The sequence below is a fragment of the Pseudomonas putida genome, assembly GCF_002741075.1.
GTDB lineage: Bacteria > Pseudomonadota > Gammaproteobacteria > Pseudomonadales > Pseudomonadaceae > Aquipseudomonas > Aquipseudomonas putida_T.
The window spans coordinates 5,364,052-5,419,889 of sequence record NZ_CP016634.1; the positions used below are offsets into that span (position 1 = coordinate 5,364,052).

At 62.4% G+C, this 55,838-nt stretch carries 55 protein-coding genes, 2 tRNA genes and 2 pseudogenes (2 of these 59 only partly in view); 33 read left to right on the plus strand and 26 right to left on the minus strand.

What is annotated here, in order from left to right; genetic code table 11:
• Both IEC33019_RS25085 and IEC33019_RS25090 read right to left on the minus strand, forming a co-directional pair.
• On the minus strand, positions 1-920 hold the 5' portion of the coding sequence (locus IEC33019_RS25085) for a sarcosine oxidase subunit beta family protein (protein WP_070090735.1). 331 nt of this gene lie to the left of the window's left edge; the window shows 920 of its 1,251 coding nt (coding positions 1-920); its start codon is at positions 918-920; its stop codon lies beyond the left edge, outside the window.
• A 15-nt stretch (positions 921-935) separates the two neighbouring features.
• Positions 936-2,189 carry a serine hydroxymethyltransferase gene (locus IEC33019_RS25090; protein WP_070090736.1) on the minus strand — a complete coding sequence of 418 codons (1,254 nt, stop codon included), beginning with the start codon at positions 2,187-2,189 and terminating at the stop codon, positions 936-938.
• 324 nt (positions 2,190-2,513) lie between these two features.
• Here IEC33019_RS25090 and IEC33019_RS25095 point away from each other — a divergent pair, with 324 nt between their 5' ends.
• Positions 2,514-3,554, plus strand: a complete 1,041-nt coding sequence (locus tag IEC33019_RS25095) for a threonine aldolase family protein (RefSeq protein WP_070090737.1) — start codon at positions 2,514-2,516, stop codon at positions 3,552-3,554.
• Positions 3,555-3,620: 66 nt separating this feature from the next.
• Here the strand turns inward: IEC33019_RS25095 and IEC33019_RS28330 are convergent, their stop codons facing one another.
• The 4 genes and pseudogenes from IEC33019_RS28330 to IEC33019_RS25110 all read right to left on the minus strand — a co-directional run bounded on the left by IEC33019_RS28330 (position 3,621) and on the right by IEC33019_RS25110 (position 6,370).
• Complete coding sequence (locus IEC33019_RS28330) at positions 3,621-4,358, minus strand: methyl-accepting chemotaxis protein (protein ID WP_372340698.1); 738 nt, start codon at positions 4,356-4,358, stop codon at positions 3,621-3,623.
• Positions 4,359-4,484: 126 nt separating this feature from the next.
• Positions 4,485-5,558, minus strand: a pseudogene (locus tag IEC33019_RS28335) (HAMP domain-containing protein); the annotation flags it as partial.
• Positions 5,559-5,840: 282 nt separating this feature from the next.
• A complete protein-coding gene (locus tag IEC33019_RS25105; protein WP_043211094.1) occupies positions 5,841-6,143 on the minus strand; it encodes a cell division protein ZapA in 303 nt (100 codons plus the stop codon).
• Entirely contained in the window at positions 6,140-6,370 is a 231-nt protein-coding gene (locus IEC33019_RS25110; RefSeq protein ID WP_070090739.1) for a hypothetical protein, read from the minus strand. The genes IEC33019_RS25105 and IEC33019_RS25110 overlap by 4 nt, the downstream gene beginning before the upstream one ends.
• A 333-nt stretch (positions 6,371-6,703) precedes the next feature.
• Here IEC33019_RS25110 and IEC33019_RS25115 point away from each other — a divergent pair, with 333 nt between their 5' ends.
• Positions 6,704-8,263, plus strand: coding sequence for a methyl-accepting chemotaxis protein (locus IEC33019_RS25115; RefSeq protein WP_372340699.1), 1,560 nt, complete (start codon positions 6,704-6,706; stop codon positions 8,261-8,263).
• Positions 8,264-8,299: 36 nt separating this feature from the next.
• Here the strand turns inward: IEC33019_RS25115 and IEC33019_RS25120 are convergent, their stop codons facing one another.
• Positions 8,300-9,403, minus strand: a complete 1,104-nt coding sequence (locus IEC33019_RS25120) for a hybrid-cluster NAD(P)-dependent oxidoreductase (protein WP_070090745.1) — start codon at positions 9,401-9,403, stop codon at positions 8,300-8,302.
• A 293-nt stretch (positions 9,404-9,696) separates the two neighbouring features.
• On the opposite strand from IEC33019_RS25120, the gene gbcA reads away from it, so the two are divergent.
• Positions 9,697-10,989, plus strand: a complete 1,293-nt coding sequence (gene gbcA / locus IEC33019_RS25130; protein ID WP_070090741.1) for a glycine-betaine demethylase subunit GbcA — start codon at positions 9,697-9,699, stop codon at positions 10,987-10,989.
• Between the two features lie 652 nt (positions 10,990-11,641).
• On the opposite strand, the gene etfB is transcribed toward gbcA, so the two are convergent.
• The 6 genes from etfB to IEC33019_RS25160 form a co-directional block, all read right to left on the minus strand.
• Positions 11,642-12,412 (minus strand): electron transfer flavoprotein subunit beta, encoded by a 771-nt coding sequence (gene etfB / locus IEC33019_RS25135; RefSeq protein ID WP_043211085.1) that lies wholly within the window; start codon positions 12,410-12,412, stop codon positions 11,642-11,644.
• Positions 12,413-12,422: 10 nt separating this feature from the next.
• Positions 12,423-13,655: an electron transfer flavoprotein subunit alpha gene (etfA, locus tag IEC33019_RS25140; protein ID WP_070090742.1), complete on the minus strand. Its 1,233-nt coding sequence runs from the start codon at positions 13,653-13,655 to the stop codon at positions 12,423-12,425.
• Positions 13,655-15,607, minus strand: a complete 1,953-nt coding sequence (gene dgcB, locus IEC33019_RS25145; RefSeq protein ID WP_070090743.1) for a dimethylglycine demethylation protein DgcB — start codon at positions 15,605-15,607, stop codon at positions 13,655-13,657. Before dgcB ends, etfA begins: the two co-directional genes overlap by 1 nt.
• 177 nt (positions 15,608-15,784) lie before the next feature.
• Entirely contained in the window at positions 15,785-17,845 is a 2,061-nt protein-coding gene (gene dgcA / locus IEC33019_RS25150; protein ID WP_070090746.1) for a dimethylglycine demethylation protein DgcA, read from the minus strand.
• Between the two features lie 15 nt (positions 17,846-17,860).
• Complete coding sequence (locus IEC33019_RS25155) at positions 17,861-18,391, minus strand: DUF5943 domain-containing protein (RefSeq protein ID WP_070090747.1); 531 nt, start codon at positions 18,389-18,391, stop codon at positions 17,861-17,863.
• 77 nt (positions 18,392-18,468) lie between these two features.
• Entirely contained in the window at positions 18,469-19,446 is a 978-nt protein-coding gene (locus IEC33019_RS25160; RefSeq protein ID WP_070090748.1) for a dipeptidase, read from the minus strand.
• Positions 19,447-19,720: 274 nt separating this feature from the next.
• Here IEC33019_RS25160 and IEC33019_RS25165 point away from each other — a divergent pair, with 274 nt between their 5' ends.
• Positions 19,721-20,122 (plus strand): lysozyme inhibitor LprI family protein, encoded by a 402-nt coding sequence (locus IEC33019_RS25165; RefSeq protein ID WP_070090749.1) that lies wholly within the window; start codon positions 19,721-19,723, stop codon positions 20,120-20,122.
• 94 nt (positions 20,123-20,216) lie between these two features.
• Here the strand turns inward: IEC33019_RS25165 and IEC33019_RS25170 are convergent, their stop codons facing one another.
• Positions 20,217-21,164, minus strand: a complete 948-nt coding sequence (locus IEC33019_RS25170) for a GlxA family transcriptional regulator (protein WP_070090750.1) — start codon at positions 21,162-21,164, stop codon at positions 20,217-20,219.
• Positions 21,165-21,310: 146 nt separating this feature from the next.
• On the opposite strand from IEC33019_RS25170, the gene choX reads away from it, so the two are divergent.
• The 5 genes from choX to IEC33019_RS25195 all read left to right on the plus strand — a co-directional run bounded on the left by choX (position 21,311) and on the right by IEC33019_RS25195 (position 25,408).
• Positions 21,311-22,255 (plus strand): choline ABC transporter substrate-binding protein, encoded by a 945-nt coding sequence (gene choX / locus IEC33019_RS25175; protein WP_070090751.1) that lies wholly within the window; start codon positions 21,311-21,313, stop codon positions 22,253-22,255.
• A gap of 165 nt (positions 22,256-22,420) precedes the next feature.
• Positions 22,421-23,305, plus strand: coding sequence for a 3-keto-5-aminohexanoate cleavage protein (locus tag IEC33019_RS25180; protein ID WP_070090752.1), 885 nt, complete (start codon positions 22,421-22,423; stop codon positions 23,303-23,305).
• Between the two features lie 19 nt (positions 23,306-23,324).
• Positions 23,325-24,290, plus strand: a complete 966-nt coding sequence (locus tag IEC33019_RS25185) for an L-carnitine dehydrogenase (RefSeq protein WP_070090753.1) — start codon at positions 23,325-23,327, stop codon at positions 24,288-24,290.
• A 10-nt stretch (positions 24,291-24,300) separates the two neighbouring features.
• Entirely contained in the window at positions 24,301-24,771 is a 471-nt protein-coding gene (locus tag IEC33019_RS25190) for a thioesterase family protein (RefSeq protein ID WP_070090754.1), read from the plus strand.
• Positions 24,772-25,150: 379 nt separating this feature from the next.
• Entirely contained in the window at positions 25,151-25,408 is a 258-nt protein-coding gene (locus IEC33019_RS25195) for a hypothetical protein (protein ID WP_043211060.1), read from the plus strand.
• Between the two features lie 200 nt (positions 25,409-25,608).
• On the opposite strand, the gene IEC33019_RS25200 is transcribed toward IEC33019_RS25195, so the two are convergent.
• Both IEC33019_RS25200 and IEC33019_RS25205 read right to left on the minus strand, forming a co-directional pair.
• Positions 25,609-26,715 (minus strand): GlxA family transcriptional regulator, encoded by a 1,107-nt coding sequence (locus IEC33019_RS25200; RefSeq protein WP_099593996.1) that lies wholly within the window; start codon positions 26,713-26,715, stop codon positions 25,609-25,611.
• A gap of 390 nt (positions 26,716-27,105) precedes the next feature.
• Positions 27,106-28,482 (minus strand): L-serine ammonia-lyase, encoded by a 1,377-nt coding sequence (locus tag IEC33019_RS25205; protein ID WP_070090756.1) that lies wholly within the window; start codon positions 28,480-28,482, stop codon positions 27,106-27,108.
• A gap of 442 nt (positions 28,483-28,924) precedes the next feature.
• Between IEC33019_RS25205 and IEC33019_RS25210 the strand changes: the two genes are divergently transcribed.
• The 3 genes and pseudogenes from IEC33019_RS25210 to choV all read left to right on the plus strand — a co-directional run bounded on the left by IEC33019_RS25210 (position 28,925) and on the right by choV (position 31,986).
• Positions 28,925-29,872 carry a choline ABC transporter substrate-binding protein gene (locus tag IEC33019_RS25210; protein ID WP_070090757.1) on the plus strand — a complete coding sequence of 316 codons (948 nt, stop codon included), beginning with the start codon at positions 28,925-28,927 and terminating at the stop codon, positions 29,870-29,872.
• 90 nt (positions 29,873-29,962) lie between these two features.
• Entirely contained in the window at positions 29,963-30,811 is an 849-nt protein-coding gene (choW, locus tag IEC33019_RS25215; protein WP_170831707.1) for a choline ABC transporter permease subunit, read from the plus strand.
• Positions 30,808-31,986 (plus strand): annotated as a pseudogene (gene choV / locus IEC33019_RS25220) (choline ABC transporter ATP-binding protein). The gene choW and the pseudogene choV overlap by 4 nt, the downstream one beginning before the upstream one ends.
• Positions 31,987-32,112: 126 nt before the next feature.
• Here choV and hisF read toward each other — a convergent pair.
• The 5 genes from hisF to hisB are packed head-to-tail and all read right to left on the minus strand — an operon-like array spanning position 32,113 to position 35,150.
• The gene (hisF, locus tag IEC33019_RS25225) at positions 32,113-32,883 is read right to left on the minus strand and encodes an imidazole glycerol phosphate synthase subunit HisF (RefSeq protein ID WP_043211046.1); all 771 of its coding nucleotides are present in this window, start codon (positions 32,881-32,883) and stop codon (positions 32,113-32,115) included.
• A 9-nt stretch (positions 32,884-32,892) separates the two neighbouring features.
• Positions 32,893-33,630 (minus strand): 1-(5-phosphoribosyl)-5-[(5-phosphoribosylamino)methylideneamino]imidazole-4-carboxamide isomerase, encoded by a 738-nt coding sequence (hisA, locus tag IEC33019_RS25230; RefSeq protein ID WP_043211043.1) that lies wholly within the window; start codon positions 33,628-33,630, stop codon positions 32,893-32,895.
• A gap of 27 nt (positions 33,631-33,657) precedes the next feature.
• Positions 33,658-33,918, minus strand: a complete 261-nt coding sequence (locus tag IEC33019_RS25235; protein WP_070090760.1) for a DUF2164 domain-containing protein — start codon at positions 33,916-33,918, stop codon at positions 33,658-33,660.
• Positions 33,919-34,557, minus strand: a complete 639-nt coding sequence (gene hisH, locus IEC33019_RS25240) for an imidazole glycerol phosphate synthase subunit HisH (protein ID WP_043211039.1) — start codon at positions 34,555-34,557, stop codon at positions 33,919-33,921.
• The gene (hisB, locus tag IEC33019_RS25245) at positions 34,557-35,150 is read right to left on the minus strand and encodes an imidazoleglycerol-phosphate dehydratase HisB (protein ID WP_043211130.1); all 594 of its coding nucleotides are present in this window, start codon (positions 35,148-35,150) and stop codon (positions 34,557-34,559) included. Before hisB ends, hisH begins: the two co-directional genes overlap by 1 nt.
• A 265-nt stretch (positions 35,151-35,415) precedes the next feature.
• Between hisB and IEC33019_RS25250 the strand changes: the two genes are divergently transcribed.
• The 8 genes from IEC33019_RS25250 to IEC33019_RS25285 all read left to right on the plus strand — a co-directional run bounded on the left by IEC33019_RS25250 (position 35,416) and on the right by IEC33019_RS25285 (position 41,910).
• Positions 35,416-37,656, plus strand: a complete 2,241-nt coding sequence (locus IEC33019_RS25250) for an AsmA family protein (protein ID WP_070090761.1) — start codon at positions 35,416-35,418, stop codon at positions 37,654-37,656.
• Positions 37,653-38,720: an A/G-specific adenine glycosylase gene (mutY, locus tag IEC33019_RS25255; RefSeq protein WP_070090762.1), complete on the plus strand. Its 1,068-nt coding sequence runs from the start codon at positions 37,653-37,655 to the stop codon at positions 38,718-38,720. Before IEC33019_RS25250 ends, mutY begins: the two co-directional genes overlap by 4 nt.
• On the plus strand, positions 38,717-38,989 hold the full coding sequence (locus tag IEC33019_RS25260; protein WP_043211032.1) for an oxidative damage protection protein: 273 nt from the start codon (positions 38,717-38,719) through the stop codon (positions 38,987-38,989). The genes mutY and IEC33019_RS25260 overlap by 4 nt, the downstream gene beginning before the upstream one ends.
• 90 nt (positions 38,990-39,079) lie before the next feature.
• Positions 39,080-39,155 (plus strand) — tRNA-Phe (locus IEC33019_RS25265).
• A 216-nt stretch (positions 39,156-39,371) separates the two neighbouring features.
• On the plus strand, positions 39,372-39,833 hold the full coding sequence (locus IEC33019_RS25270; protein ID WP_070090763.1) for a DUF4234 domain-containing protein: 462 nt from the start codon (positions 39,372-39,374) through the stop codon (positions 39,831-39,833).
• 78 nt (positions 39,834-39,911) lie between these two features.
• Positions 39,912-40,232 (plus strand): hypothetical protein, encoded by a 321-nt coding sequence (locus tag IEC33019_RS25275; RefSeq protein ID WP_099593998.1) that lies wholly within the window; start codon positions 39,912-39,914, stop codon positions 40,230-40,232.
• Positions 40,233-40,370: 138 nt separating this feature from the next.
• On the plus strand, positions 40,371-41,378 hold the full coding sequence (gene ppk2 / locus IEC33019_RS25280) for a polyphosphate kinase 2 (RefSeq protein ID WP_070090764.1): 1,008 nt from the start codon (positions 40,371-40,373) through the stop codon (positions 41,376-41,378).
• Positions 41,379-41,466: 88 nt separating this feature from the next.
• The gene (locus tag IEC33019_RS25285; RefSeq protein ID WP_070090765.1) at positions 41,467-41,910 is read left to right on the plus strand and encodes a hypothetical protein; all 444 of its coding nucleotides are present in this window, start codon (positions 41,467-41,469) and stop codon (positions 41,908-41,910) included.
• Positions 41,911-42,065: 155 nt separating this feature from the next.
• Here the strand turns inward: IEC33019_RS25285 and gabP are convergent, their stop codons facing one another.
• Entirely contained in the window at positions 42,066-43,466 is a 1,401-nt protein-coding gene (gabP, locus tag IEC33019_RS25290; RefSeq protein ID WP_070090766.1) for a GABA permease, read from the minus strand.
• 606 nt (positions 43,467-44,072) lie between these two features.
• On the opposite strand from gabP, the gene IEC33019_RS25300 reads away from it, so the two are divergent.
• The 5 genes from IEC33019_RS25300 (at position 44,073) to IEC33019_RS25320 (ending at position 48,411) form a co-directional block, all read left to right on the plus strand.
• Entirely contained in the window at positions 44,073-44,846 is a 774-nt protein-coding gene (locus IEC33019_RS25300) for an ABC transporter ATP-binding protein (RefSeq protein ID WP_070090767.1), read from the plus strand.
• A gap of 11 nt (positions 44,847-44,857) precedes the next feature.
• Positions 44,858-45,610 (plus strand): ABC transporter substrate-binding protein, encoded by a 753-nt coding sequence (locus IEC33019_RS25305; RefSeq protein WP_070090768.1) that lies wholly within the window; start codon positions 44,858-44,860, stop codon positions 45,608-45,610.
• A gap of 55 nt (positions 45,611-45,665) precedes the next feature.
• Complete coding sequence (locus IEC33019_RS25310; protein WP_070090769.1) at positions 45,666-46,358, plus strand: ABC transporter permease; 693 nt, start codon at positions 45,666-45,668, stop codon at positions 46,356-46,358.
• The gene (locus IEC33019_RS25315) at positions 46,358-47,047 is read left to right on the plus strand and encodes an ABC transporter permease (RefSeq protein WP_070090770.1); all 690 of its coding nucleotides are present in this window, start codon (positions 46,358-46,360) and stop codon (positions 47,045-47,047) included. Before IEC33019_RS25310 ends, IEC33019_RS25315 begins: the two co-directional genes overlap by 1 nt.
• 128 nt (positions 47,048-47,175) lie before the next feature.
• Entirely contained in the window at positions 47,176-48,411 is a 1,236-nt protein-coding gene (locus IEC33019_RS25320; RefSeq protein WP_070090771.1) for a methyltransferase, read from the plus strand.
• Between the two features lie 223 nt (positions 48,412-48,634).
• On the opposite strand, the gene mdtI is transcribed toward IEC33019_RS25320, so the two are convergent.
• Both mdtI and IEC33019_RS25330 read right to left on the minus strand, forming a co-directional pair.
• Entirely contained in the window at positions 48,635-48,952 is a 318-nt protein-coding gene (mdtI, locus tag IEC33019_RS25325) for a multidrug/spermidine efflux SMR transporter subunit MdtI (protein WP_070090772.1), read from the minus strand.
• Positions 48,946-49,305 (minus strand): multidrug/spermidine efflux SMR transporter subunit MdtJ, encoded by a 360-nt coding sequence (locus tag IEC33019_RS25330; protein ID WP_070090773.1) that lies wholly within the window; start codon positions 49,303-49,305, stop codon positions 48,946-48,948. The genes mdtI and IEC33019_RS25330 overlap by 7 nt, the downstream gene beginning before the upstream one ends.
• Positions 49,306-49,753: 448 nt before the next feature.
• Between IEC33019_RS25330 and IEC33019_RS25335 the strand changes: the two genes are divergently transcribed.
• From IEC33019_RS25335 to IEC33019_RS25370, 8 genes are all read left to right on the plus strand, one after another.
• Positions 49,754-50,335: a hypothetical protein gene (locus IEC33019_RS25335; RefSeq protein WP_070090774.1), complete on the plus strand. Its 582-nt coding sequence runs from the start codon at positions 49,754-49,756 to the stop codon at positions 50,333-50,335.
• 9 nt (positions 50,336-50,344) lie between these two features.
• Positions 50,345-50,551, plus strand: a complete 207-nt coding sequence (locus IEC33019_RS25340; RefSeq protein ID WP_043211003.1) for a helix-turn-helix domain-containing protein — start codon at positions 50,345-50,347, stop codon at positions 50,549-50,551.
• 18 nt (positions 50,552-50,569) lie between these two features.
• A complete protein-coding gene (locus tag IEC33019_RS25345; RefSeq protein WP_070090775.1) occupies positions 50,570-50,950 on the plus strand; it encodes a hypothetical protein in 381 nt (126 codons plus the stop codon).
• A 21-nt stretch (positions 50,951-50,971) separates the two neighbouring features.
• On the plus strand, positions 50,972-51,220 hold the full coding sequence (locus IEC33019_RS25350; protein WP_070090776.1) for a hypothetical protein: 249 nt from the start codon (positions 50,972-50,974) through the stop codon (positions 51,218-51,220).
• Between the two features lie 87 nt (positions 51,221-51,307).
• Positions 51,308-51,383: transfer RNA gene (locus IEC33019_RS25355), tRNA-Thr, on the plus strand.
• Between the two features lie 622 nt (positions 51,384-52,005).
• Positions 52,006-52,365 (plus strand): hypothetical protein, encoded by a 360-nt coding sequence (locus tag IEC33019_RS25360; protein WP_099594215.1) that lies wholly within the window; start codon positions 52,006-52,008, stop codon positions 52,363-52,365.
• A gap of 501 nt (positions 52,366-52,866) precedes the next feature.
• Positions 52,867-53,115 (plus strand): hypothetical protein, encoded by a 249-nt coding sequence (locus tag IEC33019_RS25365; RefSeq protein ID WP_099594001.1) that lies wholly within the window; start codon positions 52,867-52,869, stop codon positions 53,113-53,115.
• Complete coding sequence (locus IEC33019_RS25370; RefSeq protein WP_099594003.1) at positions 53,112-53,408, plus strand: hypothetical protein; 297 nt, start codon at positions 53,112-53,114, stop codon at positions 53,406-53,408. The genes IEC33019_RS25365 and IEC33019_RS25370 overlap by 4 nt, the downstream gene beginning before the upstream one ends.
• An 801-nt stretch (positions 53,409-54,209) precedes the next feature.
• Here IEC33019_RS25370 and IEC33019_RS25375 read toward each other — a convergent pair.
• Both IEC33019_RS25375 and IEC33019_RS25380 read right to left on the minus strand, forming a co-directional pair.
• Positions 54,210-55,181, minus strand: a complete 972-nt coding sequence (locus IEC33019_RS25375) for a hypothetical protein (protein WP_099594005.1) — start codon at positions 55,179-55,181, stop codon at positions 54,210-54,212.
• A protein-coding gene (locus IEC33019_RS25380) for a hypothetical protein (RefSeq protein WP_099594007.1) crosses the window boundary here: on the minus strand, positions 55,154-55,838 show its 3' portion. 26 nt of this gene lie beyond the right edge of the window; 685 of the gene's 711 nt are visible here — the last part of the coding sequence; the start codon falls outside the window, past its right edge; its stop codon occupies positions 55,154-55,156. Before IEC33019_RS25380 ends, IEC33019_RS25375 begins: the two co-directional genes overlap by 28 nt.

The following is a 55,838-nucleotide window of genomic DNA, read 5'->3' on the forward strand; positions in this document are numbered from 1 at the left end:
CGTTGGCCGTAGCCGACCCAACCATCGATACCGGCGCCGATGACCAGGTCGCCTTTGTCGGATTGGCTGATGTAGCCGTGCACGGCGTTGGACATGATCACGCTGTCGATGATCGGCTTGATCGGCTCCGATACCAGCGCCTGCAGCGGGTGCGATTCCAGCGGCAGACGGAAGCCGGCCAGCTTGGCCATGTGGCCGGAGTTACCGGCGGTGACCACACCGACGCGCTTGGCGCCGATGAAGCCTTTGTTGGTTTCCACGCCGATGACCGCGCCGTTTTCCTTGCGGAAACCGATCACTTCGGTCTGCTGGATCAAGTCGACGCCCAGGGCGTCGGCAGCGCGGGCGTAGCCCCAGGCCACGGCGTCGTGACGGGCCACGCCGCCACGGCGCTGGACGGTCGCACCGAGGATCGGGTAGCGGGTGTTCTTGGAGCAATCCAGGTACGGGATCTCGGCAGCGACCTGCTCGGTGTTGAGCAACTCACCGTCCACGCCGTTGAGGCGGTTGGCGTTGACCCGACGCTCGGAGTCGCGGATGTCCTGCAGGGTGTGGCAAAGGTTGTACACACCACGCTGGGAGAACATCACGTTGTAGTTGATGTCCTGGGACAGGCCTTCCCACAGCTTCATGGCGTGTTCGTACAGCTTGGCCGATTCGTCCCACAGGTAGTTGGAACGCACGATGGTGGTGTTACGGGCGGTGTTGCCGCCGCCCAGGTAACCCTTCTCGATCACCGCGACGTTGGTGATGCCGTGCTCCTTGGCCAGGTAGTAGGCCGTGGCCAGGCCATGGCCGCCACCGCCGACGATGACCACGTCGTACACCTTCTTCGGCGTCGGCGTGCGCCACATGCGCTGCCAGTTCTCGTGGTGGCTGAGGGAGTGTTTGAAAAGGCCGAAGCCCGAATAGCGTTGCATGGTTGGTTACTCCACTCAGCGGTAGACCGGGAAATCGGCGCACAGGGCGGCGACGTTCTTGGCAACGTCGGCTTCGACGTCGGCATCACCCAGGTTGTCCAGTACATCGCAAATCCAGCCGGCCAGAGCCACGCACTGGGCTTCCTTGAAGCCACGGGTGGTGACGGCCGGGGTACCGATGCGCAGGCCCGAGGTGACGAACGGCGACTGCGGGTCGTTAGGTACGGCGTTCTTGTTGACGGTGATGTGAGCGCGACCCAGGGCGGCGTCGGCGTCTTTGCCGGTCAGGCCTTGGCGGATCAGGCTGACCAGGAACAGGTGGTTGTCGGTACCGCCGGAAACCACGTCGTAGCCACGGTCGATGAACACCTTGGCCATGGCCTGGGCGTTGGCAATGACCTGCTTCTGATAGGTCTTGAATTCAGGCTCCAGCGCTTCCTTGAAGCACACGGCCTTGGCGGCGATGACGTGCATCAGCGGGCCGCCTTGGGCGCCTGGGAACACGGCAGCGTTGAGCTTCTTCTCGATCTCTTCGTTGGACTTGGCCAGGATCAGGCCGCCACGTGGACCGCGCAGGGTCTTGTGGGTGGTGGTGGTGACCACGTCGGCGAAGGGAATCGGGTTCGGGTACAGGCCAGCGGCGACCAGACCGGCCACGTGAGCCATGTCGACGAACAGCAGCGCGCCCACTTTGTCGGCGATGGCGCGGAAACGCGGGAAGTCCAAGGTCTTGGAGTAGGCGGAGAAGCCGGCGACGATCATCTTCGGCTTGTGCTCGACCGCCAGACGCTCGACTTCGTCGTAGTCGATCAGGCCGGTGGTGTTGTCGATGCCGTACTGAACGGCGTTGTACAGTTTGCCGGAGGACGACACCTTGGCGCCGTGGGTCAGGTGGCCGCCATGGGCCAGGCTCATGCCCAGGATGGTGTCGCCGGCCTGCAGCAGGGCCAGGTAGACGGCGCTGTTGGCGGAAGAACCGGAGTGAGGCTGGACGTTGGCGTAATCAGCGCCGAACAGCTGCTTGGCGCGCTCAATGGCCAGCGCCTCGACCTTGTCGACGTGCTCGCAACCACCGTAGTAGCGCTTGCCTGGGTAGCCTTCGGCGTACTTGTTGGTCAGGCCGCTGCCCTGGGCCTGCATGACGCGCTTGCTGGTGTAGTTCTCCGAGGCGATCAGCTCGATGTGATCTTCCTGGCGCTGTTCTTCGGCATTCATCGCCGCCAGCAGTGCGTCGTCGTAACCCTGGATCTGGTCTTGCTTGCTGAACATCTTGTCTCTCCCGGCAGCGATTGTTTCTTGTCTTGGGGCACTGTGGCCCTTTGTGGCGATGGTATGACCGGCGAGGGCGACTCAGATGCCTGCGCACGCCTTGCAATGGCGCGTTTACGACATTCGCATCTGCGTGGTGCGTGTGCGGCCTCCTTTGCGGGTAAGCCCGCTTCCACAGGGGCTGTGCAATCCCTGTGGGAGCGGGCTTGCCCGCGAAGAAGCCCGCAGGATCAACACATGCAGTGGCTCGCACAGGCCTTGTATAGGCAACCGCTGAATCGATGGTTTAGAGTGCCGGTCTGCGTCGTAAAAAGGACAGGTGTCATGACTGATAACAGCCAACAATTCGCCAGCGACAACTATTCCGGCATCTGCCCCGAAGCCTGGGCCGCGATGGAGAAGGCCAACCAGGGCCACGAGCGCGCCTATGGCGACGATCAATGGACCGAACGGGCCGCCGAGTACTTCCGCGAGCTGTTCGAGACCGACTGCGAGGTGTTCTTCGCCTTCAACGGCACTGCCGCCAACTCCCTGGCCCTGGCCTCTCTGTGCCAGAGCTATCACAGCGTCATCTGCTCCGAGACCGCCCACGTCGAAACCGACGAGTGCGGTGCGCCGGAGTTCTTTTCCAACGGCTCCAAGCTGCTCACCGCCCGCAGCGTCAACGGCAAGCTGACCCCCGAGTCGATCCGCGAGGTGGCCCTCAAGCGCCAGGACATCCACTACCCCAAGCCACGCGTGGTGACCATCACCCAGGCCACCGAAGTGGGCACGGTGTACAACCCCGACGAGCTCAAGGCGATCAGCGCCACCTGCAAGGAGCTGGGGCTGAACCTGCACATGGATGGCGCACGCTTCTCCAACGCCTGTGCCTCCTTGGGCTGCACGCCAGCGGAGCTGACCTGGAAGGCCGGGGTGGATGTGCTGTGCTTCGGCGGCACCAAGAACGGCATGGCCGTGGGCGAAGCGATCCTGTTCTTCAATCGCGCCCTGGCCGATGACTTCGACTACCGCTGCAAGCAGGCGGGCCAGCTGGCGTCGAAGATGCGTTTTCTCTCCGCGCCCTGGGTCGGGCTGCTCGAAGACGGCGCCTGGCTGCGCTATGGCCGCCATGCCAATCACTGCGCGCAACTGCTGGCCTCGTTGGTGAGCGACCTGCCGGGTGTGGAGCTGATGTTCCCGGTGCAGGCCAACGGCGTGTTCCTGCAAATGCCGGAAGCCGCGTTGGAGGCGCTGCGGGCCAAGGGCTGGCGCTTCTATACCTTTATCGGAAGCGGTGGCGCGCGGTTCATGTGCTCGTGGGATACGCAAGAAGCACGGGTGCGCGAACTGGCGGCGGACATTCGCGCCATCGTCGGCGCCTGACATGCGTGGGTAAATCGGAGCGTCGGTTCGGCGCTCCGATTTACCCACGCAGCGTCCAACGCCGACCTAGAGCTTGAACCCGCCCATTTGCCGCGCCAGGTCATCGGCAAGGCCACGCAGCGCCTGGCACTCGTCCCGACAGGCCTGCACTTCGGCCGCCGTCTCCCGAGCCAGGTCGGAAATCCCCTGCACAGTCCGGTTGATCTCCTCGGTCACCGCCGATTGCTCTTCGGTCGCCGTGGCCACTTGGTGGTTCATGTCGCTGATGTGCTCCACCTGATCGGTGATCGCCCCAAGGGAGGTACCGGTACGCTGGCTGGACTCCACCCCGCCCCCCGTCGCCTGCTGTCCCGCGTGCATCGACGCCACGGCAGTGCCAGCGCCTTGCTTGAGGCGTTGGATCATCTGTTGCACCTCGTCGGTGGACACCTGGGTACGCCGCGCCAAGGTTCGCACTTCATCGGCAACCACAGCGAAACCGCGCCCCATCTCACCTGCTCGCGCCGCCTCGATGGCCGCATTGAGGGCCAACAGGTTGGTTTGTTCGGAAATACTGCGGATCACCGCCAAGACTTCATCGATCGAGGCAACTTCGTCGGCCAACTGGCTCACCGCCTCGGCGGCCCGACCGATCTCCCCGGACATGCCTTCGATGCTGTGGATCGATCGACGTACCACCTCGCGCGCCCGCAAGGCTTCGTCACGCGCCGATTGCGACGCATGGGCGGCATTGCCGGCGTTCTGCGCGATGTCCTGTACGGTCAGCCCCATCTCGTGCACAGCGGTGGCGACCATCTCGGTCATCTCCTGCTGGCGTCCGGAGCGGTCGGCAGTGTTGTCCACCACGCGTGTCACCTGCTCCACCGAACGATGCAGGCGCTCGGTGGTGCGCAGCACCTCGCCGATCAACACCCGCTGGCTGTCGAGGAATCGGTTGAAACCACGGGCCAGGTCGCCCAGTTCATCCTCGCGTGAATCGTCCAGCCGCTGGCTGAGGTCGCCAGCGCCACTGCCGATCTGCGTCAGCGCCGTGGTCACCTGGCGGATCGGACGCACCAGCCCGCGCGCCAGCAGTACCACCAGCAGCAACGACATCAGCGCCACCGCGCCGCCGATCAGGCTGGTCAGCCACACGGCTTCGTGCATCTGTGCGTAGATTTCTTCCTCCGGCACCTCGGCTACCAGGGTCCAGTTCAAGTCGCGAAGCGGCAACCCCAAGGCCAGGTAGTCCTCGCCGTCGCGGCTGAAACGCACCTTGCGCAAGCCCTCGCCCTTGCCCAGAACAACCTGGGTCGCCTGCTCGCCGACCTGCTCGACCAACTGGCGCTTGCCACTGAATTCGTGGTCTGGATGGACCTGGATCAGGCCGTCGTTGCGCACCAGGAACACCCGCCCACGCTCACCGAAACTGAAGTCGTGGATCAGTTTCGACAACGCGGTCATGCGCAGGCCCATGCCGGCCACGCCCACCAGTTGCCCGTCCTTTTCGACCCGGTAATCGATGAACAACGCAAGCTCCCCGGTGGAGCCGTCGATGTCGATGTTGATCAGGCGCTCGGCGCCGCTGTCGATGTAGCCGTAGAACCATTTGTCCTTCGGATTATCGCGGCTGAGGGTGCGATCCAGGCCTTTCTCGTTGTAGTAATGGCCGGTCGCCGTGGAGGCGAACAACGTGGTGAAGGCCTGGTTGCGCTGCTTGACCGCCTCCAGGTATTCGAGAAAGCGCGGGGCTTGGGCAGGGTCCTCACCGGCCGCGAGCCAGTCACGCAGCAGCGTGTTGCCGGCAATGTCAGCCGCTGCCACCAGCGGCCTGCCGAGCATGCGTTCGATGTCGTTGCGAATCGCCTCGATGCTGGCCGGCAGCGCCGTGTCGACCAGATAGCGCTCGGTCAGGCGGTTGACCGCCTCGGTGTACACCCCCACGACCACCAGAATGCTCGCCAGCAGGGCCGCGCCCATACTCGCAATCAATTGCCACTGGATACTCCGCCGCCAGATCCGCATGCCCCACTCCCCCAGTCGTTATTATTTTGGGTGATTGTATACACTTACGTATCCGGTTATTCCAGTTATCTGAAACAATGCAGACCAACCGTCGGACGCGAGGCCAGCCGCCCACGCACGCCCGCAACCAATGGCGCATTCGCGGATAAACCCGCTGCGACAAGGGCTCTGCTAACGTCGATGCTTGGGGATGACACCCGACCTGTGGGAGCGGGTTCACCCGCGAATGCGGTGGGACACCCACCGATGCATTCGTGGCAAACCCGAGGTCAGGCAATCGGATTACTGTTCGGCGATGGTCCGAACGATAGCGTCCACGGTGGCGTCGATCTGCGCCTGGGTCCGCTCGAGCGTCTGCTGGTGTTCCTTTTGCAGTTCGACCTGCTTGGAACACAGATTCAGGGCTGCCAGCACCAGCAGTTTGTCACCGATCAGGGTGGGGTACTGACGCTTGGTCTCGGCCAGGGCGGTGTTGAGCATCCGCACGGCTTGCGCCAGGGTCTCTTCCTGGCCTTGGGGCGCCTTGATCGAATAGTCGTTGCCCAGGATAGACACGACATTGATCGGCTGCGCTTGCAGTCTCATGCGTTGACGACACCTGCGCTGGCGCGCTCTACCAGCGCCTGGATACGGGCAGCGGTGGCGCCGTGCTTCTCTTCCTGCTCCATCAGCGACAGCTGCAGGGTTTCATTCTCTTCCTTTGCCTGGGCCAGTTCCTGGCCGAGGGCGGTGTTCTGCTCGGTGAGTTGAGCGTTTTTCTGCATCAGGTCGTTGACCAGTTGCTCGAGTTGATTCAGGGAAGCTTCCAACATGGGGGTCTATCTCGGGTTGTTGCAAAGGGCGCACACGATAAAGAAAAGCGCGCGTCCTCGCCATTAAATATCGGGAATCGAAGGCTTTAGCCTGGGCAGATTGACAGGCCTGGGCCGGTCTTGTTCCGACCTGGGTCAACCACCTGTCCGGAAACTCGATAGCAGGCTCACAGATTCATTCAAGACCCTCCCTTTGCGACCGATATCCAAAGCAGGTCACATTTTGTCGCATGGAGCGCGCATTTCCTTCCTGCCGGATAACGTCCCATGTCCCTACGCAATATGAACATCGCCCCGCGTGCCTTGCTGGGCTTTGCCCTGATCGGTGCGCTGATGCTCGGTCTTGGCATTTTCTCGCTGATCCAGATGGGCAACATTCGCCAAGCCGGCGTCGCCATCGAAGCGGTGAGCGTACCGAGCATCAAGACCCTCGATGAACTGGCCCTGCTCAATCTGCGCATGCGCACCCTCGCCTACCGCCTGGTGCTCAACCGCGACCCTCAGTTCCAGCAGGACACCCAGCGCCAGATGGACGAGCGCAACGCGCAGATCGACAAGATCCGCGACGCCTATCGCCAGCTTGTGGAAGGCCCTCAGGAGCAAGCCGCCTTCGACCGGTACAACCAACTGCTCGGCCAATACCGCCAGCTGGAAGCGCGCATGCGCAGCCTCAGCCAGGCCAATCGCGTGGAGGAACTCCAGAGCCTGATCAACCGCGAGCTGTTCGAGAATGCCGAGCAGATCAACCAGGCCATGGCGAACCTGGTGCGCATCAACACCGAGCAGACCCGCGCCACCAATGCGACAGCCGCCAGCCAATATGACACTGCATTCGCCCTGGTCATCGGCCTGCTGGTGACAGCCACCATCCTGACTCTGCTATGCGCGTTCCTGTTGACCCGCAGCATCGTCAAGCCGATCGACGAAGCGCTCAAGGCCGCCGAACAGGTCGCCGACGGCGACCTGACCCAGGTGATCCGCGCCGAGGGCAGCGATGAAGCCGCTCGCCTGTTGCGCGCCATGGCGCGGATGCAGGACAAGCTGCGTGACACCCTGCAATTGATCGCAGGCTCGGCCACCCAGTTGGCGTCGGCCGCCGAGGAACTCAATTGCGTCACCGACGAAAGCGCCCGCGGCCTGCAGCAGCAGAACAACGAGATCGAACAGGCCGCCACTGCGGTCACTGAAATGACCAGCGCGGTGGAAGAAGTGGCGCGCAATGCCGTGAGCACGTCCGAAGCCTCCAGCGAGGCGAGCCGTTCAGCGGGCGATGGTCGCGACCTGGTGCTGGAGACGGTGGGCGCCATCGAGCGCATGAGCAGCGATGTGCAGGCCACCGCCACACTGGTCACCCGCCTGGCGTCCCAATCCCGGGATATCGGCAAGGTCCTGGATGTGATCCGCGGCCTGGCCGATCAGACCAACCTGCTGGCACTCAATGCCGCGATCGAAGCGGCCCGCGCCGGCGAGGCCGGCCGTGGCTTTGCCGTGGTGGCCGACGAGGTACGGGCGCTGGCCCACCGTACCCAGCAATCGACCAGCGAAATCGAACGAATGATTGCCAGTATCCAGGGCGGGACGGAAGAAGCGGTGACCTCGATGCGCACCAGCACCGAGCGCGCCGAGTCGACCCTGAACATCGCCCGGGGCGCCGGCCTGGCCCTGGACAGCATCGCCAGCGCGGTGTCACAGATCAACGAGCGCAACCTGGTGATCGCCAGCGCCGCCGAAGAGCAGGCCCAGGTGGCCCGCGAGGTGGACCGCAACCTGGTGAACATCAATGACCTGTCGGTACAGAGCGCGACCGGGGCGCATCAGACCAGCGTGGCCAGTGCCGACCTTTCGCGCCTGGCGGTCGACCTCAACGGCCTGGTGGCGCGTTTTCGCACCTGACAGCAACGGGGCTGCTTCGCAGCCCCGTATCCAGGATCAGTACTCGATCCGCACGTCCCCTTGCGGCACGCTGCAGCATGACAGGATGTAGCCTTCGGCTTCGTCTTCCTCGGTGATACCGCCGTTGTGGTCCATGACCACTTCGCCGCCGAGCTTGAGCACCTTGCAGGTACCGCAAATACCCATGCCACAGGCTTTGGGGATCATCAGCCCGACCTTGGCCGCTGCCGCATGCACCGTCTCCCCTGGGGCGATGCGGATGCTCTTCTCGCTGCCGACGAACTCCACTAGGTTGAGGTCGGCTGCGTCGAGTTCCTCGGCCGCCTCGGCAGCCTGCTCGGCATGCTCCACGGCGTCGGCCTTGGCCTCTGCCGGGGTCGCTCCGAACGACTCTTCATGGTAGTTGCGCATGTCGAAGCCCACCGCCTCGAGCATGCGCTTGACGGCATTCATGTACGGCGTCGGGCCGCAGCAGAACACTACCCGCTCCATGTAGTCAGGCGCGATCAGCTCCATCAGGCGCTGGTTGAGGTAGCCGCGGTAGCCCGACCAGGGCTCGCCCAGGCCGTGCTTCTCGCAAATGATGTGCAAGCTGAAGTTGGGGATCCGCGAGGCCATCTGGTCCAGTTCGCGGTGATAGATGATGTCCTTCGGCGAACGGGCGCTGTGGACGAAGACCATGTCGACGTTGCCGTTGGTGTCATAGAACCAACGGGCCATGGACATCACCGGGGTGATACCGACACCGCCCGAGAGGTACAGCACCTTCGATGCCGGGAAGTCGATGGCGTTGAACAGCCCCACCGGCCCGTGCACCGCCAGCTCGAAGCCTTCGTGCATGTTGTCGTGCAGCCAGTTGGACACCTGCCCGCCGGGTACGCGCTTGACCGTGATCGAGAAGCTGTAGGGCACCGAGGGCGAGCTGGAGATGGTATACGAGCGCATCACCTGCTTGCCGTCGATCTCAAGCTCCAGGGTGACGAACTGCCCGGGCTTGAAGAAGAACATGATCGGCTGGTCGGCCATGAAACAGAAGGTGCGCACGTCCCAGGTCTCCTGGATGACCTTGACGCAGCGCACCACATGGCGGCCGTTGGCCCAGGTCTGGGTCGTGACCGGATTGAGGAAGGTATCGGACATGTTCTTCTCCAGCGGCCGACTACCGGCCTTCATGGCTGCGATAATGCGCAAGCCAGCGACGAAGTACATTCCCATCAGCGACATCGGCGTGCTTATCGCGACCAGCCCCATGCTACAAGGGCTGGCGCGTCGGAATCGGATTCGGCCATGTCGCCCGTGGATATGGTTCCTGTCGGCGGCGAACGCACACTCCACGGCAAATGAAACAGCTGTTTTTAGCAAGCAGCCTTGCGGCAAACCACAACAACGATTAGCCACTTTCGCCGGCCGCATACGGCCCTGAGGACCAAACGATGGACGTCACCGCAACCCTGAGCCTGGGCGATCCACTGGAAGCTGCACGCAAGGCCACCGCCGAGATGCTGCAGACCCGCGAGCGCACCTACTCGCTGCCCCAGCCTTTCTACACCGACGAGCGTCTGTTCCAGATCGACATGCAGGAGATCTTCCACAAGGAGTGGTTGATCGCCGGCATGACGTGCGAGATTCCGACCAAGGGCAACTTCCTGACCCTGCAGATCGGCAAGAACCCAATCATCGTTATCCGTGGCGCCGAAGGCCAAGTGCATGCGTTCCACAACGTCTGCCGTCACCGTGGCTCGCGCCTGTGCACCAGCGAAAAGGGCAAGGTGGCCAAGCTGGTCTGCCCGTACCACCAGTGGACCTATGAAATCGACGGTCGCCTGCTGTTCGCCGGCACCGAGATGGGCGCCGACTTCGACATGAAGCAGTACGGCCTCAAGCCTGTGCACGTGAAGACCGCCGGTGGCTACATCTTCATCAGCCTGGCCGAGAACCCGCCAGCGATCGACGAGTTCCTGGCAACGCTCGACCACTACATGGAACCGTACGACATGGAGAACACCAAGGTGGCGGTGCAAACCACCTTGATGGAAAAAGCCAACTGGAAGCTGGTGCTGGAGAACAACCGCGAGTGCTACCACTGCAACGGCTCGCACCCTGAGCTGCTCAAGACCCTGCTGGAGTGGGACGACACCAACGACCCACGCGCCGACCAGGCGTTCAAGGACCACGTCGCCGCCTCCGCTGCTGCCTGGGAAGCCGAGAAGATCCCGTACCTGCACAAGAGCCATGGCCTGCGTAACCGTATCGTGCGCATGCCGCTGCTCAAGGGCACCGTGTCCATGACCATGGACGGCAAGCAGGCGTGCAAGAAGCTGATGGGCCGCATCAAGAACCCAGACCTGGGCTCGATGCGTATCCTGCACCTGCCGCACGCATGGAACCACTGCATGGGCGACCACATGATCGTGTTCACCGTGTGGCCGATCAGCGCTCAGGAGTCGATGGTCACCACCAAGTGGCTGGTGCACAAAGATGCCGTCGAAGGCGTCGACTACGACCCGGAAAACATGCGCAAGGTCTGGGACGCTACCAACGACCAGGACCGTCGTCTGGCTGAAGAAAACCAGCGCGGCATCAACTCCACCGCCTACCAGCCTGGCCCGTACTCCAAGACCTACGAGTTCGGCGTGGTCAACTTCATCGACTGGTACTCCCAGCGCGTGCTCAACAACCTGGGGGCGGAGCCGGCGCCGTACCTGAAGGAAGTCAAAGCGCAGTAAGGCATCGACGCTATACGAAAAGAGCAGCCCGAGGGCTGCTCTTTTTTTTGCTCGCAGCCCTGTCATGAAGAACGATGATCAATTCTTGATCAACCTTCACCCAGCCAAGGCCTGCCATGGCCTGCAGCCACCGACCAACACTTTATCCACAGCCTGGCTCACAGTAATTGTGGAAAGTCGCCCTGAACCCTCACTCAATCCGTTGCTCATTATTTGATCAAAACTCTGTATCCCTTAGAATTCGTGGCTTCTGGCGATTACCGAACATCTTGTCCACAGAGCCGCCAACAGACTTTGTGGGCAAGGTTGGATCACTGACGCACACGCCTGTGGATAGACCCCTGAATGCCCTGGCACGCAGCGGTTTCAGAGGAATTGATCAATTATCGAACAAACGGCTGGAGACCAATGAATACGCGGGCTGCGTCATTGGCCAAACAGATTATCCACAGAGCCGCCAACAGCGATTGTGGGAAACGTTTGGCATTTAGGGGATAGGCGAAGCGTAGAGCCTGTTCAATTGTTGATCAAAGCTACAGAGGCCAGGATTGGCGAGGCCTGCAGCGAGGCGTAAACATTTTATCAACAGGGTGGCGAACAGATTCGGTGTGTAAAAGATCGGGGCCGCACAGCGGCCCCAGCGTCGCAATGCTTAGCGCAGTACCCCTTCCTCCACCAGCAACTTCAGGATCGCCTCGGCGCCTTCCTGTGGAGAAACGTCCTTGAGCACCTTGCCGCCTCCGCCGCTGGCCTTGGCCGTGGCGGCTTTCATGCGGTCCGCGCCGCTCTTGGCCTTGATCACCTTCAGCCGCTTGGGCCGTGGACGGGCCGGCTGCAGTTCGGCATCGGCCAGCAGCTCATCCTCGACCACCGCCACATTGCGCGCGGCGAGCACGCCCCGGCGAGCCGGGCCGAAAGCGCTCTGGCGCGGCTTGGGCGCAGCGTTATCCACAGTCGCCAAGAGCGGCAGGCGCACCTTCAGACGGCGTCGCTGGCCCCGTGGCAAAGCTTGCAGAACCTGCGCAGTGCCGTTGTCGATCGACTCCACTTCGGCCAGGCCCACCACCAACGGCCAGCCCAGGCGCTCAGCCAGCAAGAACGGCAACATGCCCGAACCTTCGCCGGTTTCCGCCTGGCTGCCGGTCAGCACCAACTGTGCCCCGGCGTCGCGCAGGTAATCACCCAGCACGCCCAGCACATCGGCACCCGCCGGCTGCTCCAGCACATCGAGATGATCCAGGCCCATGCCCAGGTAAGCGCGCAGTGCTTCCTCGCGTGGATCGCCAGCATGCACCACCTGCAAGTTATCCCCAGCCAGCTGCAAGCCCAGTTCGACGGCGCGGGAGTCCTGCTCGGCGCGACGGGTGCGGCCGGAGCTGGGGTGGGCGCCGATGGAGACCAGGCTGATGACTTTCGTACTCATGCTCGTGCCCTTATGCCGCATCGCGCTGGCCGGCGCTGCGGTAGTTGTCCACAGCCTCGATCAACGCCTGGAGAATCGCCGAACTGTCGCCAATCACCGACAGGTCCGCCCGTTTGATCATGTCGCAGCCTGGGTCCATGTTCACCGCCACCACCTTGTCGCAGGCACCGATACCCTGCAGGTGCTGGATCGCCCCGGAGATACCCACCGCCACGTAGACACGCGCCGTGACCCAGGTACCGGTGGCGCCGACCTGGCGGTTGCGCGGCATGAAGCCGTCGTCCACCGCTACCCGCGAGGCGCCTTCGGTAGCGCCGAGGGCGGCCGTCGCCTTGTGGAAAAGATCCCAGTCCTTGACGCCATTGCCGCCGGAGACGATGAATTCCGATTCGGCCATGGCGATCGCCGCCGGGTCCACGGCCACCGGGCCCAGGTCCTCGATGCGCGACAGACTGCGCGCCACGCTTGTGGACAACTCCACCGGCAGCGCTTCGTGACGGGTTTCGCTGACCGGATCGGAGCATTCGGCTGCCGCCAGGATCAGGCGCGGCAACCCACGCTGCAGGTCCTGCTGACCAGCTCCGGCACGGCCGATGCATTGGCCGTCCTTGACTTGCCATACCCGCGTCGCGGGGCGCTCGCCCAGCGCAGCGGCCAGGCGCCGGCCCAGCTCGCCACCACCGGTGCGGCTGTCGGGCAGCAGCCAGTGGCGCGGCGCGAACTGGTTATCCACAGCGCGCAGGCCCTGCACCAACTGCTCCGGTGCATAACCTTCGAACGCTTCGCCCTCGATGACCAGCAAGCGGTCGACACCGGCTGTGGAAAAGTTGCTTTCCTTGTGTTCGCCGAACACGATCGCCAGCACCGCGCCGTCGCTGCCGGCCAGGCTGTGGGCCAGGCCCAGCAGGTCGCGGTCGTGGCTGCCCAGGCGGCCACCGACCATGTCCGGAACCACGGCGATGTAGAACGCCGGCTCCGCAACCTGGTGCAGCGGCAGTTGCACCTCGGCCGCTGCCGTGCGGCGACCGGCGCCGGCGGTGCCCTGCTGGGCGCCACTGCGGTCGATACGCTTGAGGCCATTGGGGCCGATGAAGCCAGCGGCGATCGCGTGGGGGTTCTTGCGGATGAGGCCGTTAGGCCCCATCCAGCGGGTCTGTTGCGTCTGCATCGTCGCGTGCAGCGGATGCAGACGGTTACGGGCGATCCACTCGGCACGGGGATCGCGGCGGATGATGTCGCTCATCAGTGCACCTCCGCAGGTTCACGTTTGGCCGCTTGGGATTTGGCGCCGGCAGGGGCGTCGTCCTCGATCAGCACGTCGGCGACAAGCTCGGCGATGTCCTTGATCTGCGGACGGGGTTCGACCACGCCTTCGAGCATCGCGGTGCACTGTGGGCAACCCACGGCCACCAGCTCGGCCTCGGTCGTGCGGATGTCGTCCATGCGCATGTCAGGGATACGCTGCTTGCCCGGGATGTCGGTGATCGGCGCGCCACCGCCACCGCCACAGCAACGCGAGCGGAAGCCCGAACGTTCCATCTCGCGGACCTCGATGCCGAGGGCCTTGAGCACATCGCGCGGCGCCTCGTATTCACCGTTGTAGCGGCCCAGGTAGCACGGATCGTGATAGGTGACGCTGCCACCTTTGTGCTGGCCCAGGTTGAGCTTGTTGGCGGCGATGAGTTCGGCGATGTAGGTGCTGTGGTGCTGCACCTGGTATTCGCCACCCAGGGCGCCGTATTCGTTCTTCAGCACATGGAAACTGTGCGGGTCGCAGGTGACGATGCGCTGGAAGCGGTACTTGTTCAGCGTCTGGATGTTGCGCTTGGCCAGTTGCTGGAAGGTCGCCTCGTCGCCCAGACGGCGTGCCACGTCGCCACTGTCGCGCTCTTCCAGGCCGAGTACGGCGAAGTCCACGCCAGAGGCCTTGAGCACTTTGACGAACGCCCGCAGGGTGCGCTGGTTGCGCATGTCGAAGGCACCATCACCGACCCAGAACAGCACCTCGGTGCTCTTGACCTCGGACAACAGCTTGAGATTGAGGTCGGCGGCCCAGTTCATCCGCCCGCCTGGGTTGAAGCCGCCAGGGTTGTCGGTGGCGATCAGGTTGTCCAGCACCTCGGCGCCCTTGTTCGGGGTCGCGCCCTTTTCCAGGGTCAGGTGGCGACGCATATCGACGATGGCATCGACGTGCTCGATCATCATCGGGCATTCCTCGACGCAGGCGCGGCAAGTGGTGCACGACCACAGGGTCTCGGCGTCGACCAGGCCATTGACGATCGGCTGGTGCGGATGACCGCCATGCTCGCCGATCGGCTTGCCCGGATAAGGGCTGCCGGCGAACTGCGCATCGGTGCCACCGGCCAGGCCGATGACCATGTCCTGGATGAGCTTTTTCGGGTTCAACGGCTGGCCGGCAGCGAATGCCGGGCACATGGCTTCGCACTTGCCGCACTGCACGCAGGCATCGAAGCCGAGCAGTTGGTTCCAGGTGAAGTCCACTGGTTTTTCCACGCCTAACGGCGCGTTCGGGTCTTCCAGGTCCAGCGGCTTGAGGCCAGTGGAGCGACCACCGCCGAAGCGTTCGGCGCGGCGGTGCCAGGCCAGGTGCAGGGCACCGGCGAAGGCGTGCTTCATCGGGCCGCCCCAGGTCATGCCGAAGAACAGCTCCGACACGCCCCACAGCACGCCCACGCCCAGCACGGCGACCAGCAACCAGCCACCGGTACCTTCCGGCAGGATGCCAGCCACTGGCAGCGTGGCGATGAAGAAGCTCGCGGCGAACACCAGCAAGCTCTTGGGCAGGCGCATCCACGGCCCCTTGGACAGGCGCGAAGGTGGGTTCAGGCGACGCTTGAAGACGAACAGGGCGCCACAGAACATCAGCACCGTGGCGGCCAGCAAGGCATAGCCGAGGATCTTGCTCTGCAGGCCAAAGCCATGGACCAGGATCGCCAGCACGGCCGACAGCACGAAGCCGCCTGCGGTGGCCACGTGGGTCTTGGACATGTACTTGTCGCGCTCGACCACATGGTGCAGGTCCACCAGGTAACGCCGTGGCATGGCCAGCAGGCCACCGATCAGGTTGACCTTGGAAGGTCGACCACGCCGCCACATGCGCACCCGGCGCAGGGCGCCGAGCACCGCCAGGCCAAGGGCAGCGAACAGCAGGATGGGTAGAAGGGTGTTCAACATGGGAGGCTCCCACAACAGCTGGATTCTTGCGCCGCCCTGGAGGCTGGATCGGCCCCTTGTGGGAGCGGGTTTACCCGCGAATGCGTCAGATCAGACAACCCTGTTGCTTGTGCTGACGCTTTCGCGGGTAAACCCGCTCCCACAGGGTCCGCGCTCAGTGGCGACGACTGTTAACGATCAGAAGTCCTTGCACAGGCGCAAGGCGTCGTAGATCGCCGCGTGGACGTTACGCTGGGCCACGCAATCGCCGATGCGATACAGCAGGTAGCCCTCGCCCGGCTGGCTGAGGATCGGCTGCGGCTTGATAGCGAACAACGCCTCGATATCGATCTGGCCCTTGTTCCGCGAACCGTCCTTCAGTGCGTAGTACAGCTGCTCGTCAGGACGCACGCCGTTCTCCACCACCACCTGGTCGACCACGCGTTCTTCCTTGGCGCCGGTGTACTCGTTCTCCAGCACCGCTACCAGCTTGTCGCCTTCGCGGTAGACCTTTTCCAGCATCATGTCGCCGGTCATGATCACTTCTTTGGGGTACATGCTGCGGTAGTAGGTCGGGAAGGTGGTACCGCCCATCGCTACGCCCGGCTTGATGTCGTCGGTGACGATCTCGACCTGGCTGCCCTTGTCGGCAATGAAGTCGGCCACCGACATGCCGGTAAACTCGCAGATGGTGTCGTACACCAGCACGTTCTTGCCCGGCGCAACCTTGCCGTCGAGCACGTCCCAGCTGCTGACCACCAGTCCTTCGGCGGCGCCCCAGTGTTCGTTCTGCTCCAGGAACGAGTGCCCGCCCACGGCCAGCACGACCACGTCCGGACGCAGGTCCATGATGGTTTCGGCATCAGCGGCGGTGCCCAGGCGCAGGTCGACCTTCAGGCGCGCCAGCTCCAGCTGGTACCAGCGGGTGATGCCGGCGATCTGGTCGCGCTGCGGTGCCTTGGCGGCGATGGTGATCTGGCCGCCGATCTGGTCCTTCTTCTCGAACAGGGTCACATCGTGGCCACGCTCGGCGGCCACGCGTGCGGCCTCCATACCGGCAGGGCCAGCGCCGACCACCACCACCTTGCGCTTAGGCCCGGTGGTCTTTTCGATGATGTGCGGTACGCCCATGTATTCACGGGAGGTCGCGGCGTTCTGGATGCACAGCACGTCCAGGCCTTGGTACTGGCGGTCGATGCAATAGTTGGCGCCGACACACTGCTTGATCTGGTCGATCTGGCCCATCTTGATCTTGGCGATCAGGTGTGGGTCGGCCATGTGGGCACGGGTCATGCCGACCATGTCCACGTAACCGCCTTCCAGGATACGGGTCGCCTGGTTCGGGTCCTTGATGTTCTGCGCGTGCAGCACCGGGACCTTGACCACTTCCTTGATGCCGGCCGCCAGGTGCAGGAACGGCTCCGGCGGGTAGCTCATGTTCGGGATGACGTTGGCCAGGGTGTTGTGGGTGTCGCAACCCGAGCCGACCACGCCGATGAAGTCGATCATGCCGGTGGCGTCGTAGTACTTGGCGATCTCCTTCATGTCCTCGTGGCTCAGGCCATCGGGGTGGAACTCGTCACCACAGATACGCATGCCCACGCAGAAGTCTGGGCCTACTTCGGCACGCACGGCCTTGAGCACTTCCAGGCCAAACTTCATGCGGCCTTCGAAAGTACCGCCCCATTCGTCGGTACGCTTGTTGACCCGCGGGCTCCAGAACTGGTCGATCATGTGCTGGTGCACCGCCGACAGCTCGACGCCATCCAGGCCACCTTCCTTCGCCCGGCGCGCGGCCTGGGCGTAGTTGCCGATCACACGCCAGATCTCCTCGACCTCGATGGTCTTGCAGGTGGCGCGGTGCACGGGTTCACGAATACCCGATGGCGACATCAGGGTCGGCCAGTTGAAACCGTCCCAACGCGAACGACGACCCATGTGGGTAATCTGGATCATGATCTTGGCGCCATGCTTGTGCATGGCGTCGGCCAGGTTCTGGAAGTGCGGGATGATCCGGTCGGTCGACAGGTTCACCGACGACCACCATTCCTGCGGGCTGTCGATCGCCACCACGGACGAGCCGCCGCAAATGGCCAGGCCGATGCCGCCCTTGGCCTTCTCTTCGTAGTACTTGACGTAACGCTCGGTGGTCATGCCGCCGTCGGTGGCGTAGACCTCGGCGTGCGCGGTGCTGAGCACGCGGTTGCGGATGGTCAGTTTGCCGATCTGGATCGGCTGGAACATTGCTTCGAATGCCATGACGCTCTCTCCGACTTACAACGGCTTGACGATGAACAGGCCGTCGTCGTGGCCTTCTTCCGAACCACCGTAGACCTGCTCGGCCACGGTCCGAATGGAGCTGCCGCGCGCGGCGAGAATCTGGTCCATGGCGCCGGCGAACCAGCCGGTGAACATGTAGTCGACCTTGCGGCCGCACTTGCCGTAGACATAGACGAAGGCCGAGTGCTTGAGCTTGACGCTGCAGGTGCCTTTGTCCAGGTCGATGCCCTGGATCTCGAACAGGCCCCAGCCGCGCTGGGACAGGCGCTTCATGTAGTGCTCGAACACCGCGACGCCTTCCAGGCCATGGCACTCGGCCTCTTTTTCGCACCAGTGCCAAGCGGACTTGTAACCCGCCTTGTAGAGGATCTCGGCGTAGGCGTCAGCGCCCAGCACTTCCTCGATACCGATGTGGTTGTTGACGAAGAAATGACGCGGTACATACAGCATCGGCAGGGCGTCGGAGGTCCAGACACCGGTCTCGGTATCGACTTCGATTGGCAATTGCGGGGCGATCTTGGCCATGGAAACTCAACTCCATCAAAATTTTTATTGGGTTGCCCCGGCGTTGCTGGCAGGGGCTTTCAGGCTTGGAGAGCGGCTTACTCGCCCCAGACGTCTTTCAGTACGTTGACCCAGTTTTCGCCCATGATCTTGCGCACCACACGCTCGGAGTGGCCGCGCTTGAGCAAGGTCTCGGTGAGGTTCGGGAATTCGCCGACAGTGCGAATCCCCAGCGGGTTGATGATCTTCCCGAAATTGGTCAGGCGACGGGCGTAACCCTTGTCGTGGGTCAGGTACTCGAAGAAGTCCTGGCCGTGGCCCTGGGTGAAGTCGGTGCCGATACCGATCGCGTCTTCACCGACGATGTTCATGGTGTACTCGATGGCCTCGGCGTAGTCGTCGATGGTCGAGTCGATGCCTTTGGCCAGGAACGGCGCGAACATGGTCACGCCGACGAAGCCGCCGTGGTCGGCGATGAACTTCAGCTCTTCGTCCGACTTGTTGCGTGGGTGTTCTTTGAGGCCGGAAGGCAGGCAGTGGGAGTAGCAGACGGGTTTCTTCGACTCGAGGATGACTTCCTCGCTGGTCTTGGAGCCGACGTGGGACAGGTCGCACATGATGCCGACGCGGTTCATCTCGGCGACGATCTCGCGACCGAAGCCCGACAGGCCACCGTCACGTTCGTAGCAGCCAGTACCCACCAGGTTCTGGGTGTTGTAGCACATCTGCACGATGCCCACGCCCAGCTGTTTGAACACATCGACGTAGGCGATCTGGTCTTCGAACGCATGGGCGTTCTGGAAGCCGAAGAGGATGCCAGTCTTGCCCAACTCCTTGGCCTTGCGGATATCGGCGGTGGTGCGCACCGGCATGACCAGGTCGCTGTTCTCGCGGATCAGCTTCTGGCTGGAGGCGATGTTGTCCACGGTCGCCTTGAAGCCTTCCCAGACCGATACCGTGCAGTTGGCCGCAGTGAGGCCACCTTTGCGCATGTCCTCGAACAGTTCGCGGTTCCACTTGGCAATGATCAGGCCGTCGATGACGATGCTGTCGGCGTGCAGTTCGGCTGGGCTCATCAGGCTGTCCCCTTTTATTGAGTTCGCTTGCGCCAAACCTTGTGCCGGCGCTTTGGGGCCAGCATATGCCTGCGGCCCGAGGCGCCCCGATGCAAAAACGACAGGGGGTTTGCCGAAAGCGTCAACACGCCGAAAGGGGCCCTCTGCCACGGGTTTGGCCGATGAGAGCGAGTCTCGATAAGCCGCTTGATGAACTTTTCTTCAGGGATCTACCGAAGCGCTTCGCGCTGAGCGAGAATCCCTGCGATTCGTCAGCCTGTTGAGGAGAAAACGGATGAAATCAATGGCATGGCTGGCCCTGGTGGCCGTCGCGCTGGGCGCTCAGGCGAGCGAGGAAGACAGCACGCCCTGCGACAATGTCGAAACCGACGCGCAGAACTACGCCTGTGCGGCCTACAACAAGCAGACCGCCGAGCGCGAACTCAAATCGGCCTTTGACGATCTCATCCAGCGCATTAACGACCAGTACCCGGACGAAAACGACAAGGTCCAGCAGTTGACCGCCCGCCTGCAGGCGGCCGAAACCCTCTGGACCCAATTGCGCGACGCCGACTGCAAAGTCGAGACCTTTGCCGAGAAGCCAGGCAGCAAGGCCTTCGAGGCAGCCTGGAACACCTGCGTGGCCCAGCGCAGCGATGATCGCTCCGAGTATTTGCAGGCCATCGGGCAGCAGTAGACCTCTGCGGCGCGCCCATCGCGGGATAAGCCCGCTCCCACAGGGTTACGGCAATCGCTGTGGGAGCCGGGTTGTCCCGCCATGAGGCGATCACTCAGCTTACAGCCTGGCCCCGTCTGTCCTCCCGCGGACAGCGCTCGAACCGCGCCCGATAGCAACGGGTGAAATACGATGCCGACTCGAACCCGCAGGCGATGCTCACCTCCAGCACGCTCATGTCGGTCTGGCGCAAAAGCTGCCTGGCCTTGTCCAGGCGCAGTCGCAAATAGAAGCCACTGGGGGTGTCGTCCAGGTGCAGGCGGAACAATCGCTCCAGCTGCCGCCGGGTGATCTGCACGGCATCGGCCAGCACCTCGGTGTTGAGCGGTTGCTCGGTATTGCGCTCCATTTCACCGATCACCCGCACCAGTTTCTTGTTGTTGATACCGTAGCGCGATGCGATCTGCATGCGCTGGTGGTCTTGTCGCGGACGGATACGTCCGAGCACGAACTGCTCCGACACCTGCACCGCCAGCTCGCTGCCATGGGTCTGGCCGATCAGGTCGAGCATCAGGTCGATGGACGCGGTACCACCGGCACAGGTGATGCGTCGTCGATCGATCTCGAACAGTTCCTGGGTCGCCTGCAACCTGGGGTAGCGCTCCTTGAAGGCTTCCAACGCCTCCCAATGCACGGTCGCCCGATGACCATCGAGCAACCCGGCCTCGGCCAGCACCATCGCCCCGGTATCGATGCCGCCGAGCAACACGCCCTCATGGTCCAGGCGCCGCAGCACCTGGTGCAATTGTGCGCCATAGCAGGCCAGTGGTTCGAAGCCAGCCACGATCAACAGCATGCGCGCCGCCTCCCCCTCCCCCAGCACGCCATCGGCATTCACCGACATGCCGTTGCTGGCCTGCACCGCACCACCATCTAGACTCAGCACGCGCCAGCGGTACAGCGGGCCGCGGAAACGGTTGGCCACGCGCAGCGGCTCCAGGGCACTGATGAAGCCCATCGCCGAAAAGCCTGGCAACAGCAAAAAGTGAATGATCTCGGGCATTGCATGCTCCACGGGAAAAGTGGTCGCTTCCGTGCAACTCTTGGTCGTCAGAGTGCGAATTTCCACCCCGCCACCAGCGTAGCGTGTTCACACGGCCCGCAGAGGCCGGCCCCAATAACAATATGCACTGCCGTTGGAGAGCCACCATGCACAGCTTCATCCGCCGCAGCTTGTTGTCCCTCGCGTTGAGCAGCACCCTCGCCACTCCCCTCCTCGCCGCCGAGCCCGCCGCCTGCCAAGACGTGCGCCTGGGCGTGGTCAACTGGACCGATGTCATCGCCACCAGCGCCATGGCCCAGGTCCTGCTCGACGGGTTGGGTTACCAGACTAAGCAGACCAGCGCATCCCAGCAGATCATCTTCGCCGGTATCCGCGACAAGCGCCTGGACATGTTCCTGGGTTACTGGAACCCGATCATGACCCAGACCATCACCCCGTTCGTCCAGGCCGGGCAGGTCAAGGTCCTGGACAAGCCCAGCCTGGAAGACGCCCGGGCCACCCTGGCAGTGCCGAAGTACCTGGCCGACAAAGGCCTGAAGAGCTTCGCCGACATCCACAAGTTCGAGAAGGAACTGGGCGGCAAGATCTACGGTATCGAGCCCGGCTCCGGGGCCAATACCCAGATCAAGGCAATGATCGCCAAGAACCAGTTCGGCCTGGGCAAGTTCCAGTTGGTCGAGTCCAGCGAGGCCGGCATGCTCGCCGCGGTCGATCGCGCCGTGCGCCGCAAGCAAGCGGTGGTGTTCTTCGGCTGGGCGCCACACCCAATGAACGTGAACCTCGACATGGTCTACCTGGGCGGCAGCCAGGACGCCCTGGGCCCTGACGAAGGCCGCGCCACGGTCTGGACCGTCACCGCGCCCGACTACGCCGAGCGCTGCCCCAATGCCCACCGCCTGCTGGCCAACCTGACCTTCAGCGCCGAGGACGAGAGCCGCATGATGCAGCCGCTGCTCGACCACAAGGACCCGCTGCAGTCCGCCCGCCAGTGGCTCAAGGATCACCCCGACGACAAGGCACGCTGGCTCGAAGGCGTGACCACCTTCGACGGCAAGCCGGCGGCCGAGAACCTCAACCTCAGCGCCAACTGATCTACCGGTTCGCGGGCTGACCCGCTCCCACACCAACACGACGCTGCGCCTGTGAAACGCGAGGTTGCCCCACGCCCCCAGGACTCACGCAGCCCCTGTGGGCGCGGGTTCATCCGCGAAAAGCACACCACCGACCTCACAGACATACCCTGAAGGATCCGTGCCATGAACCATGACGTCATCATCACCTGTGCACTGACCGGCGCTGGCGACACTGTCGCCAAGAGCCACCTTGTCCCGGTTACACCCAAGCAAATCGCCGAGTCCGCCATCGAAGCCGCCAAGGCCGGCGCCACCGTGGTTCACTGTCACGTCCGCGACCCGCAGACCGGCCGCTTCAGCCGCGACGTGGCGTTGTACCGCGAAGTGATGGAGCGCATTCGCGAATCCGACGTGGATGTGATCGTCAACCTCACCGCTGGCATGGGCGGCGACCTGGAAATCGGCGCTGGCGAGAAGCCCATGGAGTTCGGCCCAGGCACCGACCTGATCGGCCCGCTGGAGCGCCTGGCGCACGTCGAGGCCTTGCTGCCGGAGATCTGCACCCTGGACTGCGGCACGCTCAACTTCGGCGATGGCAACGCCATCTACGTCTCGACCCCGAGCCAACTGCGCGCCGGCGCCAAGCGCATCACTGAACTGGGCGTGAAGGCCGAACTGGAGATCTTCGACACCGGCCACCTGTGGTTCGCCAAGCAGATGATGAAAGAAGGCCTGCTGGACGATCCGCTGTTCCAGCTGTGCCTGGGCATCCCCTGGGGCGCCCCGGCCGACACCACCACCATGAAGGCCATGGTCGACAACCTGCCGACCGGCGTGACCTGGGCCGGTTTCGGTATCGGCCGCATGCAGATGCCCATGGCAGCCCAGGCTGTACTGCTCGGCGGCAACGTGCGGGTCGGCCTGGAGGACAACCTCTACCTGGACCGTGGCGTGCTGGCCAGCAACGGCCAGTTGGTCGAGCGCGCGGTGGAGATCATCACCCGCCTTGGCGCCCGTGTCCTGACCCCGGCCGAAGGCCGCGAAAAAATGAACCTCAAGCGCCGCTGAGCCCACCCGGAGAATTGCCATGACCTTCATCACCGAGATCAAGACCTTCGCCGCCCTGGGCAGTGGCGTGATCGGCAGCGGCTGGGTCGCCCGCGCCCTGGCCCACGGCCTGGACGTGATCGCCTGGGACCCGGCCCCCGGCGCCGAACAGGCCCTGCGCAAACGCATCGCCAACGCCTGGCCAGCCCTTGAGAAACAAGGCCTGGCACCTGGCGCCGCCCAAGACCGCCTGCGTTTTGTCAGCACCATCGAAGAATGCGTGCGCGACGCCGATTTCATCCAGGAAAGCGCCCCGGAACGCCTGGACCTGAAGCTCGACCTGCATGCCAAGATCAGCGCCGCGGCCAAGCCCAATGCGATCATCGGCTCCAGCACTTCGGGCCTGCTGCCCAGCGAATTCTACGAGTCCGCCACGCATCCCGAGCGCTGCGTGGTCGGCCACCCGTTCAACCCGGTGTACCTGCTGCCGCTGGTGGAAATCGTCGGCGGCCAGCACACTGCTCCCGAAGCCATCGAAGCCGCCAAGACCATCTACACCGCCTTGGGCATGCGCCCACTGCATGTGCGCAAGGAGGTCCCGGGCTTCATTGCTGACCGCCTGCTCGAAGCCCTGTGGCGCGAGGCCTTGCACCTGGTCAACGACGGGGTGGCCAGCACCGGCGAGATCGACGATGCGATTCGCTTCGGCGCAGGCCTTCGCTGGTCGTTCATGGGCACCTTCCTCACCTATACCCTGGCCGGAGGCGACGCGGGCATGCGCCACTTCATGGCGCAGTTCGGCCCGGCGCTCAAGCTGCCCTGGACCTACTTGCCGGCGCCAGAACTCACCGACAAGCTGATCGACGATGTGGTCGAGGGCACCTCGGAGCAGTTGGGTGATCGCAGCATCGCCGCGTTGGAGCGCTACCGGGATGACACCCTGCTCGCCGTGCTCGATGCGGTGAAGAACAGTAAGGCCCGCCACGGCATGGCCTTTGGCGATTGAGGAGACGGCGATGCCCGCACTGATCACCTACCGCACCCCGGTCCAGGAGGACTGGGTCGACTACAACGGACACCTGCGCGATGCCTTCTACCTGCTGATCTTCAGCTATGCCACCGATGCGCTGATGGAGCGCATCGGCCTGGATGCCGACAGCCGTGGACAGAGCGGCAATTCGCTGTTCACCCTGGAGGCGCACATCAACTACCTGCACGAAGTGAAGCTGGGCACCGAGGTGTGGGTGCAGACGCAGATCATCGGTTTCGATCGCAAGCGCCTGCACGTGTATCACAGCCTGCACCGGGCAGGGTTCGACGAGGCCCTGGCGGCGAGCGAGCAGATGCTCCTGCATGTGGACCTGGCGGGGCCGAAGTCGGCGCCGTTCAGTGAACGCAGCACAGCCTTGCTGCAGGGGTTGGTGGAAGTGCAACGGGACCTGCCGGCTGCGCAGTTCGTAGGGCGAGTGATGCGACTGCCCGGCTGAACCAACCCCTTTCTGGGGCTGCTTTGCAGCCCGATCGCGGGACAAGCCCGCTCCTACAGGAATTTACGCCGGCCCTGTAGGAGCGGGCTTGTCCCGCGAGGGTTTCCCGCAGGCAAAAAATAACCCCGGAAAGCCGTGAGCATCCGGGGCCAAGAGAGCGAGCAACATCCACTTTGCACGAGTGAGGGTGACCAAACCCTCGTTTGCCGTGAATGCGTCCAGTGTGGGGCTTGTGGGGGTGGTGGATTTAGCCGGGAACGACCTGTTCTTAGCCAAAGAAGCCATTGCGACATTCTGTCCTTGCCGCCCTGTCGGCTTGGTCAGAGAATCGGTTGCAGATCACAGCAGCACTCTCTTAGCGATAAAAGGGACAACAGCCATGATGCATGCGGATTTGATTGATCAGGAAGACCTGCTGGGCCAACTGCGCTCCAGAGGCTTCGAGATTCCGGCGGGCGCCAGTGCCGAGCAGGCCTGCGAAGCCGTGGTGCGGGGGTTGACCGAGCCCAACGCACGCGCGCTCAAAGGCATGGTCGAGCAGATGTACACTGGCAGCGCCACCATCCTCCCGGCTGTGCGCCAGGCCATCGAGAAGCAGCTCCTGCCGGCCTTGGCAGAGTTCAAGAACCGCGCCTGACGCCCAGATCCATTCGCGGGTAAACCCGCTCCCACAGGACTGCGCAGGCCTTCAGGCTGGCAGGGATCCTGTGAGAGCGGGTTCACCCGCGAAAGGGCCGGTGCCCACAACACGAATGCAATGGCCCCACAGGGCTCGATGAGAACCCTGTGGGGCCATTGTCTACGCGCCGTTCGACGCGCATGAGCGTCGATGCGGCGTCAGAGCCTTACGCTGGCAAATGTCGACTCGTTGCGCGCCTGGCTCAGCGAGGCCATCGGGCCACTGTGCGGGGTCAACGCCATCGCCTGCGGAATCGGCATCATCGCCACCTGCTGCGCGGTATTGGAGCCCACGCGCTCGTCACGCGGTGGAATCCCGAAGTACTCGCGATAGCACTTGGAGAAGTGCGGCGTGGAAACGAACCCGCACACCGAAGCCACCTCGATGATCGACATCGGCGTCTGCTTGAGCAGCTGCCGTGCGCGGATCAGACGCAGCTTGAGGTAGTAGCGCGACGGTGAGCAGTGCAGGTATTTCTGGAACAGGCGCTCGAGCTGACGACGCGATACCGACACATATACCGCCAGTTCGTCCAGATCGATCGGCTCTTCCAGGTTGGCTTCCATCAGCGCGACGATTTCCTGCAGCTTGGGCTGGTTGGTGCCGAGCATGTGCTTGAGCGGCACGCGCTGGTGATCCTGCTCGTTACGGATGCGCTCGTAGACGAACATCTCGGAGATCGCCGCCGACAGCTCACGGCCGTGATCACGGCTGATCAGGTGCAGCATCATGTCCAGCGGCGCGGTGCCGCCGGAGCTGGTGAAGCGGTTACGGTCCAAGGTGAACAGACGGGTGCTCATGTTCACCCGTGGGAAGGCTTCCTGCATCGCTGCCAGACACTCCCAATGCACGCTGCAATCGAAGCCATCGAGCAAGCCTGCACAGGCCAGCGCCCAGCTGCCAGTACACACCGCGCCAAGGCGACGCGACTGGCGCGCCTGAGCTTGCAGCCAGGTGACGTGTTCACGGGTGACGGTGCGCTGGATACCGACACCACCGCAGACGATCACGGTGTCCATCGGTGGTGCGCTGTGCATGGCCGCATCCGGCGTGATCTGCAAACCGTCACTGGCCCAGACCTGGCCACCATCGACGGTCAGGGTGTGCCAGCGGTACAGCTCACGACCAGAGATCTGGTTGGCCATGCGCAGCGGCTCGACGGCGGAGGCGAGGGAAATCAGGGTGAAGTTATCCAGCAGGAGAAACCCGATGGACTGGGGAGCTGTGCGGTTCTGGGTTGGGTTCCCGGAGGTGTACGACGTCATCGCGATTTCTCCTCACACAATGCAGGATGTGCCTCAGGCTGGCACTGTTTTCTTGTAATGGCCCCGGTTCGTATGCAGAGGCTTTGCCAACTTCAACGCAAAGGTCGTGCCTGAAATTGAACGACCATTCAAAAAAAACCAAAAACGACGTCGCGCCAAGGCCGTCAGGGCTTTTCCTTTAGATTTGTAGGAGAACGCGAACCAGCGCGCTAGCGCCGTTGCCTGTAACCCATGAGCAGTTAAGTAGCACTTTTGGGAAGGTTGCCCAGAAGCGACATCCATAAGTGTCACCGACAACGACACCTCTGGTAGCGACAGCTGACAGCCGGTAGTGGACGGCCGATGCGCCAACAAGTGGCGCACCGACCGAAGATGGGCAAAATTGGCGCATCAGCACTCGATGGCGCTGACGGCAAGGCCGCCACGGGAGGTTTCCTTGTACTTGTCGTGCATGTCGGCCCCGGTGTCACGCATGGTGCGGATCACCTGGTCGAGGGAGATGAAGTGCTCACCGTCGCCGCGCAGGGCCATCTGCACGGCGTTGATCGCCTTGACCGCGGCAATGGCGTTGCGCTCGATGCACGGCACCTGGACCAGACCACCGACCGGATCGCAAGTCAGCCCCAGGTTGTGCTCCAGGGCGATCTCAGCTGCGTTTTCCAGCTGCGGCGGGGTGGCGCCCAGAACCTCCGCCAGGCCAGCCGCGGCCATGGCGCAGGCCGAGCCGACCTCGCCCTGGCAACCGACCTCGGCACCGGAGATCGAAGCGTTCTTCTTACACAGGATGCCCACCGCAGCGGCGCCGAGGAAGAAATCCACCACGTTGGATTCATCCACCACGTCCGAGAAGCGCATGTAGTAGTGCAACACCGCCGGGATGATGCCCGCCGCGCCATTGGTAGGCGCGGTGACCATGCGGCCACCCGCGGCGTTCTCTTCATTGACGGCCAGGGCGAACAGGTTGACCCATTCCATGGCACTCATGGTCGTGCCGATCACGTTGGGCTTGCCCAGCTCCTGCAGGCTGCGGTGCAGCTTGGCGGCGCGGCGACGCACGTTGAGGCCGCCAGGCAAGGTGCCTTCGTACTTGAGGCCGTTGTTCACGCATTCCTGCATGGCGTGCCAAAGCTTGAGCAGGCCGGCGCGGATTTCTTCCTCGCTACGCCAGGCCTTTTCGTTGGCCATCATCAATTGCGACACGCGCAGGTCGTTTTGCTTGCACAGGCTCAGCAGTTCGGCCGCGCTGTTGAAACCATAGGGCAGTACTGTGTTGTCAGCGTCCAGCACACCGCTTGCAGCGTGGGCCGCATCGACCACGAAGCCGCCACCGACCGAGTAGTAGGTGTCGCGGTGCAGCTCGCCCTGCGCGCCTTCGGCGATCAGGGTCATGGCGTTGGGGTGGTACGGCAGGTTCTCGTCCAGCAGCAGCATGTCGCGGCTCCAGACGAACTCGACCGGCAGGTGGCCATCGAGCTGCAAGGTGCTGGTTTCGCGCAGTTCGGCGATACGCGGGGTGATCACCGTGGGGTCGATGGAGTCGGGCCACTCACCCATCAGGCCCATGATGGTGGCGTTGTCGGTGCCGTGGCCGACGCCGGTCGCCGACAGCGAGCCATACAACCGGACTTCCACTCGCCTGACCTGCTCCAGCTCGCCGCGCTGGCGCAGCCCTTGGACGAACAGGGCGGCGGCACGCATGGGGCCGACGGTGTGGGAGCTGGAAGGCCCTACACCGATCTTGAACAGGTCGAACACGCTGATGGCCATTGTCGAATCACCTCTTGATGGGCTTGTCTCCCCGCGGCATATGGCGGGTTGCGCAACTGCTAGGCTGATACCGCGAGTTGCCGCGAATGCACGCATCATCGGGCTTTTACCCCACTACCCGCCGTCTGCAACCGACGTACTTTTGTCCAGCAACGCCGCCCGCTCCAGGCGCCCTGCGCGCCGCTTTCGAGGGGGCCGGTGACGCAAAAACCCAGGGTAGAGGGTGGAAAAATCCATATGCGACATTGCCCTTACTGGATGCGACCCGTCCTGTACTGGTTACGACCCCACCAGTAGGCGATTGCCGAACGCTGGGGGATTATCGAAAGCGACTCGTATTGCACGGCCTCGCATCCTGCCCTCTGCAGGCCTGGTCGACCGGAGCCTAGAGAAAGCCCGGCACCCCGCGGGAAACCCGAAGAAAAATCACAGGAGTCCATCCATGAAAGGTTCACCCTCGCTCTTGCTGGTCGCGATGCTCGCAACACCCCTACTGGCTCAGGCCGTGGAGCCCGAGCAGTGTCAGACGGTTCGGTTCTCTGACGTCGGCTGGACCGACATCACCGTGACCACCGCCGTCACCAGCGTTGTACTTGAAGCCCTGGGCTACAAGACTCACACCAACATGATCTCGGTACCGGTGACCTACAAGTCGCTGGCCGCCGGCAAGGACCTGGATGTGTTCCTCGGCAACTGGATGCCGACCATGGAGAACGACATCAAGCAATACCGTGACGCCGGCACAGTCGAAACCGTGCGCGCCAACCTGGAGAACGCCAAGTACACCCTGGCCGTCCCCCAGGCGTTGTATGACAAGGGCCTCAAGGACTTCGCCGACATACCCAAGTTCAAGAACGAACTGGGCGGCAAGATCTACGGCATCGAGCCGGGCAACGACGGCAACCGCACCATCCAGAGCATGATCGACAAGAACGCCTTTGGCCTGAAGGACGCCGGCTTCAAGCTGGTGCAGTCCAGCGAGGCGGGCATGCTGTCGCAGGTGGACCGTTCGCAGAAACGCGGCGAGGCGGTGGTGTTCCTGGGCTGGGAACCGCACCCGATGAACAAGCGCTTCAAGATGCAATACCTGTCCGGCGGTGACGAGTTCTTCGGCCCCGAGTTCGGCAAGGCGACCGTCCTGACCAATACCCGCAAGGGCTATACGCAGGAATGCAGCAACGTCGGCCAACTGCTGAAGAACCTGTCGTTCTCCCTGGACATGGAAAGCACTCTCATGGGCAACGTCCTGGACGACAAGATGAAACCCGACGCAGCCGCCAAGGCGTGGCTGAAGAACAACCCGCAAGTGCTCGACACCTGGTTGGCCGGAGTGACGACCGTGGATGGCAAACCCGGGCTGGAGGCGGTCAAGGCCAAACTGACGCAATGACAACAAGGATGCAGTAGCAATTGGCACTACCTCGGGGCAGGCCAACGCCCGCCCCGGACTGATTTCAATCTTTGCAGGTGGAAGCTCGCTATCATGCTTATCGATCAGAAAATACCTCTGGGGCAGTACATCGCCTCATTCGTCGAATGGCTGACCCAGAACGGCGCCAACTATTTCGACGCCATCGCCCAGGGCCTGGAATTCATGATCCATGGGGTCACCAGCGCCCTGACTTGGTTCAACCCTTATGTCCTCATCGCCTTGTTCGCCGCCCTGGCGCACCTGATCCAGCGCAAATGGGCGCTGACGGCATTCGTCGCGCTGTCCTTCCTGCTGATCTTCAATCTCGGTTACTGGCAGGAAACCATGGAGACCCTGGCGCAGGTCACCTTCGCCACCGTGGTGTGCGTGGCCATCGGCGTGCCGCTGGGCATCGTCGCCGCGCACAAACCGATGTTCTACACCGCCATGCGCCCGGTCCTGGACCTGATGCAGACGGTTCCTACCTTCGTTTACCTGATCCCGACCCTGACCCTGTTCGGTCTGGGCGTGGTTCCAGGGTTGATCTCCACAGTGGTGTTCGCCATCGCCGCGCCGATCCGCCTCACCTACCTGGGGATCTGCGACGTACCCCAGGAGCTGCTCGACGCCGGCAAGGCCTTTGGCTGCTCGCGCCGCCAACTGCTGACCCGCATCGAACTGCCCCATGCGATGCCCAGCATCGCCGCGGGCGTCACCCAATGCATCATGCTGTCGTTGTCGATGGTCGTGATCGCCGCCCTGGTGGGCGCCGACGGCCTGGGCAAACCTGTGGTCAACGCACTGAACACCGCCGATATCGCCCTGGGCTTCGAGGCGGGCCTGGCGATCGTGCTGCTGGCGATCATGCTGGACCGTATCTGCAAGCAACCGGAGCTGCCGGCGCGAGGTGAGTCATGAGCATCATTCGTTTCGAAGACGTCGACGTCATCTTCTCCAACAAGCCACGCGAAGCGCTGGCACTGCTGGACCAAGGCCAGACCCGCGAGCAGATCCTCAAAAAGACCGGTCTTGTGGTCGGCGTCGAGAAAGCCAACCTGGACATCAACAAAGGCGAGATCTGCGTGCTCATGGGCCTGTCGGGCTCGGGCAAATCGAGCCTGCTGCGCTGCATCAACGGCCTGAACACCGTCAGCCGCGGCAAGCTGTTCGTCGAGCATGAAGGCAAGCACATCGACATCGCCCACTGCACCCCGGCGGAACTGAAGATGATGCGCACCAAGCGCATCGCCATGGTGTTCCAGAAGTTCGCCTTGATGCCTTGGCTGACCGTGCGCGAGAACATCAGCTTCGGTCTGGAGATGCAGGGCCGACCCGAGAAGGAGCGGCGCAAGCTGGTCGACGAGAAGCTCGAGCTGGTGGGCCTGACCCAATGACGCAACAAGAAGCCCGACGAACTTTCCGGCGGCATGCAGCAGCGCGTGGGGCTGGCCCGGGCGCTGGCCATGGACGCCGACATCCTGTTGATGGACGAACCCTTCTCGGCCCTCGACCCGCTGATCCGCCAGGGCCTGCAGGACGAACTGCTGGAGCTGCAGAACAAGCTGAGCAAGACCATCGTGTTCGTCAGCCATGACCTGGACGAAGCACTCAAGCTGGGTAGCCGCATCGCCATCATGAAAGATGGCCGGATCATCCAGTACAGCAAGCCTGAAGAGATCGTCCTGAACCCGGCCGACGACTATGTCCGTACCTTCGTGGCCCACACCAACCCGCTCAACGTGCTCTGCGGTCGCAGCCTGATGCGCACCCTGGACAACTGCAAGCGGATCAACGGTTCGGTGTGTCTGGACCCGGGCGTGGACTCCTGGCTGGACCTGGGCGAAGGGGGCTCGCTCAAGCGCGCTCGCCAGGGCCAGAATGGCCTGGACCTGCAGAACTGGGCTCCGGGACAAGATGTGGAAACCTTGGGCCGAAAACCCACCCTGGTGAATGCCAACATCGGCATGCGTGACGCCTTGCAGATCCGCTACCACACCGGCAACAAGCTGGTGCTGCAAGAGAACGACAAGGTGGTGGGGATTCTCGGCGACAGCGAGCTTTATCACGCGTTGCTGGGCAAGAACCACGGGTAATCGATGGATTGGGGCCGCGCCACGGCCCCTTCACGGCAAAAGGCCGCTCCTGCTGGGGAATGCACGATCCCCTGCAGGAGCGGCCTTGTGCCGCGAAAAGGGCTGCACAGCAGCCCCGATCAATAGTCAGCGAACGACGATCCCGCGTGCAGCCATGTAGGCCTTGGCTTCCGGCACGGTGTACTCGCCGAAGTGGAAGATGCTCGCCGCCAGGACAGCGCTGGCGTGGCCTTCGAGAATCCCGTCAGCCAGATGCTGAAGGTTGCCGACGCCGCCCGAGGCGATCACCGGGATACCTACCGCATCACTGATGGCCCGGGTCACGCCCAGGTCGAAACCACTCTTCATACCGTCCTGATCCATGCTGGTCAGCAGGATCTCACCGGCGCCCAGACCTTCCATCTTCTTCGCCCATGCCACCGCATCCAGGCCGGTCGGCTTGCGTCCACCGTGGGTGAAAATCTCCCAACGCGGCGCTTCGCCGGGGCCGGAGACTTTCTTGGCGTCGATGGCGACGACGATGCACTGGGAACCGAAACGCTCGGCAGCCTCGCCCACGAACTCAGGGTTGAACACTGCGGCGGTATTGATCGAGACCTTGTCGGCACCGGCGTTGAGCAGGTTGCGGATGTCCTGCACGGTACGCACGCCACCGCCCACGGTCAGGGGGATGAACACCTGGCTGGCCATGCGCTCGACGGTATGCAGGGTAGTGTCACGGCCGTCGACGCTGGCGGTGATGTCCAGGAAGGTGATCTCGTCAGCCCCCTGCTCATCGTAGCGACGGGCGATTTCCACCGGGTCGCCGGCATCACGGATGTTCTCGAACTTGACGCCCTTGACCACCCGGCCGTTGTCCACGTCCAGGCAAGGGATGATGCGCTTGGCCAGTGCCATGTTCTGTCCTCAGCCTTGGTAGTTGTCGCAGAAGGCCTGGGCCTCAGCGACATCGAGGGTGCCTTCATAGATGGCGCGGCCGGTGATGGCACCGATGATGCCCGGGGTCTTGGCATCCAGCAGGGCCTTGATGTCGCCCAGGTTGTGGATGCCACCGGAGGCGATCACCGGGATCGACGTGGCTTCGGCCAGGGCCTTGGTGAAGGGCACGTTGCAGCCCTGCATCATGCCGTCCTTGGCGATGTCGGTGTAGACGATCGCCGAGACGCCATCGGCCTCGAAGCGCTTGGCCAGGTCGATGACCTGCACCGAGCTGACTTCAGCCCAACCGTCGGTGGCGACGAAGCCGTCCTTGGCGTCCAGGCCGACGATGACCTTGCCTGGGAACGCCTTGCACGCCTCGGCGACGAATTCAGGCTGCTTGACCGCCTTGGTACCGATGATCACGTAGCTGACGCCAGCCTTGACGTAGTGCTCGATGGTTTCCAGCGAGCGGATGCCGCCACCGATCTGGATCGGCAGGTTCGGGTAGCGCTTGGCGATGGCGGTGACCACTTCGCCGTTGACCGGTTGGCCTTCGAAGGCGCCATTGAGGTCGACCAGATGCAGGCGACGGCAGCCACCCTCGACCCATTTGGCGGCCATGCTCACCGGGTCGTCGGAAAATACCGTGGAGTCTTCCATGCGGCCTTGGCGCAGACGCACGCAGGCACCGTCCTTCAGATCGATAGCGGGGATAATCAGCATCTTGGGAACCTGTCTAATCAGTGAAATTCAGGGCTTCTCGAGTGCCCACAGGTCGCTCTCGATGCTCTCGAACCGCTCCTTGAGGTGCAGCTGAACATCGGCAATCGCCCTGTTGTAGTAGTGGGGTGCAATTTCCTTGCTGAACAACTCGAGGACCTCAACCACCTCGAACGACCCAAGCGTCAGCTCGAAGCGGTCTTCAAGGAAGCGCTTCAAGGTGTCGAGCGCCTCGCGCTCCTGCTCGGGTGCCAGGGTGATGACCGGGGCCTTGGTCCGCGACTTGCTCATTTACCAGCGTCCATCCCAGCTGACGAAGTTCTGCAGCAGCTGCAGGCCATGGGTATGGCTCTTCTCGGGGTGGAACTGCACGGCGAAGCGCGAACCCTCGGCCAGGGCCGCGGCGAAATCGACGCCATAGTGGCCGCGACCGGCCACCTGCCCGGGCTTGCCGGCATTGATGTAATAGCTGTGAACGAAATAGAAGCGCGCGCGGTCGGGGATGTCGTGCCACAGGGGGTGGTCGATGGTCTGGCTGACTTCGTTCCAGCCCATGTGCGGCACCTTCAGGTGTTCGCCGTCTTCCTGCAGGTCCTTGCCGAAGAAACGCACCTGGCCAGGGAACAGGCCGATGCAGTCGACGCCGTCGTTCTCCTCGCTGTGGTCCAGCAGGGCTTGCATGCCCACGCAGATACCGAGGAACGGACGGTCCTGGCTGACTTCACGCACCAGGCTGTCGAAGCCCAGGCGACGGATCTCGGCCATGCAGTCGCGGATCGCGCCAACACCCGGGAACACCACGCGGTCGGCCTCGCGGATCACCGCGGCGTCGCTGGTGACCAGCACCTTGCCGGCTCCCACGTGCTCCAGGGCCTTGGCCACCGAGTGCAGGTTACCCATGCCATAGTCGATTACGGCGACCGTCTGCATCACAGGCATCCCTTGGTGGAAGGCATCTGCCCGGCCATGCGCTCGTCCTGCTCGACGGCCATGCGCAGCGCGCGGCCGAAGGCCTTGAACACGGTTTCGATCTGGTGGTGGGTGTTGTGGCCGCGCAGGTTGTCGATGTGCAGGGTCACCAGGGCGTGGTTGACGAAGCCCTGGAAGAACTCCTGGAACAGGTCGACATCGAAGCCGCCCACGCTGGCACGGGTGTACGGCACATGCATCTGCAGGCCCGGACGGCCGGAGAAGTCGATGACCACGCGGGACAGGGCTTCGTCCAGCGGCACGTACGAATGGCCGTAGCGGCGGATGCCCTTCTTGTCACCGATGGCCTGGGCGAACGCCTGGCCGAGGGTGATGCCGACGTCTTCGACGGTATGGTGGTCGTCGATATGCAGGTCACCCTTGCACTCGATGTCCAGATCGATCAGCCCATGCCGGGCGATCTGGTCGAGCATGTGTTCGAGGAAAGGCACACCGATATCGAATCGGGCCTTGCCACTGCCATCGAGGTTGATCGAGGCTTTTACCTGGGTTTCCAGGGTATTGCGCTCGACGGAAGCCTTACGTTCGACCATCACCAGCTCCGCAAAATCATTGGGCGAAAAGGTTGCCATTATAGGCCCAGATCGCTCCCGCTTGGAACGCGAATGACATATGGCAATGTCGCAATTGTGTAATTTCTGCTGTTTGAGGCGACGGCCTGCTCGCTCCAGGGGCAAGCCCGTACCCATACAGACTGCACTGTCCCTCCCATCACCCACTATTGAATACGCCGAGGTCCTACCCACGGCGCTATACTCCCAGGCTTGAATTTCAAAAACGGACTACAAGGACTCGCCCATGAAAGCGTTCGGCAAAATCCTGGGGCTGGGGCTTCTCGGGTTGCTGCTGATCATCGTGGCGCTGGGCTTCGCCCTGACCCACCTCTTCGATCCCAACGACTACAAAGACGAGATTCGCCAGTTGGCCCGCGACAAGGCCCACATCGAGCTGACGCTCAACGGCGATATCGGCTGGAGCCTGTTCCCGTGGCTGGGCCTGGAGCTGCACGAGGCCAGCATCGCCACGCTGAACAAGCCCAAGGAGCCGTTCGCCGACCTGCAGATGCTGGGTTTGTCGGTCCGTGTGCTGCCGCTGCTGCGCCGCGAGGTGCAGATGAGCGACGTACGCGTCGAGGGCCTGAACCTGACCCTGAACCGTGACGAACACGGCCACGGCAACTGGGAAGACATCGGCAAGCCACTGCCGCAGCCTGCCGACGCACCATCGACCGGCACGGCCGAAGCCCCCGCCACGGCCAATACCCCGGCCAACAAGGAAGACACGCGCGAGCGCATGGTCAAGCTGGACATCGACAGCCTGACCGTCAATAACGCCCAGGTACAATACACCGACGCCAAGACCGGCCAGACCTTCACCGCGCAAAGCATCCAGCTGAGCACCGGCGCGGTCCATGAGGGCGTGAACATCCCGCTCAAGGCCAGTGCCTTCCTCACCGTCGGCCAGCCAAGCCTCAAGGCACGCACCGAGCTGACAGGCGAACTGCGTTTCGACCGCAAGCTCAAGCGCTACAACATCGAGGACATGCGCCTTTCAGGCGAGGCCTCTGGCGAGCCGCTTACCGGCAAGACCATGACCTTCGCCGCCCAAGGCCAGCTGCTGGTCGACCTGGCGGCCAACGTGGCCTCCTGGAATGGCCTGAAGCTGTCCGCCAACCAGCTGCGCGCCTTGGGCGAGCTGAACCTGCGCGACCTGGACAAAACCCCGCAGTTGAGCGGCGGCCTGTCCATCGCCCAGTTCGACCTGCGCACCTTCCTCGACAGCATTGGCCATCCGCTGCCCGCCACCGCCGACCCGGCCGCTTTCGGCAAACTGGAGCTGGTCACCCGCCTGCAGGCCAATCCAACCAGCCTGGCCCTGGAAGACCTGGCCGTGAAGCTCGACGACAGCACCTTCAGCGGCCGTATCGCCATCGACGACTTCGCCAAGCAGGCCCTGCGCCTGCGCCTTAAAGGCGACACGTTCAACGCCGACCGCTACCTGCAAGCCAAGAGCGAACAGGCCAAGGGCGCCAGCGCCGCGCGCCACGCCGAGGTCCAGCAGCAGGAAGCCAGTGCCGTGAGCGGCCCGAGCACGACCCCGTTGCCCAACGCGCCTACCCAGGTGGCCTGGAGCAGCGATAAGCTGCTGCCGGTGGATCGCCTGCGCCAGCTCGACCTGCAAGCAGACGTCTCGTTCGACGCACTGACCCTGGACAAGCTGCCGATCACCGATGCCCAGCTCAAGGCCAGCGGCCAAGGCGGTCTGCTGATCCTCGAAACCCTGCGCGGCGGCCTGTACGACGGCAGCTTCGAGAGCAACGGGACACTCGACGTGCGCCCCGCCGTACCACAGATCGGCGTGAAGACCCGCATCAACCGCGTGCCGGTAGAACACTTCATCAAGACCGATACTCCGGACAAGGCGCCACCGGTCAAAGGTTTGCTGACGTTGTCCAGCGACCTGACCGCCACCGGCAACAGCCAGAAAGCACTGATCGACACCCTCAACGGCAATGCCAGCTTCACCATCACTGACGGTGTGTTGGTCAACGCGAACCTTGAGCAGCAGCTGTGCCACGCCATCGCCACCCTCAACCGCAAGACCTTGAGCGGCGAACCGCGCGGCAAGGACACACCGTTCCAGGAACTGCGCGGCAGCCTGGTGGTGCGCAATGGCGTCGCCAGCAACCCTAACCTGAAGGCAAGCATTCCAGGCCTGACCGTCAACGGCCACGGTGATGTGGACCTGCGCGTACTGGGCATGGACTACAACCTCGGCGTGATCGTCGAGGGTGATCAGCGCGCCATGCCGGACCCAGCCTGCCAGGTCAACGAACGCTATGTCGGCATCGAGGTGCCGGTGCGTTGCCGTGGCCCCTTGGAGCTAGGCGCCAAAGCCTGCCGCCTGGACCAGGAAGGCCTGGGCAAGGTCGCCGCCAAGCTGGCCGGCAACCGCCTGCAGGAAAAACTCGACGAGAAGCTCGGTGACAAGGTCAGCCCGCAGCTCAAGGATGCACTCAAGGGGCTGTTCAAACGATGAGTCCCGAGCAGTTCTCCAATGCCGTGCTGCAGTGGTACGACCAACACGGCCGTCATGACCTGCCCTGGCAACAGGGCATCACGCCTTACCGGGTGTGGGTGTCGGAAATCATGCTGCAACAGACCCAGGTGAGCACTGTGCTCAACTACTTCGACCGCTTCATGCAGGCCCTGCCAACCGTGCAGGCTCTGGCCGAAGCGCCGGAGGACGAAGTGCTGCACCTGTGGACGGGCCTGGGTTACTACACCCGGGCGCGCAACCTGCAAAAAGCCGCGAAAATCGTGGTCGAGCAGCACGCCGGCGAGTTCCCACGCAGCGTCGAGCAGCTCACGGAGCTGCCCGGTATAGGTCGCTCCACTGCCGGCGCCATCGCCAGTATCAGCATGGGCATTCGCGCGCCGATCCTCGACGGCAACGTCAAGCGCGTGCTGGCCCGCTACACCGCCCAAGCCGGCTACCCCGGCGAGCCCAAGGTGGCCAACGCGCTGTGGGCCAATGCCGAGCGTTTCACGCCACACGCCAGGGCCAACCATTACACCCAGGCGATGATGGACCTGGGCGCGACCCTTTGCACCCGCAGCAAGCCCAGTTGCCTGATCTGCCCGCTCAAGGCCGGCTGCCAAGCCCACCTGCTCGGTGAAGAAACCCGATACCCCGAACCCAAGCCGCGCAAGACGCTGCCCCAGCGCCGCACCCTGATGCCGCTGCTGGCCAACCATGAAGGCGCCATTCTGCTCTATCGCCGCCCCTCGAGCGGCCTGTGGGGCGGGCTGTGGAGCCTGCCGGAACTGGACAGCCTGGAACAGCTCGACGACCTGACCTACCAGCATGGCCTGCGCGCCACAGACAGCCAGGCCCTGGACGGCCTGACGCACACCTTCAGCCATTTCCAGTTGGCCATCGAACCGTGGCTGGTGCGCGTCGACCCGCTCGGCGCCCCCGTGGATGAGCCCGACTGGCTCTGGTATAACCTCGCCACCCCGCCGCGCCTGGGCCTCGCTGCCCCGGTCAAGAAGCTGCTCAAACGCGCGGCCGATGAATTGATTGCAGGAGAGTCCCGATGACCCGCACCGTGAAGTGCCGCAAGTACAACGAAGAACTCCCCGGCCTGCCACGCCCCCCCTACCCAGGCGCCAAAGGTCAGGACATCTTCGATCACATCTCGCAGAAGGCCTGGGACGAATGGCAGAAGCACCAGACCATGCTGATCAACGAAAAGCGCCTGAACATGATGAACGCCGAGGACCGCAAGTTCCTCCAGGCGGAGATGGACAAGTTCTTCGCTGGCGAGGAATACGCCCAGGCCGAAGGGTACGTTCCGCCGAGCGAATGACCCCAGAAAACGTAAGCGACGGAATTAATTTAAAAAATTTTCAAAAAGTCGTTGACGGAAGGTCTGAAAACCTTTTTAATTCGCCCCGTCGCCCAGATAGCTCAGTCGGTAGAGCAGAGGATTGAAAATCCTCGTGTCGGCGGTTCGACTCCGTCTCTGGGCACCAAGTGCCAAACCCCAGGTAACGCAAGTTGCCTGGGGTTTTTTAATGCCCGCGACTTTTGCAACGAAAGTCTGGCGCCAAAATAGCCATATGCTATCATTCGCGCCGCGCTGCCCCTGCCTTGCAGCGCATAACCCACGGACGACGGTTGAGCAAGGAATGCCTCATCAGACAGCCGATGCCTCAGCCCGTTTTTTCCTCTCGAAAATCGGAAGCGCCATGACATCCCCTGCCGAACTCATGAACAAGGTCAATCGCAAGACGCTGCACCTGGTACTGCTGTGCGCGGTCACCGGCGGCATCTACCTGCTGATCTGGCTGTACAAGACCAACCAACACCTGCGTGAAGCCACCGGACAGACCGTCTGCAGCGAGACCTACATCATCTGGATCTGCGTCTGCATGGGCCTGAGCGGTGCCTTCATCGACAACCCCGAGCCCTTCCTGGTCGGCATCGGCGCCCTGCTGAGCATCGCCAGCGGCGTGCTGTTCATCGTCTGGGCATTCAATGCCCGCAGCCTGCTGATGACCTACGCCAACGCTCACCAGCAGCCTTACTTCTCAATGAACGCCTTCTACACGTTCCTGTTCAACGCGTACTACATCAATTACTGCATCAACGAACTGGGTGAGAACGCGCAGCGCCAGCAGCCGATCTACGCGCAGCCGGCACAGCCCTGATCCACGAACGCCAACCGGCGCAAGGATTTGCATGTCAGCCCGTTCATGCTTTGAAAGCGGGCATACAAGGAGAGATAAATGGCCTACACGTCGATCATGTTCAAGAACCCGAAAACCGGCGCACTCAAAGAAGCCCCGGTCGGTTTTTCCTGGACCACCTTCTTCTTCGGTTTCTTCCCGGCGCTGTTCCGCGGTGACTGGAAGTTCGGAGCGATCCAGTTCGTGCTGCAGATGCTCACCATGGGCCTGAGCTCGCTGGTGTTCTGCGTCATCTACAACAAGCTGTACATCAAGGACCTGATCGGTGCCGGCTTCCAGGCCCAGTCGATCTCCAAGGGCGACATGGACTACGCCGCCGCCAAGCTCGGCCTGCAGATCCCAGCGCTGACCGCAGCCTGAGATCCCTGTACCCCATGGCTGGCCATGGGGTTACGGCACCACAGCGCAAAGCGCGCGACATTGACCGGCATCAAACAGCCACCGCTCACCGCGTCCTAGCATATCGGGTGGACATTCGAACCGACCCAAAGGACTGTCATGAGCGACGACGCCACGCCTCTGTTCCCGCCCACCGCCGATGCGACGCCAAGCATCACACCGATAACCCGCCCCCGCCCACCTCGCAGACGCCAAGCCGCCGCCAAGACCGCGCCAGACCCGAGCATCAGCGCCATCAGCCAGCAGCCGACAGCACTGGAAGTGGCCACCGCTCGCCATGGCAGCAATGAAGACAGCACCTCGGCGCGCCTGCCGGCCAGCTACCCCTACCGCACGCGCCTGCGCCGCCAGGACTATGAGAAGGCCAAGCACGCCCTGCAGATCGAACTGCTGAAGGTCCAGAGCTGGGCGAAGGAAACCGGCCAACGCGTGGTCATCCTCTTCGAGGGCCGCGACGCAGCCGGCAAAGGCGGCACCATCAAGCGCTTCATGGAGCACCTGAACCCACGCGGCGCCAGGATCGTCGCCCTGGAGAAACCCTCCGAACAGGAAAAGGGTCAGTGGTACTTCCAACGCTACATCCAGCACCTGCCGACCGCAGGCGAAATGGTCTTCTTCGACCGCTCCTGGTACAACCGCGCCGGTGTCGAGCGGGTGATGGAGTTCTGCACACCGCTGCAGTACCTGGAGTTCATGCGCCAGGCACCGGAGCTTGAACGGATGCTGTGCAACAGCGGCATCCTGCTGTTCAAATATTGGTTCTCGGTGAACCGCGAAGAGCAACTGCGCCGCTTCATCTCTCGCCGGGATGACCCGCTCAAGCACTGGAAGCTCTCGCCCATCGACATCAAGTCGCTGGACAAGTGGGACGACTACACCGCAGCCAAGGAAGCCATGTTCTTCCACACCGACACCGCCGACGCCCCCTGGACGGTGATCAAATCCGACGACAAGAAGCGGGCGCGGATCAACTGCATCCGGCATTTCCTGCACTCTCTGGATTATCCGGGCAAGGACCATAGCGTCGCCCATGCACCCGACTCGCTGCTGGTGGGACGGGCCTCGCGGGGGTTCGAGGAGGATGAACCGTCGCCGCTGGCCGGCTAGCGCCTTGTAGCTGCAGCACAGCCCCTTGGGTTTCTGCGGCAACTACGCTTCAATACGCGCACTTTCCAGAGACCCCAAGGATTCGCCCATGGCCTCCAACACCAAGCAACAGAAACGCGCCAAGCGCGCCGCCAACAAGGCCAAGCAGAACCGAATGGTGCGCAGCGGCCAGGCGGTCAAGGCCAGCGCCGGCGACAGCGCCAGTGTCGAGCAGGTCTTCAACAAGGCCATGGACTCGGGCAGCTACGCCAGCCTGTTCGACAGGATGAAGGAAGCCCATCAGAGCGGCCTGGTGCCGATGATCTCGGTATTTTTGGTCGACCCCCTGCTGGCCCTGGTACTCAAGGGTCACAAGGAAGAACACGCCACCGACTACATCATCATGGTTTTCACTGCCTATCGCGAATGGCTCGATGGCACCGACGCGGACACCACGATGGCCTGGCTGGAGAGCGAGGAATTCCAAGAAGCCTATGTGGCAGCTTCGGAAGCGGTGGCCAAGCTGCAGCAACAGCAGAAGCAGTTCGGCTGATCGCTTGTGTGGGCAAACCTGCCACAAGCTCTGCGGTGCACTCAATAACACCGCTATACCTGTGGGAGCGGGTTCACCCGCGAAAAGACCGACATCGGCAAACAAAAAGGCCGCGCTCTTCACAGGGCGCGGCCTTTTCATTTCAACTGCCCGAATCAGTTATCCAGCGCCACCTGCCCGGCAGCCTGGCCTTCGGCCTTGCGCTTGCGCTGCACCAAGAGGCCGGCGGCGACCACGCCAATGCTGAGCAACGCGGTGGCGATGATCTCGGCGCGATGGTCTTCGCGCAGCGCCATCACGACCAGGATCGCGACGATGAACGCGATGGTGGCCCAGGTCAGGCCTGGGAACAGCCACATCTTGAAGACGATCTTCTCGCCACGGGCTTCACGCTGGGTGCGCATGCGCAGTTGCGACACGGCAATCACCAGGTACACCAGCAGCGCGATGGCGCCGGAGCTGGCGAGCAGGAACTCGAACACCGCAGCCGGAGCCACGAAGTTGGCGAATACGCACAGGAACGCCGCCGCGGTGGACAGCAGGACCGCCCAGTGCGGGGTGCCCGCCTTGGTAGTGCGCTGCGCCATGGCCGGCGCGTCACCGCGCTTGCTCAGGGAGAACAGCATGCGCGAAGAGGTATACAGCGCCGAGTTCAGGCAACTGGTGACGGCGATCAGCACGACGATGTCGACGATCAGCTTGGCGTTCGGCACGCCAATGCGGCTCAGAACAGTCTGGTAGGAACCGGTCTCGGCCAGGGCCGGATCGTTCCATGGCACCAGGGCCACGACCAGGAAGATCGACACCAGGTAGAACAGGCAGATACGCCAGATCACCGAGTTGGTGGCGCGGCTGATCTGCTTGCCCGGGTCTTTCGACTCAGCGGCGGCGATGGTGACGATCTCGGTACCCATGAAGGAGAACATGGTAGTCAGCATGGCGGCCAGCACCGCGCCCAGACCATTGGGCATGAAGCCCTGGGTATCGAACAGGTGGCTGGCACCGCTGACCTGGCTGTTGGGTACCAGGCCGAACATGGCCACACAGCCAACGACGATGAAGCCGATGATGGCCAGCACCTTGAGCAGGGCGAACCAGAATTCGAACTCACCGTAGTTCTTCACGCTGCACAGGTTGGTCAGGGTCAGCGCCAAAGTGATGATGAGCGAGAAGGCCCAGAGATCCACGGCAGGGAACCAGGCATGCAGGATGGCCGCCGCGGCGTTGGCCTCCAGCGGGATCACCAGGACCCAGAACCACCAATACAGCCAACCGATGGTGAAACCTGCCCAGCGCCCGATGGAGCGGTCGGCATACGTGGAGAAGGAACCGGTGTCGGGTGAGGCGATAGCCATCTCGCCCAACATGCGCATCACCAGTACCACCAGGGTGCCAGCTGCCGCATAGGCGAGCAGGACGGCAGGACCTGCCGCAGCAATGGCGTGGCCGGAGCCAACGAACAGACCGGCGCCGATTACGCCAGCGATGGACAGCATGGTCACATGCCGTTGCTTGAGCCCCTGAGCGAGGTCATTGGAATTGTGCTTACCGCTCATAAAACTACCTTTGTAAGGAGTGGACCACCCGAAATGCTGAGACGAAGCGCGCCCGGGGGTTGATGTAGGCGTCGCTGCATTCGGTCCATGCCATCTGGCAATAACCGCGCCACTCTCCAAACACGTTCATCGGAATCACCTGGCAAGCGCGACCATCAAGACTTGCAGGCCTTTCGGCCATGCCTTGACCGAAAGAGCGTCAACTTTTCTTGCCAGCCCCGGATTACTGAAATACCCACTTACAAATGCACCAAAGGTGCTCCCCGGTAACACCTGCGCACAAAAAATGAGCAACAAAAAGCGCAACCCAGCGGCGCAACCCAAGACCTGCACAGTCACAGGTAAAGCGCCACCCGGCCAAAAACGGCTTCCCAGGCACGTCCAAAGCTGGCACCATCGCGCCTTTTTTCATCAAGGCTCCGGTGCTGGGGACGTGCGCGCGGACATCCTCGCGACAGTCCGCTGCAACGATGCGACAAAGTATCCCGCCAGCGACCCGAGCCCCTTGCGACCTGGTTGGCCGCCATTACGCCGCTATGCTAGCTTGGCGCTCGCCAGGAAGGCCGCCAACAGCTGGGAACGCACCCGAACACATGAGGACCGCACATGGCCCAGGCCACGCCCGCGCTGGAAATCCGTAACCTGCACAAACGCTACGGCGAGCAGGAGATTCTCAAGGGCATTTCTCTGACCGCTCGCGACGGTGACGTGATCTCGATCCTGGGGTCGTCCGGTTCCGGCAAGTCCACCCTGTTGCGCTGCATCAACCTGCTGGAGACCCCCCACCAGGGGCAGATCCTCGTCGCCGGCGAAGAGCTCAAGCTCAAGGCGACCAAGACTGGCGACCTGATCGCCGCCGACAACCGCCAGATCAACCGTCTGCGCAGCGAAATCGGCTTCGTCTTCCAGAATTTCAATCTGTGGCCGCACATGTCGATCCTCGACAACATCACCGAGGCGCCACGTCGCGTGCTTGGCCAGAGCAAGGCCGAGGCGATCGAGGCCGCCGAGGCACTGCTGGCCAAGGTCGGCATCCATGACAAGCGCCACAGCTACCCCGCCCAGCTTTCCGGTGGCCAGCAGCAACGCGCTGCCATTGCCCGGACCCTGGCCATGAAACCCAAGGTCATCCTGTTCGACGAGCCGACCTCGGCGCTCGATCCGGAAATGGTCCAGGAAGTGCTTAACGTCATCCGCGCATTGGCCGACGAAGGCCGTACCATGCTGCTGGTGACGCACGAAATGAACTTTGCCCGCCAGGTGTCCAGTGAAGTCGTCTTCCTGCACCAGGGCTTGGTCGAAGAGCAGGGATCGCCGCAGCAGGTGTTCGAAAACCCGACCTCGGCGCGTTGCAAGCAATTCATGTCCAGCCACCGCTAACGGAGCAACACATGCAGACCTATAAGAAATTCCTCCTGGCCGCTGCCGCCACGCTGGTCTTCTCGGCCAATGCCATGGCCGCGGAAAAACTGCGCATGGGTATCGAGGCGGCCTACCCGCCGTTCAACAACAAGGATGCCAGCGGCAACGTGGTCGGCTTCGACAAAGACATCGGCGACGCCCTGTGCGCCAAGATGAAGGTCGAATGCTCGGTCGTCACCTCCGACTGGGACGGCATCATCCCTGCGCTGAACGCCAAGAAGTTCGACTTCCTGGTGTCGTCGCTGTCGATCACCGACGAGCGCAAGCAGGCCGTCGACTTCACCGACCCCTACTATTCCAACAAGCTGCAGTTCATCGCCCCGAAGAACGTCAACTTCAAGACCGACAAGGCTTCGCTCAAGGGCAAGGTGATCGGCACCCAGCGTGCGACCCTGTCCGGCACCTGGCTGGAAGACAACTACGGCAATGACGTCGAGGTCAAACTGTACGACACCCAGGAAAACGCCTACCTGGACCTGATCGCTGGCCGCATCGACGGCATCCTGGCCGACAAGTACGTGCAGTACGAGTGGCTCAAGAGCAAGGACGGCAAGAACTTCGAGTTCAAGGGCGAGCCTGTGGTCGACAGTGACAAGATCGGCATCGCCGTGCGCAAAGGCGACCCGCTGCGCGAGAAGCTGAACAAGGCCCTGGCCGAAATCAAGGCCGACGGCACGTACAAGAAGATCAACGACAAGTACTTCCCGTTCAGCATCGAATGATTCACCCAGACCAGCGCCGCCTTGCGCGGCGCCGGTCCCTTGAATGCACCTGCCCATGAATATCGACCTGCACGGATTCGGTCCGGCTATGATGGCCGGCACCCTGATGACCGTAAAACTGGCGCTCTGCGCCCTGCTGCTGGGGCTGGTCCTGGGCCTGCTCGGCGCCCTGGCCAAGACATCCCCGGTCAAGCCACTGCAATGGCTTGGCAGCACTTATTCGACGTTGGTGCGCGGTGTACCCGAACTGCTCTGGGTACTGCTCATCTACTTCGGCACCGTCGGGCTGATGAACAGCCTTGGCGAAGCCTTGAACATGCCAGGCCTTGAGCTCAGCGCATTCGCCGCCGGCGTGATCGCCCTGGGCCTGTGCTTTGGCGCCTACGCGACGGAAGTCTTCCGCGGCGCGATCCTGGCCATCCCCAAAGGGCACCGTGAAGCGGGCCTGGCGCTGGGCCTGTCCAAAGGCCGCATCCTCTCGAAGATCATCCTGCCGCAGATGTGGCGGATCGCCCTGCCCGGCCTTGGCAACCTGTTCATGATCCTGATGAAAGACACCGCCCTGGTGTCGGTGATCGGGCTTGAGGAAATCATGCGTCACGCGCAGATCGGCGTGACCGTGACCAAGGAGCCCTTCACCTTCTACGCGGTCGCCGCCTGCATCTACCTGAGCCTGACCATCATTGCCATGACCGGTATGCACTTCATGGAAAAACGCGCCGCTCGCGGCTTCGCGAGGGCCGAATAATGAATTGGGAAGTCATCATCAAGTGGCTGCCACGCCTGGCCCAGGGCGCGACCCTGACCCTGGAGCTGGTCGCCATCGCGGTCATCGCCGGTCTGATCCTGGCCATCCCGCTGGGCATCGCCCGTTCCTCGCGCCACTGGTACGTGCGCGCCCTGCCTTATGGCTACATCTTCTTCTTCCGCGGCACACCGCTGCTGGTGCAACTGTTCCTGGTCTACTACGGCCTTGCCCAGTTCGATGCCGTACGCAGCAGCGCGCTGTGGCCGTACCTGCGCGATCCGTTCTGGTGCACGGTGCTGACCATGACCCTGCACACCGCCGCCTACATCGCCGAGATCCTGCGTGGCGCACTACAGGCCATCCCGAAAGGCGAAATCGAGGCGGCACGGGCGCTGGGCATGTCGCGGGGCAAGGCCCTGTTCTACATCATGCTGCCGCGCGCCGCACGCATCGGCCTACCGGCCTACAGCAACGAAGTGATTCTGATGCTCAAGGCCAGCGCCTTGGCCAGTACCGTCACCCTGCTGGAGCTGACCGGCATGGCGCGAACCATCATCGCCCGTACCTACCTGCCGGTGGAGATCTTCTTTGCCGCAGGCGTGTTCTACCTGGTCATCTCCTTTGTGCTGGTTCAGGGTTTCAAGGTACTCGAACGCTGGTTGCGCGTGGACGCCTGCCAAGGCCGTTGAGGCTGTAACAACCCTCGGGGCCGCCTTGCGGCCCATCGCCGGCTCCGCATCGCCTGAATCTGCAGGCGCTGGCGTAGCCTGCGATGGAGCGTAAAGCGCTCCCCTTCCAACAGCGCTACGGTGCTTGAATGCAAACCACCCCTTTCCTCCAAGGCCCTCACCTGCTCGAGCGCTTCCAGGCCCTCGACCACTTCCTGCTCCAGCATCAGCACCTGTGGCGCCCGCGCCCCTTCACCGCACTGCATCTGGACTGGGAGACCCAACTCCCCGAACTTTCTACCTGGCTGCGCCAGCGCACCCTGGAGCAGGCCGAGGCCGTCCAGCAGCATCCCGAGCAGCTTCAGGCGCCAGCACCCTTCGCACAACTGGCCGCTCAGGCCGTGCAGTTGTCTGCGCTGGGCGAGCTCCCCGATGCGGGCCTGCATCCGGCCGGGCACCGCCTCGACGTCAATGTCCCAGGGCGCAAATGGCAGCAGATCGAAGCCTTCACCCGCCGCCTGGCCTTTCACCGGCCCACCGCGCACTGGCTGGACTGGTGCTCAGGCAAAGGCCATTTGGGCCGACGCCTGCTGCAACCCGGCCAGCGACTGACCTGCCTGGAATACGACACCGAACTGGTTCACGCGGGAAGCGTCCTGAGCGAACATCACCAACTGCCCGCCACCCATGTGCAGCAAGATGTGTTGGCACCCGACAGCCAGCGACACCTGGACACTGGCAAGAGCGTCGTTGCCCTCCACGCCTGTGGCGAACTGCATGTGCGGCTGCTGCAGTTGGCCAGCCAGCAAGGCTGCCCACAGATCGCCGTCGCACCCTGCTGCTATAACCGTATCCCGGGCAAGACGTATCAGCCGATGTCTTCGGCGGCCCGCGCCTCGGCCTTGGCATTGAGTCAGGAAGACCTGGGGCTGCCGTTGAACGAGGCAGTGACCTCCAGCGCTCGAGTCCGGCGCCAGCGCGACATCTCGATGGCCCGCCGCCTGGGCTTCGACCTGCTGCAACGTCAGCAGCGCGGCATCGACGAATACCTGCCGACACCCTCGTTGCCAGTCAATTGGCTGGACAAGACCTTCGAGCGCTATTGCCGCGACCTGGCCGAGCTTCGGCAAGTCGAAATACATGAGGCGCCGGACTGGGCTGCGTTGGAGGCCGCCGGCTGGCAACGACTGGCCCAGGTACGCAACCTGGAGCTGTTGCGCAACCTGTTCCGCCGCCCGTTGGAAATGTGGCTGGTGCTGGACCGCGCCCTGTTCCTCCAGGAGCACGGCTATGACGTTCGCATGGGCGTGTTCTGCGATTACCCGCTCACGCCCCGCAACCTGCTATTGCTCGCAGAACGCGACAGATCCGCGCAGCACAGTTGACAGCCTGTGGATAACTCTGTGAACAAGCTTGTGATGAATATCACGAAAACTGGGATCAAACCGCTATTTCAGCGTGTTCGCTAATTCCAGACAGTGAACCAAAACCAGTAAAAACAGGCCTTTGCGCAAAGACCGGCGGATAAGTCAAGTGGCATGCCTTTCGCGCAAGTCCGGCATGCCACTTGTGCATAAACGTGCCGGACATGCGTCGATCGCGTTGTTTTCAGGCCATTTTCAATAGGCTCATACCCACCAGCAGCAAGGCCAGACCCAACCATCCGCGCCCCGCCAGACGCTGACCAAACAGCGCCCACCCCATCGCTACGGTCGCCAGGATGCCAAAGCCACCCCAGATGGCGTAGGCGAGTGAGAGTTCGATGTCCTGAACGGCCTGAGCCAACGCCGTAAACGCTGCCAATACACTCAGGATCGACGCAAAACCCAAGCCCTTGCGACGAAAACCGTCCGAATACTTGAGCAGCAGGTTGGCCAGCACTTCCAGCACGATGGCCAAACCCAGCCAGGCAAAGGGGATCAGCATGGCAGGCCCTCCACTTCGCGTGCAGCAGGCTTGCTGCGGGTACCGGCCTTGACCAGCAAGATACCGGCGATCATCACTGCCAGGCCCAGCGCCTTGGTCCAGCCCAGGCTTTCGCCCAGCCAGGCGACGCTGACCAACGTGATCAGGACGATACCGATCCCTTCCCACAAGGCATAAGCCACGCCCACTGGCACACGCTTGACTGCAAGCGCCAGGAAGAAATACGACAGACAGATCATGACGTACATCACGGCATGCCCCAGGACGGGGAAATGTGTGGCGGCGAGTTTCATCGACGCCGTGCCGATCACCTCAGTGGTGATCGCGACGAACAAATAAATCCAGGAACGCATGGTGCCCTCCCATGGGCGACAGCGGCCGAGCGCGCAGGCATCAGCACGAAACACAACGTTTAAGACTGCAGGTCGAGGGAGGGGCTAGAGATCGCCGGTCCAGTGACGCTCACGGGAAACCAGGCGGGAGGTGGAGAGGAGCTTGAAAGCTTTACCGTTCAACATAATGAACACAACATTAGCTGAGCTGATCGAATAAGTCAAAACGATAGACTGAGACTAATGAAATATCCCGCTGCTAACAGCTTTACCAGGAAAAAGCCCCGTAAAGCCTGCTGAAAGGTTCGTAAATTATATTATTCATTCGTTGAAAAACCGCCGCCGCTCATGGGTTGATCACTTCCCTGCGACAAAGCGTCGCCAGATTAGTTAAATCACAATTAATTATTGTATTGCGATAATTTATCGCAAATAATCCGCCCCGTTCATCACTGTACGGAGGCACCCCATGAATGACAGCAGATCAGTGGCCTACGCGCGTTCGCGCTTGCGCATCATCGGCGTGTTCGCCGCTTTCCTTGCCTGGGCCACCGGCGCGGTCGAGCTTTTCGGCACACCGCTGCTCTGGGTCTTTGACTATCCCGACACGGTCGCGGCCTACCTCCAGGGCCACGGCACCAACATGCCTTTGCTGCTGGAAGATGGCTACCAGCCCTCGAAGCTGGCCATAGGCCTGGTAATGGCGCTGGAGATGATCCCGACCGGGCTCTCGGTATTGGCCCTGCTGCTCACTGGCCTGTTCTTCATACGCCTGTCGAAGGGACATACCTGGAGCCAGGCCAACATCCGCATGCTCTGGCAGGTTGGCCTGCTGTGCATCGGCACACCCCTGCTCTGGCCGGTGATCGACACCTTCCAGGGCCTGGCCCTGGCCATCGACCTGCCCGCCGGGGAGAGAAGCTTCGTCGTGTCGATCGGTGTATCATCCGAGGCTGTCTACGAGATCATGAAAGGCATCCTGCTCTGCGCCTTCTCGCTGCTCATGCGTGACGCCAAGACCATCAGCGATGAACACAACTGTTATGTCTAGCCGCCCTCTATGCCGATAATCATCCGCCTCGACGTCGTCATGGCCAGGAACAAGATCCGTTCCAAGGACCTGGCGGAAATCATCGGCATAACGGAAGCGAACCTGTCACTGCTGAAGAACGGCAAGATCAAGGGTTTCAAGATCGAGACCCTCGAGAAGCTGTGCCGTGCGCTGAATTGCCAACCGGGCGACCTGCTGGAGTTCAGCGAGGAATGATCAAGGACCGTTGTACCCGTGGACACCCCATACCAACGCTTCGCCACCCTGGTGCTGGCGAGCCTGCTGCTCGGCGGCTGCGGCCCCTCCTATACGTATAGGTATACGCCACCGCCCAGCCCCCATGGGCTCGATTGCATCAACAGCTGCGCGATGCAACGCAATCACTGCAAACAACTGGCGCGCCTGGAAGAACACAACCAGCGCGCCCTGTACCAGGCCGAATTGAGGGCCTACCAGTACTGCAAGGACAGCAAGCCAAACAAGAACACGCGTCACAGTTGCCCTTACCCGAGCTATTCATTTGCCAGCACCGCTGGCTACGATTGCCAACGTGACTACGACAGCTGCTACATGGCCTGCGGCGGCACCATCCAGCGCATTCTGAACAACGACTGACCCAGAACGGACTTAGACAACGTGATCCAGACCAAGCCCTTCGCCCTGCTGTGCTGCGCCCTGGCCCTGAGCGGCTGCGCCAGCAACACCTACTCGCCCAAGACCTCGTCCCTCGACTGGGACATGCCCGGCATGCAATTGGGCGGCGACCGAGGCCTGCCCCTGCGCGCCGAAACACCCTGCCGCAAGCGCGGCTGCGACAACGACAAGCTGTTCTTCAACCCCGCCCAGGCCGAGCCCAGCGTCAACAGCATCCACCGCGGCTGGTAGGAAAACTCTGCTTTCACGGCAATGGCGTAACCTATTGGAAGGAATAGGTTTACACGCGCCAACCGATCGCTATAATGACGCCCCATTGCCGGTATAGCTCAGCTGGTAGAGCAACTGACTTGTAATCAGTAGGTCCCGGGTTCGATTCCTGGTGCCGGCACCATTCAAATCAAGCGGTTGCGTGCGTTTGCTCAGGCTGTTTCAAGCCTATGCGTAACAACGCACGTAACAAGCGACCTCCTCAAGGCCACCGTGGCCGATCGCAGGCAAGCCAAGGGCTCGTATGCGAAGGGGTGAGTAGTAGCAGTATCGCGGTGTGATAGGCCGGGTTTTTCGAGCCGTCGCTGTGTATACGCGTCATACGAAACGCCCCCCTGCACGTAGCAAAGCAAAATTTAGGTTGACCCCTAAAAAGCCTGTCAGATTTGTCAGATGGATATTCTTACCTCTGTCTAACCCTTCTATCTCAAGGCCTACAGCGTTTTCATGTAGTGTCAGAAAGGTGTCAGCGGGGTGTCAGAACCTGACAAAACCACTGTGTCAGATTCAGCTTTCTCAAGTCATTGATTTATAAGGCTTTTTATTTAGGTCTGTCAGATTTGCCACGACTTTCCCAGTTCGTTGTCAGATCGCAAACCCAGTAAATACGCGGCCTCCAGCCGATTTCCTGACAGATATCCATGTTCTGACAGGGATTTGGGGGTCAGCCTGAAAAACCTTTCATGGGGCACCCCGAAGCTATCCTTCAAACTGCCCCGCGTAGCGAATTGATCGAGAGCATCAGCATGCGCAAACCAGCGACCCAAGCGGCACTGCCCATCATCGAAGTCATCCAGTCCGGCAAGGCTTGGGAGGTGCACTGGGACTACCAGGAAGCGCCTGAGAGTTCGATCCTGTTCAAGCGCCGCGAGTACCTGGACGGCTACATCGATGGCGCGATGGACGCGATCGGTATCTCACCTGAGAAGGTGGCGTGTGCAAGTGCTCGTACCGGATCCGTGAAGCGCCTGACTGAAGCGCAGGCGCAGCAGCTGCGGCACGCCCTGGACCGCCTGCTAACCCCAGTCGTCGCCAAGGAGTTCCAGCGCCTGAAGAAGGAAGCCAACCTTCCCCACCTGCGCTTGGTGGCAGCTCAGCAGGACTGAAACCCTGTGAAATGCTGACAGAACGCCGGGGCCCCACCGCATGGGGGCTCCAGGCGGATCAGCGTTCGGCACTTGGTGCGATCTGCACCGGCTCAAATGACCATGCCCGAAATGAAAAACCCGGCAAAAACGGGATTTTTTCGCAGACACCCCACGGATTACGTGGCCTACAGCCGACCTGCCCGCACCACTATCCCGCCGCAAAGTGCAACCACGCCTGCACAATCTGTCATTTCCTTTCACAGTGTGAAATGGCCGCCCCCTTGCCAGAGCCCACAGACGGCGCTGCCTGCAGCATGCATTGCACCCCACCGCTGGTTTGCACTATTTCGCGACGCAAAGCCCGTCGGCGGGAGGGGGATAAGTGATTTTGCGCCCGGATTTTTTTTGCCAGCCTGAGTTTTCCTGGCGTCATCCGCGTGCAGCTCGTCAGGCCCCCCTAGGCAATGGCCTACTTTAGAAATACTGTATACAAATACAGTTAGTTTCGAGGATACCTCCATGAGCGACAAATGCTCCACGCCGATCTCAGTCCAGGAGTGGTATCAGTTGCTACACGACACTGCTGCCCTGCTCGAGGCACCAAAGCATCACCACCGCGAATTGCTGCACCAGGCGTATGCCTTGCGCGATGCGCATGTGGTCGATGCCAACACCCTGGCCGAGATGCTGGAGCTGGCAGACGAAGCCCTGGCGCATGCTCACGATGTACATGCAGAACAAGAGTGGTCGTCTGGAGATAGGGTATGAACGTTCTCGTAACGCCCATGCGGCGCTGCGGTGTCGAGCTGTCGAAGCAGGAGCGCCGCGACTATCGTGCCGTGAAAGGCGATGTCTACGTGCAATGCATCCATGACCAGCGGATGGGACGGGCGACCAATCAAGCCTATGTGAGGCCGAACATGCCAATGGATCCCGAGCCCCTACCGCCGCTGTACGACGCCAGATTGTCTGGCATGGCCACGCTGGGGTTCGTGTTGAGTGGGTTCGAAGTGATCGACGGCTGCGCTTATGCCCAATCCTGGTGGTGCAGACTGGAATAAAAACAGGGGCCGAGGCCCCTGGAGAAATTCACCCATCCCACTTATCAAAAAAGTGATCAGTGATGAGAAGCATGTAATAGATCGCTTTTAAACAACGAACTACCCATTCGGGTAGGAAACGCTCAACAATGGCTTTCATACTATCAGCCTAGTCGACGCCAATTTCCGTCCTTGGATGGTTTCCTACTGAGCCAACCTCCTCTGAAGACGCTGAGCGCCATATTTGGCACAAATATCCCTAAATAATCCTTACACGGAAAATCTCAGGATTTCACACTTCAGGGGCGTTAGAGGACCGTTAGACCTGGTTGACGACCGTGTCGGGCACCGATAGCCTTCAAATTCTCACGTTTGAAAGTAGCACCCGGCTCAGCAGTTGAGGCGAGAATACCACGAGTCTTTCCCTTGTGGAGTCCCGCCAGAGAGCCATCAAAGGCCCGCCATCGTGCGGGCCTTTCTTTTTGGTGGGATCGGGAAAGCTTTCTGCCATCACCATACTCTTGCCAACCCCAGAAAACTCCCTACCCCAGGGGGGGTCGTATTACTCTCGAGTGATACGCTCGCGATTTACATTTTGTTACAATTTCCCAAAAAGCACGCACTCGAATTTTGCGTCTGGCGCAGAAGTTGTGCCAAAGGAACTGCAAAGTTACACCATCCGCTTTGCGCTAAATGGTAAACACCATACTCAAACATACCGAACAAAACTGGCAGATATCCGAAAATGGATACCAAAAGGATACCCAAAAGATATCCAGAGATATCGTTTGATATCCGCTTTATCACAACAACGTAAACGCACTACAGCGTAACCGCTTTCAGCTTCACCGACAGTTGTAGAGCTGACGTACCAGCCGTAGCAAACGCTGCCGCGTTGTTCGGTGCCGGACTGGCGCCGTGGACATGGCTGGCCAACTGGGCGTTCATCTCCTGCACCAGGTCGAGCAGGTCACACAGCACCTGGAGCACGTTCACCCCCTCTGATCCGAGCCATGTCTTGGGCGCCTGCAGGCGCTGGCTTACGCCTACCATGCTCTCGCGCAATCCCTCGATCCGCTCCTGGACGTCGCCGCCGATCGTCGCGTTCAGCTTCTGCCCCACTACCAGGTTCAGATCGCGCCCGGTGGCCTGGTGCAAGTCATCGATGGCCGCCAGGCTCGCGGATCCACCGGTCAACAGCTTGAGGGCGCCCAGGGCCTCGATCTTCTTGACCCCACCCACCGACTCGGTCGAATGGTCGTCCACGTTGCTGGTGTGACTCTGGTACTGCTCGCGGTTCTCCAGGGCCTCCACCTCGCGCTCGATCGCCTTGTCCTGGATCTTGCCATCGGTCTGGCGCAGCCAATTGCCGTCGGCATCGACACGCTGCTGGCAGGCCTCGCTGTGCTGCCACAGCTGGTCGCCTTTCGGCACCCGGGGCAGGCTCAGGCCGTGGGCCAGGATCTGCTGGATGAAGGGCTTGTGCGGCAGGCCGTAGGCGAAGGACACCACCACGGTGGTGCCCTCCTCTGGGAAGCCGAACATGCCGGCCTCCTGTCCGCCCATGGGCGCCGGCAGCGGCACGCCGGTCAACACCGGCAGGGCCGGGTCAGGTTCGCCGTCCGGCAGCAGGATCTCCACATCCACGCCGTAGCGCGGGCGGAAGTCGTCGCACAGGCCTGGCGCCGCCGGCGCATCCGGTACCGCGACCACACGGCCAAAGCGCGGCAGGTGGTAGCCGCCAGTCAGTTCAGGGAATTGCCGCTCTACGCTGCGCTTGATGGCGTGGTCCATCGGATGCTCATCTGGTTGCCGGCCAGCGTCACGTTGGTGATCCGCTCGCCCTGGTTGATCGTTGCACCTGGTCGCAGCCCGGGAAGGGCCGAGATCGTGGCGCTCTGGTTGCCCTGGTAGCCGTCGAACAGCTCGATCGGCAGCTGCAGCGGCGCCCGGGCGCCGAAGAAGCTGTCGGCCCAGCTGCCGGCGAACACCTCGCCGTCGCCCTGCTGCTGCCAGATGAAGTCCGGCACGCTGAACACCTTGGCCAGGTTGTCCATCGCCTGGTAGCCGCCGCCCAGGCTGTAGAAGTACGGCGCCTTCACCTGGGCGTAGGCCTGCGCCGGGACGCGGAAGCGCAGGCCAGTCTTCTGGCTGATCGCCTCGAGCACGGCCTGCAGGCTGACATGACGCAGGTTGAGCGGCAGCGGTGCCTCGAGCACGGTGGCCAGCTCGCGGCAGAACAGGATCTGCTGCTGGCCGTTGACCGCCGTGCTGCGCTCCACGTAACCAATGAAATGGCGCTGCAGCTGGCGTTCGTTGTAGCCGATGTCGAGGGTCACCAAGCCCTTCACTGGGGCGCCGGCCTGGACGGTGAACGAGGCCCGCCCGGGATGTCTGAGCTGCAGCCGGACCTCATCCTGGATCAACGGCAGCACCGCGCCGGCGACGGTC

Excerpts from the sequence above, each read along its gene's own strand:
- IEC33019_RS25210 (WP_070090757.1), top strand. The coding sequence starts at position 28,925 with ATGAAAGGTTCACCCTCGCTCTTGCTGGTCGCGATGCTCGCAACACCC.
- mdtI (WP_070090772.1), bottom strand. The coding sequence starts at position 48,952 with ATGCTGATCCCCTTTGCCTGGCTGGGTTTGGCCATCGTGCTGGAAGTG.
- dgcB (WP_070090743.1), bottom strand. The coding sequence starts at position 15,607 with ATGTTGAACACCCTTCTACCCATCCTGCTGTTCGCTGCCCTTGGCCTG.
- IEC33019_RS25315 (WP_070090770.1), top strand. The coding sequence starts at position 46,358 with ATGAATTGGGAAGTCATCATCAAGTGGCTGCCACGCCTGGCCCAGGGC.
- IEC33019_RS25300 (WP_070090767.1), top strand. The coding sequence starts at position 44,073 with ATGGCCCAGGCCACGCCCGCGCTGGAAATCCGTAACCTGCACAAACGC.
- hisB (WP_043211130.1), bottom strand. The coding sequence starts at position 35,150 with ATGGTCGAACGTAAGGCTTCCGTCGAGCGCAATACCCTGGAAACCCAG.
- IEC33019_RS25310 (WP_070090769.1), top strand. The coding sequence starts at position 45,666 with ATGAATATCGACCTGCACGGATTCGGTCCGGCTATGATGGCCGGCACC.
- IEC33019_RS25260 (WP_043211032.1), top strand. The coding sequence starts at position 38,717 with ATGACCCGCACCGTGAAGTGCCGCAAGTACAACGAAGAACTCCCCGGC.
- IEC33019_RS25305 (WP_070090768.1), top strand. The coding sequence starts at position 44,858 with ATGCAGACCTATAAGAAATTCCTCCTGGCCGCTGCCGCCACGCTGGTC.
- IEC33019_RS25110 (WP_070090739.1), bottom strand. The coding sequence starts at position 6,370 with ATGTTGGAAGCTTCCCTGAATCAACTCGAGCAACTGGTCAACGACCTG.
- IEC33019_RS25120 (WP_070090745.1), bottom strand. The coding sequence starts at position 9,403 with ATGTCCGATACCTTCCTCAATCCGGTCACGACCCAGACCTGGGCCAAC.
- IEC33019_RS25375 (WP_099594005.1), bottom strand. The coding sequence starts at position 55,181 with ATGGACCACGCCATCAAGCGCAGCGTAGAGCGGCAATTCCCTGAACTG.
- IEC33019_RS25285 (WP_070090765.1), top strand. The coding sequence starts at position 41,467 with ATGGCCTCCAACACCAAGCAACAGAAACGCGCCAAGCGCGCCGCCAAC.
- IEC33019_RS25340 (WP_043211003.1), top strand. The coding sequence starts at position 50,345 with ATGCCGATAATCATCCGCCTCGACGTCGTCATGGCCAGGAACAAGATC.
- mutY (WP_070090762.1), top strand. The coding sequence starts at position 37,653 with ATGAGTCCCGAGCAGTTCTCCAATGCCGTGCTGCAGTGGTACGACCAA.
- IEC33019_RS25115 (WP_372340699.1), top strand. The coding sequence starts at position 6,704 with ATGCTCGGTCTTGGCATTTTCTCGCTGATCCAGATGGGCAACATTCGC.
- IEC33019_RS25250 (WP_070090761.1), top strand. The coding sequence starts at position 35,416 with ATGAAAGCGTTCGGCAAAATCCTGGGGCTGGGGCTTCTCGGGTTGCTG.
- IEC33019_RS25270 (WP_070090763.1), top strand. The coding sequence starts at position 39,372 with ATGACATCCCCTGCCGAACTCATGAACAAGGTCAATCGCAAGACGCTG.
- IEC33019_RS25195 (WP_043211060.1), top strand. The coding sequence starts at position 25,151 with ATGATGCATGCGGATTTGATTGATCAGGAAGACCTGCTGGGCCAACTG.
- ppk2 (WP_070090764.1), top strand. The coding sequence starts at position 40,371 with ATGAGCGACGACGCCACGCCTCTGTTCCCGCCCACCGCCGATGCGACG.
- IEC33019_RS25180 (WP_070090752.1), top strand. The coding sequence starts at position 22,421 with ATGAACCATGACGTCATCATCACCTGTGCACTGACCGGCGCTGGCGAC.
- IEC33019_RS25095 (WP_070090737.1), top strand. The coding sequence starts at position 2,514 with ATGACTGATAACAGCCAACAATTCGCCAGCGACAACTATTCCGGCATC.
- IEC33019_RS25330 (WP_070090773.1), bottom strand. The coding sequence starts at position 49,305 with ATGCGTTCCTGGATTTATTTGTTCGTCGCGATCACCACTGAGGTGATC.
- IEC33019_RS25200 (WP_099593996.1), bottom strand. The coding sequence starts at position 26,715 with ATGACGTCGTACACCTCCGGGAACCCAACCCAGAACCGCACAGCTCCC.
- gbcA (WP_070090741.1), top strand. The coding sequence starts at position 9,697 with ATGGACGTCACCGCAACCCTGAGCCTGGGCGATCCACTGGAAGCTGCA.
- IEC33019_RS25155 (WP_070090747.1), bottom strand. The coding sequence starts at position 18,391 with ATGGCCAAGATCGCCCCGCAATTGCCAATCGAAGTCGATACCGAGACC.
- hisH (WP_043211039.1), bottom strand. The coding sequence starts at position 34,557 with ATGCAGACGGTCGCCGTAATCGACTATGGCATGGGTAACCTGCACTCG.
- IEC33019_RS25090 (WP_070090736.1), bottom strand. The coding sequence starts at position 2,189 with ATGTTCAGCAAGCAAGACCAGATCCAGGGTTACGACGACGCACTGCTG.
- IEC33019_RS28330 (WP_372340698.1), bottom strand. The coding sequence starts at position 4,358 with ATGACCGAGATGGTCGCCACCGCTGTGCACGAGATGGGGCTGACCGTA.
- IEC33019_RS25235 (WP_070090760.1), bottom strand. The coding sequence starts at position 33,918 with ATGAGCAAGTCGCGGACCAAGGCCCCGGTCATCACCCTGGCACCCGAG.
- IEC33019_RS25165 (WP_070090749.1), top strand. The coding sequence starts at position 19,721 with ATGAAATCAATGGCATGGCTGGCCCTGGTGGCCGTCGCGCTGGGCGCT.
- hisF (WP_043211046.1), bottom strand. The coding sequence starts at position 32,883 with ATGGCACTGGCCAAGCGCATCATCCCTTGCCTGGACGTGGACAACGGC.
- dgcA (WP_070090746.1), bottom strand. The coding sequence starts at position 17,845 with ATGGCATTCGAAGCAATGTTCCAGCCGATCCAGATCGGCAAACTGACC.
- hisA (WP_043211043.1), bottom strand. The coding sequence starts at position 33,630 with ATGCTGATTATCCCCGCTATCGATCTGAAGGACGGTGCCTGCGTGCGT.
- IEC33019_RS25335 (WP_070090774.1), top strand. The coding sequence starts at position 49,754 with ATGAATGACAGCAGATCAGTGGCCTACGCGCGTTCGCGCTTGCGCATC.
- IEC33019_RS25320 (WP_070090771.1), top strand. The coding sequence starts at position 47,176 with ATGCAAACCACCCCTTTCCTCCAAGGCCCTCACCTGCTCGAGCGCTTC.
- IEC33019_RS25360 (WP_099594215.1), top strand. The coding sequence starts at position 52,006 with ATGCGCAAACCAGCGACCCAAGCGGCACTGCCCATCATCGAAGTCATC.
- IEC33019_RS25205 (WP_070090756.1), bottom strand. The coding sequence starts at position 28,482 with ATGGCCATCAGCGTGTTCGACCTGTTCAAGATCGGTGTAGGGCCTTCC.
- gabP (WP_070090766.1), bottom strand. The coding sequence starts at position 43,466 with ATGAGCGGTAAGCACAATTCCAATGACCTCGCTCAGGGGCTCAAGCAA.
- IEC33019_RS25190 (WP_070090754.1), top strand. The coding sequence starts at position 24,301 with ATGCCCGCACTGATCACCTACCGCACCCCGGTCCAGGAGGACTGGGTC.
- choX (WP_070090751.1), top strand. The coding sequence starts at position 21,311 with ATGCACAGCTTCATCCGCCGCAGCTTGTTGTCCCTCGCGTTGAGCAGC.
- IEC33019_RS25185 (WP_070090753.1), top strand. The coding sequence starts at position 23,325 with ATGACCTTCATCACCGAGATCAAGACCTTCGCCGCCCTGGGCAGTGGC.
- etfB (WP_043211085.1), bottom strand. The coding sequence starts at position 12,412 with ATGAGTACGAAAGTCATCAGCCTGGTCTCCATCGGCGCCCACCCCAGC.
- IEC33019_RS25275 (WP_099593998.1), top strand. The coding sequence starts at position 39,912 with ATGGCCTACACGTCGATCATGTTCAAGAACCCGAAAACCGGCGCACTC.
- etfA (WP_070090742.1), bottom strand. The coding sequence starts at position 13,655 with ATGAGCGACATCATCCGCCGCGATCCCCGTGCCGAGTGGATCGCCCGT.
- IEC33019_RS25170 (WP_070090750.1), bottom strand. The coding sequence starts at position 21,164 with ATGCCCGAGATCATTCACTTTTTGCTGTTGCCAGGCTTTTCGGCGATG.
- IEC33019_RS25160 (WP_070090748.1), bottom strand. The coding sequence starts at position 19,446 with ATGAGCCCAGCCGAACTGCACGCCGACAGCATCGTCATCGACGGCCTG.
- IEC33019_RS25365 (WP_099594001.1), top strand. The coding sequence starts at position 52,867 with ATGAGCGACAAATGCTCCACGCCGATCTCAGTCCAGGAGTGGTATCAG.
- IEC33019_RS25370 (WP_099594003.1), top strand. The coding sequence starts at position 53,112 with ATGAACGTTCTCGTAACGCCCATGCGGCGCTGCGGTGTCGAGCTGTCG.
- IEC33019_RS25105 (WP_043211094.1), bottom strand. The coding sequence starts at position 6,143 with ATGAGACTGCAAGCGCAGCCGATCAATGTCGTGTCTATCCTGGGCAAC.